Annotated in this window: 47 protein-coding genes, 1 tRNA gene and 1 pseudogene (1 of these 49 cut by a window edge); 24 read left to right on the top strand and 25 right to left on the bottom strand. The window is 67.0% G+C overall.

Annotated features, from left to right (window positions below; translation table 11 throughout):
* On the bottom strand, positions 1–979 hold a 979-nt coding region (locus AAIL68_RS05940; RefSeq protein WP_347138671.1), incomplete at its 3' end, for a hypothetical protein.
* A 556-nt stretch (positions 980–1535) separates the two neighbouring features.
* On the opposite strand from AAIL68_RS05940, the gene cas3 reads away from it, so the two are divergent.
* Both cas3 and AAIL68_RS05930 read left to right on the top strand, forming a co-directional pair.
* Positions 1536–4130, top strand: coding sequence for a CRISPR-associated helicase Cas3' (cas3, locus tag AAIL68_RS05935; RefSeq protein ID WP_347138670.1), 2595 nt, complete (start codon positions 1536–1538; stop codon positions 4128–4130).
* A 9-nt stretch (positions 4131–4139) separates the two neighbouring features.
* The gene (locus AAIL68_RS05930) at positions 4140–5387 is read left to right on the top strand and encodes a glycerate kinase (protein ID WP_347138669.1); all 1248 of its coding nucleotides are present in this window, start codon (positions 4140–4142) and stop codon (positions 5385–5387) included.
* A gap of 323 nt (positions 5388–5710) precedes the next feature.
* Here AAIL68_RS05930 and AAIL68_RS05925 read toward each other — a convergent pair whose 3' ends face one another.
* The 5 genes and pseudogenes from AAIL68_RS05925 to AAIL68_RS05905 form a co-directional block, all read right to left on the bottom strand.
* A complete protein-coding gene (locus AAIL68_RS05925) occupies positions 5711–5959 on the bottom strand; it encodes a transposase (protein WP_347138682.1) in 249 nt (82 codons plus the stop codon).
* 4 nt (positions 5960–5963) lie between these two features.
* Positions 5964–6125, bottom strand: a pseudogene (locus tag AAIL68_RS05920) (IS5/IS1182 family transposase); the annotation flags it as partial.
* Between the two features lie 137 nt (positions 6126–6262).
* Positions 6263–6523, bottom strand: a complete 261-nt coding sequence (locus tag AAIL68_RS05915; RefSeq protein ID WP_347138668.1) for a transposase — start codon at positions 6521–6523, stop codon at positions 6263–6265.
* 360 nt (positions 6524–6883) lie between these two features.
* Positions 6884–7306 carry a hypothetical protein gene (locus tag AAIL68_RS05910; RefSeq protein WP_347138667.1) on the bottom strand — a complete coding sequence of 141 codons (423 nt, stop codon included), beginning with the start codon at positions 7304–7306 and terminating at the stop codon, positions 6884–6886.
* Positions 7307–7370: 64 nt separating this feature from the next.
* Positions 7371–7460 (bottom strand) — tRNA-Ser (locus tag AAIL68_RS05905).
* A gap of 95 nt (positions 7461–7555) precedes the next feature.
* Between AAIL68_RS05905 and AAIL68_RS05900 the strand changes: the two genes are divergently transcribed.
* From AAIL68_RS05900 to AAIL68_RS05885, 4 genes are all read left to right on the top strand, one after another.
* Positions 7556–8407: a hypothetical protein gene (locus AAIL68_RS05900; RefSeq protein ID WP_347138666.1), complete on the top strand. Its 852-nt coding sequence runs from the start codon at positions 7556–7558 to the stop codon at positions 8405–8407.
* Positions 8404–9471: an NUDIX domain-containing protein gene (locus AAIL68_RS05895; RefSeq protein WP_347138664.1), complete on the top strand. Its 1068-nt coding sequence runs from the start codon at positions 8404–8406 to the stop codon at positions 9469–9471. The genes AAIL68_RS05900 and AAIL68_RS05895 overlap by 4 nt, the downstream gene beginning before the upstream one ends.
* Before the next feature lie 82 nt (positions 9472–9553).
* The gene (locus AAIL68_RS05890; protein ID WP_347138680.1) at positions 9554–10585 is read left to right on the top strand and encodes a cysteine synthase A; all 1032 of its coding nucleotides are present in this window, start codon (positions 9554–9556) and stop codon (positions 10583–10585) included.
* A gap of 4 nt (positions 10586–10589) precedes the next feature.
* On the top strand, positions 10590–13013 hold the full coding sequence (locus AAIL68_RS05885; protein ID WP_347138663.1) for a DUF3772 domain-containing protein: 2424 nt from the start codon (positions 10590–10592) through the stop codon (positions 13011–13013).
* Between the two features lie 3 nt (positions 13014–13016).
* Here the strand turns inward: AAIL68_RS05885 and AAIL68_RS05880 are convergent, their stop codons facing one another.
* From AAIL68_RS05880 to AAIL68_RS05870, 3 genes are all read right to left on the bottom strand, one after another.
* Positions 13017–14084 carry an AI-2E family transporter gene (locus tag AAIL68_RS05880; protein ID WP_347138662.1) on the bottom strand — a complete coding sequence of 356 codons (1068 nt, stop codon included), beginning with the start codon at positions 14082–14084 and terminating at the stop codon, positions 13017–13019.
* A gap of 48 nt (positions 14085–14132) precedes the next feature.
* Positions 14133–16817, bottom strand: a complete 2685-nt coding sequence (gene gyrA / locus AAIL68_RS05875) for a DNA gyrase subunit A (RefSeq protein WP_347138679.1) — start codon at positions 16815–16817, stop codon at positions 14133–14135.
* A 151-nt stretch (positions 16818–16968) separates the two neighbouring features.
* Positions 16969–17442 (bottom strand): disulfide bond formation protein B, encoded by a 474-nt coding sequence (locus AAIL68_RS05870; protein ID WP_347138661.1) that lies wholly within the window; start codon positions 17440–17442, stop codon positions 16969–16971.
* A gap of 193 nt (positions 17443–17635) precedes the next feature.
* On the opposite strand from AAIL68_RS05870, the gene AAIL68_RS05865 reads away from it, so the two are divergent.
* Positions 17636–18481 (top strand): neutral zinc metallopeptidase, encoded by an 846-nt coding sequence (locus tag AAIL68_RS05865; protein WP_347138660.1) that lies wholly within the window; start codon positions 17636–17638, stop codon positions 18479–18481.
* 119 nt (positions 18482–18600) lie between these two features.
* Here AAIL68_RS05865 and AAIL68_RS05860 read toward each other — a convergent pair whose 3' ends face one another.
* Positions 18601–18786 (bottom strand): hypothetical protein, encoded by a 186-nt coding sequence (locus AAIL68_RS05860; protein WP_347138659.1) that lies wholly within the window; start codon positions 18784–18786, stop codon positions 18601–18603.
* An 80-nt stretch (positions 18787–18866) separates the two neighbouring features.
* Between AAIL68_RS05860 and AAIL68_RS05855 the strand changes: the two genes are divergently transcribed.
* Together AAIL68_RS05855 and radC are read left to right on the top strand one after the other, a co-directional pair.
* On the top strand, positions 18867–19337 hold the full coding sequence (locus AAIL68_RS05855) for a type II toxin-antitoxin system RatA family toxin (RefSeq protein WP_347138658.1): 471 nt from the start codon (positions 18867–18869) through the stop codon (positions 19335–19337).
* A 255-nt stretch (positions 19338–19592) separates the two neighbouring features.
* Entirely contained in the window at positions 19593–20501 is a 909-nt protein-coding gene (radC, locus tag AAIL68_RS05850; protein WP_347138657.1) for a DNA repair protein RadC, read from the top strand.
* 417 nt (positions 20502–20918) lie between these two features.
* On the opposite strand, the gene metK is transcribed toward radC, so the two are convergent.
* The 6 genes from metK to AAIL68_RS05820 all read right to left on the bottom strand — a co-directional run bounded on the left by metK (position 20919) and on the right by AAIL68_RS05820 (position 28201).
* A complete protein-coding gene (gene metK, locus AAIL68_RS05845) occupies positions 20919–22094 on the bottom strand; it encodes a methionine adenosyltransferase (RefSeq protein WP_347138656.1) in 1176 nt (391 codons plus the stop codon).
* Positions 22095–22097: 3 nt separating this feature from the next.
* The gene (gene ahcY / locus AAIL68_RS05840; protein WP_347138655.1) at positions 22098–23489 is read right to left on the bottom strand and encodes an adenosylhomocysteinase; all 1392 of its coding nucleotides are present in this window, start codon (positions 23487–23489) and stop codon (positions 22098–22100) included.
* 331 nt (positions 23490–23820) lie between these two features.
* The gene (locus tag AAIL68_RS05835) at positions 23821–24468 is read right to left on the bottom strand and encodes a TetR-like C-terminal domain-containing protein (protein WP_347138654.1); all 648 of its coding nucleotides are present in this window, start codon (positions 24466–24468) and stop codon (positions 23821–23823) included.
* Between the two features lie 311 nt (positions 24469–24779).
* Positions 24780–26600: a translational GTPase TypA gene (gene typA, locus AAIL68_RS05830; protein ID WP_347138653.1), complete on the bottom strand. Its 1821-nt coding sequence runs from the start codon at positions 26598–26600 to the stop codon at positions 24780–24782.
* Positions 26601–26903: 303 nt separating this feature from the next.
* The gene (locus AAIL68_RS05825) at positions 26904–27659 is read right to left on the bottom strand and encodes a TIM barrel protein (protein WP_347138652.1); all 756 of its coding nucleotides are present in this window, start codon (positions 27657–27659) and stop codon (positions 26904–26906) included.
* Positions 27659–28201 carry a DUF1285 domain-containing protein gene (locus AAIL68_RS05820; RefSeq protein WP_347138651.1) on the bottom strand — a complete coding sequence of 181 codons (543 nt, stop codon included), beginning with the start codon at positions 28199–28201 and terminating at the stop codon, positions 27659–27661. Before AAIL68_RS05820 ends, AAIL68_RS05825 begins: the two co-directional genes overlap by 1 nt.
* Positions 28202–28264: 63 nt before the next feature.
* On the opposite strand from AAIL68_RS05820, the gene AAIL68_RS05815 reads away from it, so the two are divergent.
* From AAIL68_RS05815 to lpxB, 8 genes are all read left to right on the top strand, one after another.
* The gene (locus tag AAIL68_RS05815) at positions 28265–29272 is read left to right on the top strand and encodes a MoxR family ATPase (protein ID WP_347138649.1); all 1008 of its coding nucleotides are present in this window, start codon (positions 28265–28267) and stop codon (positions 29270–29272) included.
* 7 nt (positions 29273–29279) lie between these two features.
* A complete protein-coding gene (locus tag AAIL68_RS05810; RefSeq protein WP_347138648.1) occupies positions 29280–30149 on the top strand; it encodes a DUF58 domain-containing protein in 870 nt (289 codons plus the stop codon).
* On the top strand, positions 30149–32899 hold the full coding sequence (locus tag AAIL68_RS05805; RefSeq protein WP_347138647.1) for a DUF4159 domain-containing protein: 2751 nt from the start codon (positions 30149–30151) through the stop codon (positions 32897–32899). The genes AAIL68_RS05810 and AAIL68_RS05805 overlap by 1 nt, the downstream gene beginning before the upstream one ends.
* Positions 32896–35007, top strand: coding sequence for a hypothetical protein (locus tag AAIL68_RS05800; RefSeq protein WP_347138645.1), 2112 nt, complete (start codon positions 32896–32898; stop codon positions 35005–35007). The genes AAIL68_RS05805 and AAIL68_RS05800 overlap by 4 nt, the downstream gene beginning before the upstream one ends.
* Before the next feature lie 60 nt (positions 35008–35067).
* The gene (gene fabZ, locus AAIL68_RS05795) at positions 35068–35547 is read left to right on the top strand and encodes a 3-hydroxyacyl-ACP dehydratase FabZ (protein ID WP_347138644.1); all 480 of its coding nucleotides are present in this window, start codon (positions 35068–35070) and stop codon (positions 35545–35547) included.
* Positions 35540–36328, top strand: a complete 789-nt coding sequence (lpxA, locus tag AAIL68_RS05790; RefSeq protein WP_347138643.1) for an acyl-ACP--UDP-N-acetylglucosamine O-acyltransferase — start codon at positions 35540–35542, stop codon at positions 36326–36328. Before fabZ ends, lpxA begins: the two co-directional genes overlap by 8 nt.
* Positions 36325–37137, top strand: a complete 813-nt coding sequence (lpxI, locus tag AAIL68_RS05785) for a UDP-2,3-diacylglucosamine diphosphatase LpxI (protein ID WP_347138641.1) — start codon at positions 36325–36327, stop codon at positions 37135–37137. The genes lpxA and lpxI overlap by 4 nt, the downstream gene beginning before the upstream one ends.
* Before the next feature lie 66 nt (positions 37138–37203).
* Positions 37204–38358, top strand: coding sequence for a lipid-A-disaccharide synthase (gene lpxB, locus AAIL68_RS05780; RefSeq protein ID WP_347138640.1), 1155 nt, complete (start codon positions 37204–37206; stop codon positions 38356–38358).
* Here the strand turns inward: lpxB and AAIL68_RS05775 are convergent.
* Complete coding sequence (locus AAIL68_RS05775) at positions 38342–38689, bottom strand: RidA family protein (protein ID WP_347138639.1); 348 nt, start codon at positions 38687–38689, stop codon at positions 38342–38344. The two genes, lpxB and AAIL68_RS05775, sit on opposite strands and share 17 nt — an antisense overlap.
* Positions 38690–38691: 2 nt before the next feature.
* A complete protein-coding gene (locus AAIL68_RS05770) occupies positions 38692–39447 on the bottom strand; it encodes a sulfite exporter TauE/SafE family protein (protein ID WP_347138638.1) in 756 nt (251 codons plus the stop codon).
* Between the two features lie 303 nt (positions 39448–39750).
* Between AAIL68_RS05770 and AAIL68_RS05765 the strand changes: the two genes are divergently transcribed.
* From AAIL68_RS05765 to AAIL68_RS05740, 6 genes are all read left to right on the top strand, one after another.
* A complete protein-coding gene (locus tag AAIL68_RS05765; protein ID WP_347138637.1) occupies positions 39751–40854 on the top strand; it encodes an ABC transporter ATP-binding protein in 1104 nt (367 codons plus the stop codon).
* 76 nt (positions 40855–40930) lie between these two features.
* A complete protein-coding gene (locus tag AAIL68_RS05760) occupies positions 40931–42001 on the top strand; it encodes an ABC transporter substrate-binding protein (RefSeq protein WP_347138636.1) in 1071 nt (356 codons plus the stop codon).
* A 61-nt stretch (positions 42002–42062) separates the two neighbouring features.
* Entirely contained in the window at positions 42063–43145 is a 1083-nt protein-coding gene (locus tag AAIL68_RS05755; RefSeq protein ID WP_347138635.1) for an ABC transporter substrate-binding protein, read from the top strand.
* Positions 43146–43262: 117 nt separating this feature from the next.
* Entirely contained in the window at positions 43263–44339 is a 1077-nt protein-coding gene (locus AAIL68_RS05750) for an ABC transporter substrate-binding protein (protein ID WP_347138634.1), read from the top strand.
* Positions 44340–44400: 61 nt separating this feature from the next.
* Complete coding sequence (locus AAIL68_RS05745) at positions 44401–45699, top strand: ABC transporter permease (RefSeq protein WP_347138633.1); 1299 nt, start codon at positions 44401–44403, stop codon at positions 45697–45699.
* A 3-nt stretch (positions 45700–45702) separates the two neighbouring features.
* Positions 45703–46653, top strand: coding sequence for an ABC transporter permease (locus AAIL68_RS05740; RefSeq protein WP_347138632.1), 951 nt, complete (start codon positions 45703–45705; stop codon positions 46651–46653).
* Between the two features lie 121 nt (positions 46654–46774).
* On the opposite strand, the gene AAIL68_RS05735 is transcribed toward AAIL68_RS05740, so the two are convergent.
* The 7 genes from AAIL68_RS05735 to AAIL68_RS05705 form a co-directional block, all read right to left on the bottom strand.
* On the bottom strand, positions 46775–47719 hold the full coding sequence (locus tag AAIL68_RS05735) for an AEC family transporter (RefSeq protein ID WP_347138631.1): 945 nt from the start codon (positions 47717–47719) through the stop codon (positions 46775–46777).
* On the bottom strand, positions 47716–48534 hold the full coding sequence (locus AAIL68_RS05730) for an MBL fold metallo-hydrolase (RefSeq protein WP_347138630.1): 819 nt from the start codon (positions 48532–48534) through the stop codon (positions 47716–47718). Before AAIL68_RS05730 ends, AAIL68_RS05735 begins: the two co-directional genes overlap by 4 nt.
* Positions 48531–49328, bottom strand: coding sequence for a TatD family hydrolase (locus tag AAIL68_RS05725; RefSeq protein ID WP_347138629.1), 798 nt, complete (start codon positions 49326–49328; stop codon positions 48531–48533). Before AAIL68_RS05725 ends, AAIL68_RS05730 begins: the two co-directional genes overlap by 4 nt.
* Before the next feature lie 3 nt (positions 49329–49331).
* Positions 49332–50438 carry a DNA polymerase III subunit delta' gene (locus tag AAIL68_RS05720; protein WP_347138628.1) on the bottom strand — a complete coding sequence of 369 codons (1107 nt, stop codon included), beginning with the start codon at positions 50436–50438 and terminating at the stop codon, positions 49332–49334.
* Positions 50435–51031: a dTMP kinase gene (gene tmk / locus AAIL68_RS05715; protein WP_347138627.1), complete on the bottom strand. Its 597-nt coding sequence runs from the start codon at positions 51029–51031 to the stop codon at positions 50435–50437. Before tmk ends, AAIL68_RS05720 begins: the two co-directional genes overlap by 4 nt.
* Positions 51031–52176: a D-alanyl-D-alanine carboxypeptidase family protein gene (locus tag AAIL68_RS05710; RefSeq protein WP_347138626.1), complete on the bottom strand. Its 1146-nt coding sequence runs from the start codon at positions 52174–52176 to the stop codon at positions 51031–51033. Before AAIL68_RS05710 ends, tmk begins: the two co-directional genes overlap by 1 nt.
* Positions 52177–52266: 90 nt before the next feature.
* Positions 52267–52839 carry a thymidine kinase gene (locus AAIL68_RS05705; RefSeq protein ID WP_347138625.1) on the bottom strand — a complete coding sequence of 191 codons (573 nt, stop codon included), beginning with the start codon at positions 52837–52839 and terminating at the stop codon, positions 52267–52269.
* A 135-nt stretch (positions 52840–52974) separates the two neighbouring features.
* Here AAIL68_RS05705 and AAIL68_RS05700 point away from each other — a divergent pair, with 135 nt between their 5' ends.
* Positions 52975–53025, top strand: the start of a protein-coding gene (locus AAIL68_RS05700) for a multidrug effflux MFS transporter (RefSeq protein WP_347138624.1). It continues 1137 nt past the right edge of the window; 51 of the gene's 1188 nt are visible here — the first part of the coding sequence; the start codon lies at positions 52975–52977; its stop codon lies off the right edge, out of view.

The following is a 53025-nucleotide window of genomic DNA, read 5'->3' as shown; positions in this document are numbered from 1 at the left end:
CCCTAGGCTCCGCAAGTGGCGATCTCCTCCATTCTCCACCGAACAATAAGTCGAACATTAGGCGATAGGTAAAATCTCTATCATTCAGAGATAGACCCGAGGGAGGATCTTCCATCCTGACGGGTGCCCAAGGATCTCCGGTCACGCCCTTGGCATCATCGTCATCTATCCGCTTCTTTTCCGATGTCGCTCGCTGCGCCACCAGTCTTTCACCGTCCTTGATCAAGCGAATGCGACGGCACACTTCAATGAACCATGGATCGAGTTCATTTAAGCGCAATTGCTGTCCTTCAGGCCAAGACAAGGTCCATAGCAATGCGGGACCACCCTCTGTTCCATAGATTAGTCCTTCGCCAGCTTGGCGCATCTCTAGCAGTCGCTGGACATCGCGCCGCCACCAGGCTGAAAGTTCGGGTCCGCCACCATTTTCCTGAGCTGGCGCAAAGCCCAGCATTGGTCGACTAGACCAACCGCCATTCATACGCGCGATGCCGTTCAACTTACCCTTAGCTCCGCCGTAACCCTCCATCGTCTGCAGAGACACAAGCGCGAAAATCCAGTCCTCGGGCGCGGCATGGCGGGCCACCGCCTGCTTCAGGTCGTGGTTCTTCGACGTGATGATCATGTCGAGCGCATCCGGCGTCTCGACCCGCGACCATTTCAGACCGGGTGGCGCGGCGGGTTGCAGAAAGGCCGCGCGATTCTCGGGCGCGGTCAGGGCCCAGGCGATCGCGTCGCCATCCGTTAGCCGCAAAAGCAGGTCGCGCCAAGTGGCCTCGTCCTCGGGCGGGGTATCGGCAGATGCAGCAGTCAGAGCCAGAGCGCCGAGCTGCGCCAGAAACATGTGCCATGCCGGACGCTGATGCGGGCGCAAGCCGGGAAAGGCATCGACCTCGTTGCGGGACAAGGCTGCGAGAAGGCCAGGCAGGCTGAAGCGGGCTGATTGGGTCGAGATCAGACAGGCATCAATAAGATTCATGGTGCGGGGCAATCAATCAATCGGAAAACATTGTAATCCTTCAATTTTACTGACGAGGTTGCGTCCTGAAGACCGGCCTTGTCAAGCGACAAGATCGGCTTGCCCGGCCGTGCCGCCTACGTCCGGGCCATGATGCCATCGGCGCAGGCCTGTTCGACCGCAACCATCAGGCGCTTCGCGGCATCTGCGCGGCGGTCCAGAAGGCGCGACCAGGTTGGGCACGTTCTTTCGCGTCCTGCCGCAAGGATCAAGGCGGCAAGGGCGCAATGCTACCCAGCGGCCTTCAGCCGCCGCATCCGGTCGCTGGAACTGTGGCGGGGAGCGGAACTGCTGGGCCGTTAACCCATCCTGCGAGGCAGCCGAGGAGAGTGTCAGCCCCTGCCATTGAAACCGCGCGCGTGTTGGTGGACGCTCCCGATGCGCTCCGGGAATTGGTGGTGACAGGCTGGTTCAGGATGGCCTTGGCCTTGATCTTCTCGACGCTGCCGTCACTGTATGTGCAAATTCCTGGATGCGTTGCCAGTTCCACGAAGATGCCGATTCCCGGTGAGGTCAAATGGATTGTCAGAAAGAAGGCTTGAAGCCCCACAAGCCGAATGCCTGGGGCAAGGCCGATCCCCAAGGCGGATTTCATGCGCTGGAAGCCCATTCCATGGATGTCGCTGCGGTGTTCGAGGCCCTGTGCGGCCTGCCCGTGATCGCAAGCCACCTGCAGCTTGCGGCAGGGCGGCCGTTGGCAGGCGGCGACATGGCCCGAATGGCGGCGCTTGTCTATCTGCATGACCTGGGCAAGCTGGAGCCGGGATTTCAGGCCAAGGCCCGGCCCGACCTTGCCTGCCCGGCGGATGTGAACCACTCGGTCCATGGCCTGCTGTCGCTGATGCGTGCCTCCCAGGCAGGCTCGGACCCGCTGCGTCCCATCGTGGACAAGCTTGCCACCTGGGGTGAGGGCGTGGAAGAACTGATGATGGCGATCTTTGCCCATCACGGCCGCCCCGTCGAAGCACCCGCGACATTCCGCGAAACCCCCGATGTCGCAGGCTATGACCGCAAGGGGGCTATCGCCGATTACCTGCGGCTCTGGACCATCGCCTGGCCCGACCTGGAAGCCGGGTCTCCGCTGCCGGCAAGGTCCGATCTTGTCCATCTGGTCGCAGGATTGGCGGCCCTTGCAGACTGGATCGGGTCTGACCGCAGGTTCTTCGATTTCGTCGCCGATCCCGGTCCCGGTTATCCGGCGCGGGCGCGGCAGGCCGCGCAGGACGCCCTTCGCGTAATCGGCCTGGATACCGGCGCAGCCAGACCGGCCTCCGATTTCGCCAGCGTGGCCGGGGCCCGCTTTGCACCGCGCGCGGCCCAGCGGCTGGTCGGCAGCGCCGACCTGAACAGCGCACTGGTGCTGCTTGAAGCGGAAACCGGCTCGGGCAAGACCGAAGCGGCATTGTGGCGCTATGCCTTGCTGCACGCGGCGGGGCTGGTGTCGGGGCTGTATTTCGCCGTCCCGACACGGGCCGCGGCGCGGCAGCTGCACCGCCGCGTCAACGAGGCGATGAAACGGCTGTTCGGCGGTGATGCGCCCGAGGCCGTTCTGGCGATCCCCGGCCAGCTCCTGTCGGGCGAGGCGACGGGCCAGCGCCTGCCCGGCTTTGAGACCCGCTGGGACGACGCCGAGGGAACGCGGCCCGCCCGCTGGGCGGCGGAACATGCCACGCGGTATCTGGCGGCCCGGGTCGCGGTGGGCACCGTCGATCAGGCGCTGATGGCCGGCTTGCGGATCAAGCACGCCCATCTGCGTGGCGCGGCCCTGAACCGCAGCCTGCTGGTGGTGGACGAGGTTCACAGCTCGGACGCCTACATGACCGAAATCCTGACGGAGCTGCTGGACGGGCACCTGGCCGCAGGGGGCCATGCGATGCTGATGTCCGCCACGCTGGGCAGCCGGGCGCGCAGCAGGCTTTTGAAGCTTCCCTTGCCCGGCCTTGCCGACGCGATTGCCGCGCCCTATCCCGCCCTGTGGTCGCGGGGCGCCGACAAGCCCGACACCGAACCCGCCGACGGCAAGGCCAAGGCCGTCGCCATGACGGCCCATCCGACAATGGACCCGTCCGAAACGGCCCGGCTGGCCTTGGTCGCGGCACGTCAGGGTGCCCGCGTCCTTGTCGTCCGCAACACCGTGGCGGCGGCCTGCGCGACCTTCGATGCCGTTGTTGCGGCGGGCGGCGCCGATCTGCTTTTGCAGGTCGCGGGCGGTCCCGCGCTTCACCATTCCCGCTTTGCGGCCGAGGACCGCCACGTCCTGGATCGCGCGGTCGAGGCGGTCTTGGCCCCCGACGGGGAACGCCCGCCCCTGGGTGCCGTCGTGATCGGCAGCCAGACGCTGGAGCAATCGCTGGATATTTGTGCAGACTATTTGATTACGGATCTCTGTCCGGTCGATGTCCTGCTGCAACGGCTTGGCCGCCTGCACCGCCATGACCTGCCGCGCCCGGCGGGTTTCCGGGATCCGCAATGTCTGGTGCTGTGCCCCGAAGACGGGCTGGATCCACTGACAAAGCCTGCCTTCGTGAACGGCCTTGGGGCGTGGAAACCGGCAGACGGCTCGATCCAGGGGATCTATCTGGATCTTGCCTGCCTTTCCCTGACCGAAGGCCTGATCGCTTCGGATCCCCTTTGGCAGATCCCGGCCATGAACCGCGAACTGGTGGAACGCGCCACGCACCCGGACGCGCAAGCGGCGGAAATTGCCCGGCGCGGCGCGGCATGGGCCGATTACCAGGCCTCCACCATCGGCCGGGACATCTCGCAACGCGGACAGGCGCAAAACTGGCTTTTGCGCAGGAACGAGCGTTTCCCCGAGAACTTTCCCGGCAAGGACGAAATCGTCCAGACCCGCCTGGGCTCCGCCGGTCCGCTGGTTACCTTTCCCCCCGGCACGGTCGGACCCTTTGGGTCGGAAATCACGCAGATGACGATCCCGGCCCATTGGCGCGGCATCGCGGTGCCGGACACGCCTGTCACGATCGAGATTGTTGAGGGTGGCCTCCGTTTCGGCCTGGGCAATGTGACGCTGTTCTATGGGCGGGCGGGATTGGTTATCACGCAACAGGTCACGGACGCGGTGTGCGACGCGATCCGTGGCGCAAACACCTGAGGAGCGGCAATGACGCATGATCCGAAAGACCTTCTGCTGCGCCTGTTCGGCGCGGCGGTGGACAGCGCCGATCCGGCCAAGACGGTCGCGCGCCATCTGCCGGAACGGCCCCGTGGCCGGGTCGTCGTGGTGGGGGCGGGCAAGTCCGCCGCCGCCATGGCCCGCGCGATCGAGGCAGAATGGCCCGACGTGACCGGCGTGGTCGTCACCCGCTACGACCATGCCGTCCCGACACAGAACATCGAGGTGATCGAGGCTTCTCATCCCGTCCCCGATCAGGCGGGGGCGGATGCCGCGCAGCGCATCCTTGCGGCGGTGCGGGGGCTTGGGCCCGACGATCTGGTCCTGGCGCTGATCTCGGGCGGCGGATCGGCGCTGATGACGGCGCCCGCGCTAGGCCTGACTCTGGCCGACAAGATGCAGGTGAACCGATTGCTGCTGGCATCCGGGGCACCGATCGGGGTGATGAACCGGGTCCGGCGCAGGTTGTCGGCGGTCAAGGGCGGGCGGCTGGCGCTCGCCGCGGCCCCCGCGAAGGTGGTGACGCTGGCGATTTCCGACGTGCCGGGCGACGATCCGCTGGCCATTGCCTCGGGGCCGACGGTCCACGATCCCGATGCGGCGGCGGATCTGAGCGATGTCGCCCGGATGCTGGGCCCCGATCTGCCGGAGGCCGCGCGGCGCCTGCTGCTGACCACGCCCGAACCCCTGCCGCCCTTCCCGGCGGACTATCGCCTGATCTCCACCCCGCTGATGGCGCTTGAGGCCGCCGCAAACCTTGCCCGCTCCGAAGGCGTCACCCCCCTGATCCTGGGCGACGCCATCGAGGGCGAGGCCGCTGCCGCCGGTCAGGTCATGGCGGGCATCGCCCGCAGCGCCGCCCTGCACGGGTTGCCGGTCAAGGGTCCGGCGGTGCTGCTGTCGGGGGGCGAGACAACCGTGACCATCGGCTCGGCCAAGCCGGGCAAGGGCGGGCGGAACACCGAGTTCCTGCTGGCCTTGGCCGTGGCCCTGGACGGCCAGCCAGGCATCCATGCCCTGTCAGGCGATACCGACGGCATCGACGGGACCGAGGATGCGGCAGGCGCGATCATCGCCCCCGACACGCTGGCCCGCGCCCGCGCGGCGGGGCTGGATCCGCGCGCCGTGCTGGCGGCCCATGACAGCTGCAGCCTGTTCGACAGGATCGGCGATCTGGTCAAGACCGGGCCGACCCTGACCAATGTCAACGACTTCAGGGCGATCCTTGTCCCATGACCATCCAGACCCCTTCCGCGCTGCGCCAGGATCCGATGCGGTGATGATCGCGTGCGGCGGCCGGGCGTCGGGATTGCGCCCTTGGACGTGCCGGGCCGATGGAAGGAAACCCTCTGCCTGTGCCGCTCCCAGGGGCATCGGCCTGGGTCGTCGCCGGCCTGTTTTGTAGCGCGACAAAAAACCGGCCTTTTGTGTCAGAAAAACCGGCCTCGCGCATCCCCATGAGTAGAGAATAAAGTTGCCATTTCGCGGCCACGCCATGCAACCCGCGCATAGCTAGAGATCATTCTAGATCAAAAATTCGACCTATCTGACAAGCCGCTTTAGAACACCTGACAAAACCGTCTGATCTGGTTTAGGCAGATGAGAGCGCAGCCGAGGATCCCGAAAGCCTCGTGGATGTCGGCGCGCCGCTCGTAGCGGATGGCGAGGCGGCGAAAGCGGTTGAGCCATGCCAGTGTCCGCTCGACGACCCAGCGCTGCCGGCCCAGCCTTTCGCTGCTGTCCATGCCTCGCCGGACGATGCGGGGGCGTGATCCTGCGCTTCCGGCATTCAACTCGGCAGCGGTGATGGTCATAGGCCTTGTCGGCGTGAAGCTTGCCGGGGCGCTTGCGCGGACGGCCGCGACCGTGGCGCAGGCCTGGCACGGCATCCAGAGCGGGTGCCAGCCTCAGGCTGTCGTGCCGGTTGGCCGGGCTCAGGCGCACCCCGAGCGGGGTGCCTTTCCGGACGACCACAGACAAGCGCTTCGTGCCCGGTTTGGCCCGCGATCCGTCGGGTTCGGGCCGGTCTCGGCACCCCCCTTTTCGCGGCAACGGCGGCGCTATCCAGGGACGCGCGGCTCCAGTCCAGATGTCCCGCCTCAGAGAGGCGCTCAAGGAGCACGCGATGGAGCCTGGTCCAGACGCCGGCTGCCTGCCAGTCGCGCAGCCTGCGGCCCACAGCTCATGCCCGAGCAGCCGACCTCACGCGGCAGCATCTCCCAGGGAATGCCGGAGCGCAGGACGAAGATGATGCCGGCCAACACCAGCCGGTCATCGCATCGAGGGCGGCCGCCCTTCGGCTTCGGCCGCTCCCGTGGCAGAAGCGGCGCAAGGGCCTCCCACAGATCATTGGATACAAGGGACTTGATCATGGTCCATCAACGCATGAGCAGCGGAAACACTGTGATTGTTAGCTAAACCATTGATTTTTGGTAACATGCGAATGGTCAGCCGCAACCGCGCAGAATTTGCATGTTCGGTCCACGAGGGTACAAGGACCGTAATCTCTTCTAACGGCGTTACAGCCAGCAAAAACAGGCGTTCAAGGCTCAGTCAGCATCGAGCCATCACTGTTATCAGCGCGGCGGTTTTTGCCCTCCGCGTGCCGAAACCGTTCTAACATGCAAATTGCCAGATGAACGCCGCTCGACACTGCATTACGATCTAACCGCATGTATTTCCAGGCATTCCCGGCTGTTCTCGCCCAATCCCGGATGTTCTGACCTTTACCCTCAAAACACCGGTCTTTCTGTCGCGTTACAGTTGATCCACAGGGAAGCCACAGGTGGCGGCAGCTTCCAGCTTGCCTGCAGCACCACTTCCAGACCGCCGTGAGTATCATCGGCATTCGCGGCCGTGTCCGCGGCAATCGCTTCCCGCCATTCAAAGGCTGATGGCAGCGAGAATGCACCCTTGTCGCCTTGCTGCGCTTCAAGTCGGCGCAAGTCACCCAAGAGAATGTTGCGGAGCTTGCGGGTGTCGGGCAAGTGGCGAGTAGCAAGGCCGCGTTTGATTTCCTTGCCCAGTTGCTTTCCATCCCAAGGGTTCGGCAACCCCAACAGGGCAGGGGGCGTTACCATTCTGAACACCCAGCTTTTGCCGGGGCTGCGAGGTTGCACGAGATACTGCACGTCTTCGGCCTTCCTGTGGTCCATTGTGGACAACTTAGGCTTGGACATTAGGAGTAAAACCCTAGCGAAAACAACGGTTTGAGGAAAGTGGCGGAGAGGGTGGGATTCGAACCCACGGAACCCGTGAAGGCTCAACGGTTTTCGAGACCGCCCCGTTCGACCACTCCGGCACCTCTCCGCGCTCTTGGGTGGTGAGGCGGGGATTTAGAGGGATGGGGGTTGAAGCGCAAGGGGTTTTGTCGAAAAAATCGCTTGTGCCAGAAGGGATGCCGGATGCTGCGGTTTTTATGTCTTTGCCTGCTCGTGGCGCTTGCCGGACCCGCCACGGCGCAGCCGCGTATGCCCGCCCAGCAATACCAGCAGGTCGCGCAAGGGATCTGGGAGGTCATGCGGCTGGACAGCCTTGCCCCCATCCTGCGGGACGAGGCCGTGGCCGAGGGCGCGGAGATGGCCGCCACCATGTTCCCGCGCGGCGGCACCGGCCGCTGGCTGGACCGGGTCCGGGCCATCCATGATCCGGCCCGCGTGCGATTGTTGTTCCTGACCGGGATGGCCGATGCCATGCCTGCGGTACAGGCGGATAAGGTGTGGAAAGGTTTGGCCTTTTACCGGACCGTGTTCGGGCAGCGGATGCTGGCCCTGGAAAGCTCTGCCCGCGTGGCGATGCTGGACGCGGATGTCGAGACGGCGGCGCGGGATGCCTTTGGCCGTGCCCTCCGTCAGCGCGACCCACGGGCCGTACGGATCGTTCGCCTGATCCAGGCAGCCGACCTGATCGAGCCGAATGTTGCCGGAGGGCTGAACGCCGCAATCGCCTTCTCCAAGGGCTTCCAGGAGGGCGGCGGATTTTCCATGCCGCTGTCCGAGGGGCAGATCGTCCAGGACGCCTGGGCGCAGGAAGCGCAACTGCGCGCGGATACCGAAGCATGGATCGGCGCCTATCTCTTTCTGGCCTATGCCGTGCTGGGGGATGCGGAACTGGACAGATACATCGCCTATGCCGGATCGCCCGAAGGGCGGGCCTTGTCCCAACTGATGTTCGCGGGCTTCGATGCCGTCGTTACCCGGACCTCGTATGACATGGGCCGGGCCGCCGCCGCCGAGATGCTGGGGCGGAAGCTGTGAGTGGCGCGGTCCTGCTGGTGGGCATCCTGGCCGATGCGCGGATGCTGGAGGCGTTCGGCCTGACCGGAACGCCGCAGGCGGTCGCGGGCCACCTGGAAGGCGGCGCGCGGGCGGGGATCGACCGGGATGGCTGGCCCGCACTTGCGGCGGGGCCGGGAACCCTTGCCGCCATGCGCGTCATGCCCAATGCGGCGCTGAACCGCTATACTGCCGTGATGGGCCTTGCGCCGCAGGACCATCCCGACGGGCCGGTCCTGGGGCTTGGCAAGGGCGGGGCCGAGGGCGAGCCGCAGGTGGAACTGGCCGCCGGGATTGCGCGGCTGATCCTGGAAGCGCCCGCCGACCGGCCGGCCTGCGACATCGCACGGCGCCTGCCTGCGATTGGCGTTTGGGCGGCTTCGGAACTGCGCGGGGCGGAAAGCCCGGCTTCGGGCGGTGATCTGGTTGAAAGGCGCGGGGCCGGGGATGTCGAGATCCTTCGGCAGGAAGAACCTTTCGCCAGCTTCTTCTCGGTCCAGGTCAGCCAGTTGCGCCATCGCACCCATGCGGGGGACATGACGCCGGTCGTGCAGCGCGAGGCCCTGATCCTGGGCGACGCGGTTGTCGTGCTGCCCTGGGATCCCGTGCGTGACCGGGTGCTGCTGATCGAACAGTTCCGCATGGCGCCCCTGTTGCGGCGCGATCCGCAGCCTTGGCTTCTGGAAACGGTGGCGGGCCGTGTGGACGCGGGCGAAACGGTTGAGGATGCCGCCCGCCGCGAAGCGCGAGAGGAGGCCGACCTGACCGTCACCCGGCTGTTTCCCGCCGTCCACCATTATCCCAGCCCCGGCGTGCTTGGCGAATACCTGTATCTTTACGTGGGCATCGCCGACCTACCTGATGGGATCGAGGGCGTGCATGGCCTGGAAAGCGAGGCCGAGGATATTCGCAGCCATGTGATCGACCGCGCCCGGCTGACGGAAATGGCGATGTCGGGGCAGTTGTCGAACGGCCCGCTGGCCATGGTCGCGCTGTGGCTGGAACTGCGCCGGAACGCGATCCGCACGGAATTGGGACTGGGCTGAACCGGGTCGCGGGGTTGTGCCCCTGACGGTGCCGTGTGTAGGTAACGCGGAACTTGACCCCTGACGGATAGGTTGCTTGACCATGCGAATTTGCCCCGACCTGGCCGATATGATCGGCAACACGCCCCTGATCCGCCTGCGCCAGGCAAGCGAGGCGACGGGCTGCGAGATCCTGGGCAAGGCCGAGTTCATGAACCCCGGCCAGTCGGTCAAGGACCGCGCGGCGCTGTATATCATCCGCGATGCCGTGGCGCGGGGCGAATTGCGGCCGGGCGGCACCATCGTCGAAGGAACGGCGGGCAATACCGGGATCGGGCTGGCCCTGGTCGGCGCCTCGATGGGCTTCAAGTCGGTGATCGTCATTCCCGAAACGCAAAGCCAGGAAAAGAAGGACATGCTGCGGCTGGCCGGCGCCACCTTGGTCGAGGTTCCGGCCGCCCCCTACAAGAACCCCAACAACTATGTCCGCTATTCCGGCCGTCTGGCCGAGGCGCTGGCGCGCACGGAACCGAACGGCGCCATCTGGGCCAACCAGTTCGACAATGTGGCGAACCGCCAGGCGCATCTGGAAACCACCGGCCCTGAAATCTGGGAACAGACCGGCGGCAAGGTGGACGGCTTCATCTGCGCGGTGGGATCGGGCGGCACGCTGGCGGGCGTCGCCATGGCGCTGCAGCCCAAGGGCGTGAAGATCGGCCTGGCCGATCCCGAAGGGGCGGCGCTGCATTCCTTTTACACAACCGGCGAATTCGACGCGCCGGGCAGTTCCATCACCGAAGGCATCGGGCAGGGGCGCATCACCGCGAACCTGGAAGGCTTCACCCCCGATTACAGCTATCGCATCCCGGACGCCGAGGCGCTGCCGGTGGTCTTCGACCTGCTGGAACACGAAGGCCTGTGCCTGGGCGGGTCGTCCGGCGTCAATGTGGCGGGGGCGATCCGCATGGCGCGCGAGATGGGGCCGGGCCATACCATCGTCACGGTGCTCTGCGATTACGGAAATCGCTACCAGACCAAGCTGTTCAACCCCGACTTCCTGCGCGCCAAGGGGCTGCCCGTGCCCGGCTGGCTGACGCGCGAAGCCCCCGACATTCCCGAAGTTTACGAAGGCTGACCCGATGATCCGTGCGTTCCTGGCTGTCGTCCTGACAGTCCTTGCCCTTGTCATGTCGCCCGCCTGGGCGCAGGAAGCGCCGCAGCCGGATTATAATCGCTGGGATCGGGTCGCCACGCAGGCCGAACAGCTGACCGGCAACAGCGACACCGCGACCGCCCAGCTTGAATCGATCCGCGCCGACATCGTGGACTGGCGCCGCCGGTTCGAGGCGGCCCAAGGCGTCAACGGGGAACGCATCGCCACGCTTCAATCGCAGATCGCGGCACTTGGCCCCGCCCCGGCGGAAGGCGCGACTGAGGTCGAGGATATCGCCGCCCGCCGGGCGGACCTGCAAAAGCAGTTGTCCGAAGTCCAGGCCCCGCGCCTGACGGCGGTCGAGGCCTTCAGCCGCGCCGATGCCATCATCCGGCAGATCGATGACAATCTGGCCCGGCGCGCGGCAAGCCAGATGGCGCAGCAATCGACCTCGCCCCTGCTGCCCGGAAACTGGATCGTGGCCGCATCGGAAACGCGGCGGCTGCTGGCGGGCATCGTCGAAAACACCGGGCAGCGGATTTCGGAACGCGCGACCTGGTCTGAGTTAAAGCCGCGCCTGCCGCATGTGCTGGGCTATCTGGCCGCGGCCATCGTGCTGCTGACCCTTGGTCGGCATTGGGTGGAAACCCTGCCGCGCCGGATTTCGGCGCGCACCAGCGATTATTCCCGCGCGGCGGTCACCTTCGCCGTGTCGCTGCTGCAGATCATCCTGCCGATGGTCGGGATCTATCTGCTGATCAGCGCGCTGACGGCCACGGGCGTGTTCGGCCCATGGACCCGCCCCTTCCTCGAAGCCCTGCCGGGTGCGGGGGTGATCCTATTCGGCAGCGCTTGGCTGGCGCGGCAGCTATTCCCCGGCCAGTCGATCAACTACGACACGATCAACATGAAACCGCAGGACCGGCAGAAGGCGCGTTGGCTGACCAACGCGGTTGCCGCCGTCTTTGCGGTCCATTACATCGCCTCGCAAACTTTCCTGCCCCTGTCCGGCCTGGTCGAGCGCGGCAAGGTGCAGCGCATCCCGCTGGATTTCGCGGAAGGTGCGGCGGTCGTTTACAACTTCGTGCTGATCGTCATCGCGGCGGCCCTGCTGTTCAAGCTGGGCAATATCCTGCGCGGCCTGAAGCCCTGGACGGACAAGACCAGCACCGCCTATCGCCACCGCGTCCTGTCCTGGGCAGGGGCGCTGACGCGGATCATCTGCATCCTGGCGGTGGCGCTGACGGCGGCGGGCTTTGTCAACCTGGGCAACCTGGCGATCTGGCCCTGGCTTCAGTCCCTGGCGCTGATGGGCCTGCTGGTGCTGCTGCAGGATTTCATCGCCGACGTGTTCAACATGCTCAAGCGCGGGCAGGAGGGCGCGCGGGAAGGGCTTGCCCCGTTGCTGATCGGGTTTGCGCTGATCCTGCTGTCGGTGCCGGTCTTCATGCTAATCTGGGGCGTGTCGGTCAATGAACTGGCCGAATACTGGGTCCGCTTCCGCCAGGGCGCGACCTTGGGCGGGGTGAGGTTGTCGCCTGGCGCGGTGCTGATGTTCATCCTGGTCTTCGGCATCGGCTATTCCATCACGCGGGCCGTACAGGGCGCGATGCGCACATCCGTCCTGCCCAAGACGAAGCTGGACGCGGGCGGGCAGAACGCGGTCGTGTCGGGCATCGGCTATGTGGGGATCGTCATTGCGGCGATGCTGGCGATCACCTCGGCCGGGATCGACCTGTCGTCATTCGCCATCGTCGCGGGCGCGCTGTCGGTCGGCATCGGTTTCGGTCTGCAGAACATCGTGTCGAACTTCGTGTCGGGCATCATCCTACTGATCGAACGTCCCGTCAGCGTGGGCGACTGGATCAGCGCGGGCGGCCAGCAGGGCATCGTCAAGCGCATCTCGGTCCGGTCCACCCAGGTCGAGACCTTCGACAAGCAGCAGGTGATCGTTCCCAACAGCGACCTGATCAGCCAGCCGGTGACGAACTGGACACGGCAAAGCAAGACGGGCCGGATCATCATCCCCATCGGCGTCAGCTACGGGTCCGACACCCGCAAGGTGGCTCGCATCCTGACCGAGATCATCGAGGACCAGCCGCTGGTCACCATCGACCCCGCGCCCGCCGTCCTGTTCCGCGGCATTACGGTGGATGCGCTGAACTTTGAAATCCGCGCCGTCATTTCCGACATCGGGTCGGGGATGTCCGTCACCTCCGAGGTTTATCACCAGATCGTCGAACGCTTCATCCACGAAGGCATCGGGATGCCCTTCACGACCCGCGACATCTGGAAGGACGGCCAGGATCTGCCCGATGAGGGTCAGGGCAAGGATGGCGAGGTTCCGCCGCCGCCCGCGCAATCGCCCGTGCGGACGCAGCAGGCGGATCTGCCGGACGACGGCAGGTAGGCGTCAGCGGCTGGCCGTGTCCGTATCGGCCAGTCCTTCGCGCGACAGAAGGATCGCCACGGGCCGCAGCCAGGGGATGTGCCAGCAGACGATCATCACCGCCACCATGATCGGCACCGCCAGGAAGGCCCCGGCGATGCCCCAAATCGCCCCCCAGAAGGCGAGCGACAGGATGATGCCGAAGCTGGACAGTTGCAGCGTCTGGCCCGTCAGCATCGGGTCCAGGATATTGCCCACGACGAAATGGACGATCATGCAGGTGGTGCCGACCACGATGGTGGTGGTCGGATCGCCAGTCAGCACGAAGGCAAGCGCCACCGTGATCGCCCAGGCGATGACCGATCCGACATTGGGGATGAAGTTCAGCACGAAGGTCAGCCAGGCCACGGCCGCCGCAAGCTCCAGCCGGGCCAGCATGAAGATCAGCCAGACGGTCACGCCCGTCAGCGCGCTGACGAAGGTCTTGACCACCAGATAGCGGTTCACCCGCCGCATGATGGACGCCACGATCTGCCGGATCCGCGCGGCCTGCATCGGATCGCCCGTCAGCCGTTCCACCTTGACCGGTACCCAGGTGCGTTCGGCGAACATGAAGCCCACGAACAGGATCACCAGAAGGCTGCCCGACAGCAGCCCCGATGCCTGACCTGCCAGGGACCGCAGCCAGCCGGTGATGTTGAACTCGGTCAGCGCGGCCAGCAGGCGCGTCTGGGCCTCGGGTCCGAAGCGTTCGATCAGCGTGGTCAGCGCGATCTGAACGGATTCGGTATAGGCGATGGCGCGGCCCACGACCTCGTTGATCTGCGACATGATGGTGGTGGACAGCCAGATCAGTCCCAGGGTGATGCCGATCAGCGCCAGCGTGGTCGCCAGCCAGTTCGGCACCTTGAGCCGCGTCGAGATGGCATGAATCGCGTCCGAGGTCAGTGAGAACAGGATGATCGCGATGGCCAGGCAGATCAGGACAAAGCGCGCCTGGAACAGCAGGAACAGGATCAGCGAAAAGGCGATGATGCCCAGGAAGCCGGTCTGGAGCCTTTGGCGCAGCACATCGTCGCTGGATGGGGTCACGCTGTTCCTTTCGTGAAAAAGGCCCGGCAGATCGCCGGGCCTTGGGACTCATGCGTCGGCCGGTTCCTCACCGTCGCCCTGTTCCGCGATGCGCGCGACGGACACGACTTCCTCGCCCGCTGCGGTGTTGAAGACCCGCACCCCGCCCGCGCTGCGCGAGCGGAAGCTGATGCCGTCCACCGGCACCCGGATCGACTGCCCGGTCGAGGTCGCCAGCATGATCTGGTCGTCCATTTCCACCGGGAAGCTGGCGACAAGGGCGCCGCCGCGCATTCCCTTGTCCATCGCCATCACGCCCTGGCCGCCGCGCCCGCGCACCGGATAGTCGTGGCTGGAGCTGATCTTGCCCGCGCCATTGGCGGTGATGGTCAGGATCAGATCCTCGGCCGCCGACATCTCGGCATAGCGTTCCTGGGTGATTGCGGCCTCGGCCACGGTTTCCTCGTCCTCGTCGGCCTCGGCCCCGTCGTCCAGTGCACCGGCGACCGCGCGGCGCATCTTCAGATAGGCGGCGCGTTCCGCCGGATCGGCCTCGAAATGCCGGATCACGGACATGCTGACCACGCGGTCGCCGTTCGCCAGACGGATGCCCCGGACGCCGGTCGAATCGCGGCCCTTGAAGACGCGCACATCGGTGGTGGGGAAGCGGATTGCGCGGCCCGAATCCGTGACCAGCATCACGTCATCGGCCTCGGTCGCCATGCGGACGCCCACCAGTTCCACGCCTTCGGGCAGCTTCATGGCGATCTTGCCGTTCGACTTGACGTTGGTGAAGTCCGACAGCGCGTTGCGCCGCACATCCCCTTCCGAGGTCGCGAAGACCGCCTGATAGTTCTCCCATTCCGTTTCCGGCGCATCGACCGGCATCAGGGCGGCAATCGACACCCCCGGCTCGATCGGCAGGATGTTGACGATGGCCTTGCCCTTGGCGGTCCGCCCGCCCAGCGGCAGGCGCCAGGTCTTCAGGCGATAGACCATGCCGTCGGTGGTGAAGAACAGCAGTTCGGTATGGGTGTTGGCGACGAACAGCGTGGTGACTACGTCGTCTTCCTTGGTCGCCATCCCCGACAGGCCCTTGCCGCCGCGCCGCTGGCTGCGGAATTCGGCCAGGGCCGTGCGTTTGATATACCCGCCCGAGGTGATGGTGACGACCATGTCCTCGCGCTCGATCAGGTCTTCGTCATCCATGTCGCCGGACCATTCGGTGATCTCGGTCCGACGGGGGACGGCGAACAGTTCCTTCACCTCGCGCAATTCATCGCTGATGATGCCCATGATCCGTTCGCGCGATCCCAGGATCGCCAGGTAATCGCGGATCGCATCGGCCAGGGACGCCAGTTCGTCGGTGACTTCCTGCACGCCAAGCTGGGTCAGGCGCTGCAGCCGCAGGTCCAGGATGGCGCGGGCCTGTGTCTCCGACAGGTTATAGGTGCCGTCGTCGTTCACCGGATGCAGCGGATCGTCGATCAGGCGTAGGTATTCCAGGATGTCGTGCGCGGGCCAGCGGCGTTCCATCAACCGTTCGCGCGCCTCGGCGGCATCGGCCGAGGACCGGATCGTCGCCACGACCTCATCCACGTTGCTGACCGCCACGGCCAGGCCGCACAGCACATGGCTGCGCTCGCGCGCCTTGCGCAATTCATAGGCCGTGCGGCGGGCGACGACTTCCTCGCGGAAGCTGATGAAATGGGTCAGGAAGTCGCGCAGCGTCAGTTGTTCGGGCCGTCCGCCGTTCAGCGCCAGCATGTTGCAGCCGAAACTGGTCTGCATCGCGGTAAAGCGGAACAACTGGTTCAGCACCACATCCGGCGTTGCGTCGCGTTTCAGTTCCACCACGACGCGCACGCCCTGACGGTCGGATTCGTCCTGGACCGAGGCGATGCCTTCGACCCGCTTTTCCTTGGCCAGTTCCGCGATGCGTTCGATCAGGCTGGCCTTGTTGACCTGATAGGGCACCTCGTCCAGGACGATGGCCCAGCGGTCCTTGCGCAATTCCTCGATATGCGTCTTGGCGCGGATGATGACGCTGCCACGCCCCTCAAGATAGGCCTTGCGCGCGCCCGACCGCCCCAGGATCAGTCCGCCCGTCGGAAAGTCGGGGCCGGGCACGATCTCAAGGATACGCTCAGTCGGCAGGTCGGGGTTCTCGATCAGCGCCAGCGTGGCGTCCACGACCTCGCCCAGGTTGTGGGGCGGGATGTTGGTCGCCATGCCGACGGCAATGCCGCCCGCGCCGTTGACCAGCATGTTCGGGAAGCGCGCGGGCAGGACGGTGGGTTCGCGGTCCTTGCCGTCGTAGTTGTCCTGGAAATCGACCGTGTCCTTGTCGATGTCCATCAGCAGGAAGTTCGCGGGCTTGTCCATGCGAACCTCGGTGTAACGCATGGCGGCGGGGGGATCGCCGTCCATGGACCCGAAGTTGCCCTGGCCGTCCAGCAGCGGCAGCGACATGGAAAAGTCCTGCGCCATGCGGACAAGCGCGTCATAGATCGCGGCGTCGCCATGCGGGTGATACTTACCCATCACGTCCCCTACCGGACGCGCGGACTTGCGATAGGCCTTGTCGGGTGTGTTGCCGCTTTCGTCCATCGCATAGAGGATGCGGCGATGCACCGGCTTCAAGCCGTCGCGCAGGTCAGGGATGGCCCGGCTGACGATGACCGACATGGCATAGTCCAGATACGAGGTCCGCATCTCGGAACTGATGTCGATCACCGGGCCGTCATGAGGCATCACCTGGCGCGTCGCAGCGCCGTTTTCATCGCCCGCCTCGGGGGTTTCGGGCAGGTCGTCTTCGGGGGTGTCGGCCACGGGATTTCCTCAACATCTTGTTGGGTTACATATAGGCGACGCAGCCCCCAAGGGCAACGTTTTCCCCCCATTTTCAGCCTTTTGCCGCCCGTTTCGCAGCCATTCCCCAGACCACCGCCAGCCCGGCCGAAAAGACCGCGTTCCAGGCCGCCATCGACAGGCCAAGAAAGCGCCAGGCGACCTCGTCGCAGCGCACCACGGGGGCGTTCTGCAGCCGCGTCATCAACTCCTGCGGGGACATGGTCGCCAGGTTGCCGACGGTGCCGGAACAATGGGTGGGGCCCTGCCACAGCCTCAGTTCGACCCCGGTGTGATAGATGGCAAGTCCCATGGCGATGCCCGCCGCGACCATGCCCAGCAGGGCCAGCGGCCTGACCCGCCCGGTCAGCCAGACCAGCAGCGCCAGGGCAGCGGCGGCGACATGGGGCCAGCGCTGCAGGATGCACAGCTCGCAGGGCGCATAGCCCGCCGCCTGGAAGCCAAGCGCGGCGATCAGCAGCGCCGCCGATCCGGCCCCGGCCAGCAGCGAAAGGTTTCGTCCGTCCATGATCCGCTTGTCCTTGATCTGCCCGTTGATTTGGCTTGTGGATCGGCCCGTGCGGCGGCCGCGTCAAGCGCCTTGCGGTCTTGTCGCGGCGCTGTGATGATCGCGAGGGGGCAGGCCTTGCGGAACCTGGGGAGAAGGCCGGTGTTTTGATGATGACAGCCCCGAGGTCCGGGGCAACGGAGGATCACGGCACATGCAATGGCGTGGACGGCGCGGCAGCAGCAATATCGAGGATCGGCGCGGCATGGGCGCCGCCGGGGCAGGGGGCGTCGGCGTCGTGGGGATGCTGGCGATCCTGGCGGTCGGCTATTTCTTCGGCATCGACATCACGCCCCTGGTGCAGGGCATGGACCAGGGCCAGCCCGGGCAAAGCCGTCCCCTGACTGAGGAGGACCAGCAATGGGGCGAGTTCGTGTCCGTCGTTCTGGCCGATACCGAGGAGGTCTGGGCCCCTGTCCTGCCGCAGCAGGCGGGCGTCAACTATGTCGATCCGAAGCTGGTGCTGTTCAGCGGGGTCGTGCAATCGGCCTGCGGCGGCGCCTCGGCGGCGATGGGTCCGTTCTATTGCCCCGGCGACCAGAAGGTTTATCTGGATACCGATTTCTTCGACATGATGGCCAGCCGCATGGGGGCGGGGGGCGACTTCGCCTATGCCTATGTCATCGCGCATGAGGTGGGCCACCATGTCCAGAACCTGACCGGCACTCTGGGCGAGACGAACCGCCTGCGCAGCCAGGTGAGCGAGCGGCAGGCCAACCAGATCTCGGTCCTGACCGAGTTGCAGGCCGACTGCTATGCCGGGATCTGGGCGCGACAGGCGCAGCAGCGCTTCGGCACCATCGAGGCGGGCGACCTGGAGGAAGCCATGCGCGCGGCCCAGGCCGTGGGCGACGACGTGATCCAGGCGAATGCGGGTCGCACGCCGATGCCCGACAGCTTCACCCATGGCAGCGCGGCGCAGCGCCAGGAATGGCTGATGCGCGGCTTCAATTCGGGCGACATGGCCCAATGCGACACGTTCAAGGCGGCGGGGCTGTAGGCCCCCCGCAACAAGGAAGGAAAGACGATGCTGACGATCCTGACCGTTCTGACCCTGGGCATCGCCGCCGCCATGGCGCGGCAGCCCGAACCGCAGCGCGTCCCGGTCCGCGCCCGCCGCTAGTGCGGTATTCGCGGCCGGGGGGCCTTCTCCATCTGCGCCCAATCGGGCCACAGGTCCAGCCATTCCAGGGCGAAGATGGCCAGCCCCGCCGCCACGATCAGCAGGACCAGCTTGACCATCCGGGCGCTTGGCGGGTTTCGCGCCCATTTCGATGCCCGAAGCAGCCAGATCAGGTTGTTCACGGCGACGGCCTCCTGCTAGATCAGGCGGACTCGATCAGAGACCGGGTCGCCTTTCAAGACCGAAACCCTGCGAGACAGCATTGCCGAACCATCAGGATTCCCGCGACCTTCCCTATAGCGCCCGGCAGATGTTCGACCTGGTGGCCGATATCGAAAGCTATCCGCAGTTCCTGCCCTGGAACAGCGCCGCCCGCATCCGGTCGCGCCAGCCCCGTCCCGACGGCTCCGAGGAGCTGGCCGCCGATCTGGTCATCAGCTTCAAGGTCTTCCGCGAACGCTTCGGCAGCCGCGTGGTGCTGTGGCCCGCCAACCCGGAAACCGGCGCGCTGAGGATCGACACGGAATACCTGGACGGCCCCTTCAAATACATGCGTAGCGGCTGGACCTTCACCGACCGCCCCGAAGGCGGTTGCCGCGTCGATTTCTTCGTGGATTTCGAATTCAAGAACATGATCCTGCAGAAGCTGATCGGCGTCGTCTTCCACGAGGCGATGGTGCGGATCGTCCGCGCCTTCGAGAGCCGGGCCAAGGTGCTTTACGGCAGCGCCTGAAAACCAGAGCGCGTTGCTTCGGCAGGCGGCGCAACGGGAGACGCCGCGACCCGGAGAAAGGCCAGCATTTGCTGGTTCCGGGGCTGTTCAGGGCGTCCACCGGCGATGCACCGGGCGTACACAGGCTGTACACCGCCTGCGGTTTCATCCTTGCCCGGCACAATATGACGCAGGGCCGTTAACCCTTTCTTCACCCAAGTCGCGCAGATTGGCGGCAACGGGATTCGGAGGGCCTTGCGCAGGCGGGAAGGGCGGATGGCAGATCGGCAGGAAGCAAGGACCAAGGGGCAGGGCGGGGATCCGCGTCCCGGCCATTACGCCGGCGGCTTTTCCGAGCAAGCCATGCGGGGACTGGATGACCTTGATGCGCGCATACCGCCCCCGGATGCCGTGACGGAACCCGCCTTTGCCCCCTCCTTCCGCATGACGGACCGGCTGAGGCCGGATGCCGCGGCGGGCGGCGGGCTGGTCCGGGATGAAAGCGGCGCGGCTCGCCCGCATTACTGGGGCCACCGCGAACGGCTGCGCGCGCGGTTCCTGGAAGGCGGCCATGGCCCCATGCCGGAATACGAGTTGCTGGAGCTTTTGCTGTTCAACGCCATCCCCCGGATCGATGTGAAGCCGCTGGCCAAGCGCCTTCTGGCGGCGTTCGGCGACCTGAACGGCGTGGTCGCCGCGTCTGAGCACCGCATCCTGCAGGTCGAGGGCGCCGACCGCTGGGTTTACCTGCAACTGCGGATGGTGGACGCCTTTGCCCAGCGGATGGCCCAGGCCAAGGTTCTGCAGCGCGAGGTGCTGTCGTCTTGGGACGCGCTGATCACCTATTGCCGGACCTGCATGGCCCATCGCGAAACCGAACAGTTCCGCGTGATCTTCCTGGACCGCAAGAACACGGTGATCGCGGACGAGGCCTTGGGCAGCGGCACGGTGGGCCATGTCCCGGTCTATCCGCGCGAAGTCGCCAAGCGTGCGCTGGAACTGAACGCGAGCGCGGTGATCCTGGTCCACAACCATCCATCAGGCGATCCCACGCCAAGCCGCGAGGACATCACCATGACGGCCCGCGTGCTGGCCGCCTGCCAGGCCATCGACGTGACCGTCCACGACCACATCGTGGTGGGCAAGACAGCGGAGGTGTCGTTCCGCGCGACGGGGTTGCTGTGAGGGGCGAGGGTGAAATCCGGCTCTGCCGGGGTGAGCTTGGGTGGGGGGTGAAATCTAGCTTACCATTGCCATCGATGTGACCGTCCATGACCGCATCGTGGTGGACAAGACGGTGGAGGTGCCGGTTCGTGCGACGGGACTGCTGTGAGCAGCGGGGGGTGAAATCCGGCGCTGCCGGAGTGAGCGGGGAGTGGTGGGGTGAAACCCCACCCTACGATCATCATCGACGTGATCGTCCATGACCGCATTGTCGTCGGCAAGACGGCGGGGGTGTCGTTCCGCGCGACGGGGGTGTTGTGAGTGGCAGGGGGGTGAAATCCAGCGCCGCCGGGGGTGAGCGAGGGTGGGGTAGAACCCCACCCTACGCCTTGCGCCGCGGTGATCGTAGGGTGGGGTTTCACCCCACCAATCACGCCGTCAGCTCAACGCCGCCTTCAGCGCCTCGGCTCGATCCGTCCTTTCCCAACTGAACGCCGTTCCGCGGTTCAACTGATACGGCTGCCGGCCGAAGTGGCCATAGCTGGCGGTCGGGCGATAGATCGGGTGCAGCAGGTCCAGGTCGCGGATGATGGCGAAGGGGCGCAGGTCGAAGACCTCTCGCACCGCCGCCACGATCTTGTCGTGGGGCACGGTTTCCGTCCCGAAGGTGTTGAGGCTGATCGACGTGGGCTGCGCCTCGCCGATGGCATAGCTGACCTGGATCTCGCAGCGGTGGGCCAGGCCCGCCGCGACGATGTTCTTGGCGACCCAGCGGCCCGCATAGGCCGCCGAACGGTCCACCTTCGACGGATCCTTGCCGGAAAACGCGCCGCCGCCGTGCCGCGCCATGCCGCCATAGCTGTCCACGATGATCTTGCGGCCCGTCAGCCCGCAATCGCCCACCGGCCCGCCGATCACGAACTTGCCGGTCGGGTTGATGAAATACTTGGTCTTGTCCGAAAGCCATTCGGCGGGAAGCACCGGCTTGATGATCTCCTCGATCACCGCCTCGCGCAGGTCGGATAGCGTGATTTCCGGGTTGTGCTGCGTGGACAGCACCACCGCGTCGATGGCCTCGGGGCGGCCGTCCGCGCCATAACGCAGTGTCACCTGCGACTTCGCGTCCGGGCGCAGCCATTTCAGCGTGCCGTCGCGGCGGACCTTCGACTGCCGTTCCACCAGCCGGTGGGCATAGGTGATCGGCGCGGGCATCAGCACGTCGGTTTCATCCGACGCATAGCCGAACATCAGGCCCTGGTCGCCTGCGCCCTGGTCCTCCAGGTTCTCGCGGTCGACGCCCTGGTTGATCTCGGGCGACTGCTTGCCGATGATGTTGATGACCGAGCAGGTCGCCCCGTCGAAACCCACATCCGACGAGGTATAGCCGATGTCGTTGATGACGCCGCGCACGATGGATTCCAGATCGACCCAGGCCGATGTGGTGATTTCGCCCGAGATGATGGCGACGCCGGTCTTGACCATGGTTTCGCAGGCGACGCGGGCGCGCGGATCCTCGGCCAGGATGGCGTCGAGGATGGCGTCGGAAATCTGGTCGGCGATCTTGTCGGGATGGCCCTCGGACACGGATTCCGAGGTGAACAGCGAATATTCCATGACTCAGTACCGATAATGATCTGACTTGAACGGGCCTTCGGGCGTCACGCCGATATAGTCGGCCTGCTCGCGCGACAGTTCTGTCAGCTTCGCGCCCACCTTGTCCAGATGCAGTCGCGCGACCTTTTCATCCAGCGCCTTGGGCAGGATATAGACGCCCGGCGCGTATTCGTCGCCCTTGGTCCACAGCTCGATCTGCGCCAGCACCTGGTTGGTGAAGCTGGCGGACATGACGAAGGATGGATGGCCGGTGGCATTGCCCAGGTTCAGCAACCGGCCCTGGGACAGCAGGATGATGCGGTTGCCCGAGGGCATCTCGATCATGTCCACCTGGTCCTTGATGTTGGTCCATTTGTGGTTGCGGAGCGCCGCGACCTGAATTTCGTTGTCGAAATGGCCGATATTGCCGACGATGGCCATGTCCTTCATCGCGCGCATGTGTTCGATGCGGATCACGTCGCGGTTGCCGGTGGTGGTGACGAAGATGTCGGCGCTGTCCGCGACATCCTCCAGCAGCACGACCTCGAACCCGTCCATGGCGGCTTGGAGGGCGCAGATCGGATCCACTTCCGTGACCTTCACGCGCGCGCCCGCGCCGCGCAGGGACGCGGCCGAGCCCTTGCCCACGTCGCCATAGCCGCAGACCACGGCGACCTTGCCCGCCATCATCGTGTCGGTGGCGCGGCGGATGCCGTCCACCAGCGATTCCTTGCAGCCGTATTTGTTGTCGAATTTCGACTTGGTGACGCTGTCGTTGACGTTGATCGCGGGGAAGGGCAGGAGGCCCTTCTTGTGCAGGTCGTACAGGCGATGGACGCCGGTGGTTGTTTCCTCGGAAACGCCCTTGATGGCATCGCGCTGGCGGGTGAACCAGCCGGGGGATTCGGCCAGGCGCTTGCGGATCTGGGCAAAGAGGGCTTCCTCCTCCTCGCTGGTCGGCACGTCGATCAGGCCGGTCTCGCCCGCCTCAACCCGCGCGCCCAGAAGGACATACATGGTCGCGTCGCCGCCGTCGTCCAGGATCATGTTGCAGGTGCCCTCGGCAAACTGGAAGATCCGGTCGGTATAGGCCCAGTATTCGGCCAGCGTCTCGCCCTTGATGGCAAAGACCGGCACGCCCGTCGCGGCGATGGCCGCCGCCGCGTGGTCCTGGGTGGAATAGATGTTGCAGGACGCCCAGCGGACATCGGCGCCAAGCGCCACCAGCGTCTCGATCAGCACGGCGGTCTGGATCGTCATGTGCAGGCTGCCCGCGATCCGGGCGCCCGCCAGGGGCTTGGCCGCGCCGTATTCCGCCCGCAGCGCCATCAGGCCGGGCATTTCCGTTTCGGCGATGTCCAGTTCCTTGCGGCCATAATCGGCCAAGGCAATGTCGCGGATGATGTAATCGGTCACGGCGCTTGTCTTCCCCTGTCCTTCTGTCGGGTACCGGATAGCCCAAGGCGGCCCGGACCGGAAGCGAAAAGGTCTGATAACAGCCGCATGGCATGGTAAGGTCAGGTGGCTGCGGCGGAACCCCAGATCCGCCGCAGCCCGGAAGGCGGCAGTGCGCTGTCCGCCTTCCTTCCAGGCAGCAAGCCTGCGAAGCGGATGGCGATCGGCCATTCCGTCCAGCGTCAGGTTGCCAGACCAATCTGAAAAATCGATTAAGCAGAGGGTGGCGTGGCCTGCCGCGTCACACGTCTTGAAAAAACATCGTTCAAACCGCGCCCCGGTCAGGCAGGCCTCACCTTGCGCCTCGGGGGCATTTCGTGGCGGCGCGTGCGAAGCGCTTGACGAAGTCGGCCATGGCAAGCTCCGCCGCCTCGATGGGGTTTCGGGACGGGAACCAGCTTTCCATCCGGCCATCGACCACCATGCTGGCCAGGCCATAGGCGAAGGTCCGCGAGGACAGGACGATCATCCCGATATCCTCGTCGTCGCGCAGGCGCCCAGCGTCGCGCGCCCGTTCCAGCATCCGCGTCATCAGATCCACCACCGAGTCGAGATAGCGGCGCAGTTGCGGGATCTGCATGACATCCAGCGACGGATGGCTGGAGATCAGCCGGAATTGCATCCGGTGATCCGCCGCCCAGCGGACATAGGCGTTGCCCAGGGCAAGGAACTGGGCCACGGAATCGTCGGGGTCGATCCTGACGGTGGCCTTCGTGCAGGAATCCATCAGGCGGACCAGGGCCTGTTCGGCGACCGCGATCAGCAGGCTTTGGTCGTCGGGAAAGATGCGGGACAGGTCGCGCACCGGCCTTCCGATGCGCCGGGCGACATGATCCAGGTCGGGGTCGCACCTGCCCAGATCGGCCATCATCTCGATCGTCGCGACGACAGCCTGGCCGTGCAATCCCAGCCCCTTCATGATGTCGTCGTGCTTGCTCATGCTCCGTTCCTGTATGGCGGGACTCATGGCCGGGCGAATGGCGCGGCAAGGCAGCCATCCCTCCACCAGGGTGAACCGTTCTTCAGGCCTCGGGTTCCCTGGAACGGCGGGGGAACTTTGGCCCCATCGTCAGGCGAAGGCGCAGAAGGGCGCGCAGCCGCAGGCTTCGCGACCTTCGACAAGGCTGAAAGGCTTGGGTCCATGCGCATCCGCCGACAATCCCGGCAAGGGTATCCTGGCGAAACTGTATCACGCCGCCCACAGCCTGCGAACCTCGCCAAAAGGGCAACTTGACCTGGGGGAAGCCTGGGTCAGCCTTCGGCGCGGGACTGGCGCTTGCGTTCATGCGGATCCAGGTAGCGCTTGCGCAGCCGGATGTTCTTGGGCGTCACCTCGACGAGTTCGTCGTCGTTGATATAGGCGATGGCCTCTTCCAGCGACATGCGGACCGGGGGCGTCAGGCGCACGGCCTCGTCGGTGCCCGAGGCGCGGACGTTGGTCAGCTTCTTGCCCTTAAGGGGGTTCACTTCCAGGTCGTTGTCGCGCGAATGTTCGCCGATGATCATGCCCTGATACAGCTGTTCCTGGGCGCCGATGAACATCTTGCCCCGGTCTTCCAGGTTCCACAGCGCATAGGCCACCGACACGCCGTCCTCCATCGAGATCAGCACGCCCTGGCGGCGTCCCTGGATCGCGCCCTTGTAGGGGGTCCAGCCGTGGAAGATGCGGTTCAGCACGCCGTTGCCGCGCGTGTCGGTCATGAATTCGCCATGGTAGCCGATCAGCCCGCGCGAGGGCACGTGGGCCACGATCCGCGTCTTGCCCACGCCCGCCGGGCGCATGTCCACCATGTCGCCCTTGCGTTCGCCGGTCAGCTTTTCGATCACCACGCCGGTGTAATCGTCGTCCACGTCGATGATGACTTCCTCGACCGGCTCCAGACGCTGGCCGTCCTCCTCGCGGAAGATCACGCGGGGGCGCGAGATCGAGAGTTCAAAGCCCTCGCGGCGCATGTTCTCGATCAGCACGCCCATCTGCAATTCGCCGCGTCCCGAGACGACAAAGGCATCGCCGCCCGGCGTGTCCTCGACCTTGATGGCGACGTTCACCTCGGCCTCGCGCATCAGGCGTTCGCGGATGACGCGGGACTGGACCTTCTTGCCGTCCTGGCCGGCGAGGGGGCTGTCGTTGATGCCGAAGGTCACGCTGATGGTGGGCGGGTCGATGGGCAGCGCGGGCAGCGCGGTGTCGATTTCCAGCGCGCAAATGGTGTCGGCGACGGTGGCCTTGGCCATGCCGGCCAGGGTCACGATGTCGCCGGCCTGCGCCTCGTCGATGGGGGTCTGCGTCAAACCGCGGAAGGCCAGCACCTTGCTGATGCGGAACTGCTCGATCCGCTCTCCGTCGCGCGACAGCGCCTTGACGGTGTCGCCTGCCTTGGCGCGGCCCGCCTCGACCCGGCCGGTCAGAAGGCGGCCCAGGAAGGGGTCCGCGGACAGCGTGGTCGCCAGCATCTGGAAGGGTTCGTCTACGCGCGCGATCTGCTTCGGGGGCTGCACATGCTTCAGGATCAGGTCGAACAGCGCCGACATGTCCTTGCGCGGGCCGTCCAGCGTCTCGTCGGCCCAGCCGCCGATGCCCGAGGCATAGACATGGGGGAAATCCAGTTGTTCGTCATTCGCGCCGAGGTTCGCGAACAGATCGAAGACATCGTTCAGCGCGTTGTCGGGTTCGGCGGCGGGCTTGTCCACCTTGTTCAGCACCACGATGGGGCGCAGGCCAAGCGCCAGCGCCTTCGAGGTCACGAACTTGGTCTGCGGCATCGGACCTTCGGCGGCATCGACCAGCAGGCAGACGCCATCGACCATGGACAGGATGCGCTCCACCTCGCCGCCGAAATCAGCGTGGCCGGGGGTGTCCACGATGTTGATGCGGGTGCCCTTCCATTCGACCGAGGTGGCCTTGGCAAGGATGGTGATGCCGCGTTCGCGTTCGATATCGTTGCTGTCCATCACCCGTTCGGCGACGGCCTGGTTTTCACGGAAGGAACCGGATTGGCGCAACAGCTGGTCAACCAGCGTCGTCTTGCCGTGGTCGACGTGAGCAATGATGGCGATGTTGCGGATATCCATGAACGACCCTTTTCAATTCGGGGGCCGCCCTACAGAAAAGTCGCCGGAAACACCAGATGCAATCGCGACGCCGCCCCGGCGGGGGCGCCGCGGAAGGGCGCCTCAGCGCAGTCCCAGGAAGGACAGGATGAACAGGACGACGACGACAAGGCCGACAATATAGATGATCGAGTTCACGGCAACGCTCCTTGTTTTGACGGCCATCCTCACGCCCGGCCGGGGCGCGTGACCACTGTCCCAGCACGGGATTGATCCGTCAACGGTTTGATCTGCTTTGGGTTCCATGCCCCGCGCCCGGTTTGCTCAGGGCCGCGGCAGCCAGCCCAGGCCCTGCGCCGTCAGCCCGGCGGGATTGTATTCCGCGCTGACCCAGCCGTTGTAGCCGCCATGGTCCAGGGCCGCGAAAAATCCGGGATAGTCGATCATTCCGCCGATGGGTTCGTGACGCCCCGGCACGCCCCCGATCTGGATATGGCGGATGATCCCCGCGTGCTTGCGCCACGCGGCCATCGCGTCGCCGGTGATCAGATGGGCGTGGTAGGTGTCGAACTGCAGCCCCAGATTCGGCGCCCCCGTTTCCGCGATCAGCTCCGCCGCCAGGTCGAAGTCGGCCAGGAAATAGCCTGGCTGGTCGATGGGGTTCAGCGGCTCGACCGTCAGGCTGACATGGGGCGCGCGCTTCGCCGCCCAGGCCAGGTTGCGGGCGAATGTGTCGCGCGCCTGCGGCCCCTGGGCGTAGCCCGCCATGATGTGGATGTGGCGCGCCCGCAAGGCGCCCGCGAAGCGCAGCGCCCGGTCGAAATCGCTGCGGAAGCGGTCTTCCCGCCCCGGTTCGGCGGCAAAGCCGCGCGGGCCGCCCGCCCAGTTCGGCGGCGGCGTGTTCAGCAGCACGAAGTCCAGCCCCGCCGCGATGGCCGCGCGGGACAGGTCGCGGGCGGGGAGGTCATAGGGGAACAGGATCTCGACCCCCTGGAAGCCCGCATCCGCCGCCGCCGCGAATCGGTCGAGCATCGGCAGTTCGGTGAACAGCATCGTCAGGTTGGCGGCGAAACGGGGCATCAGGTCTCCAGGGGAAAGAAGGCGCCGCCCGACCGGATGCCGCTGCGGCCGTCCTGTTCGATGGCTGCGGCGGCAAGGCGGTAGAAGGTCTTGCGGTCGATCAGCGCCTCCAGCCCCGCGCGGACATGGACATAGGGGCGCGGTTCGTCGGGCGTGCCGCGCAGGGTGACGGGGTTGTCCGGCCCGGCCAGGACGGTATCGCCGACATTGGTGGTGAAGGTGATCGCATCGGGCCGGATGTCGGCATCGACCGCGACAAAGGGGGCGTCCACCACGCGGATGCCGACCTTTTCCACCGGCGTGACCAGGAAGAAGCGGTCGCCTTCGCGCTTCAGGATGGTGGAGAACAGCCGCACCATGGCGGGGCGGCCGATGGGCGTGCCTTCGTGGAACCAGGTGCCGTCGGCGCGGATCTCCATGTCCAGGTCGCCGCAGAAGGGCGGGTTCCATAGATGCACCGGCGGCAGTCCGCCCTTGGCCGCCTTGCTGGCGGCGGCGGCAATGCCCTCGGCGCTCACAGCTTTGTCACCGCGATCTGCCATTCCCTGTGGTCGCCTTTCGCATATCCTCTTATGGTCGGTCTAAAGCAGCGAAGGGGCATTGTCATGGCTTCGGATGAGATTCTGGTCGCCCAGGTCGAAGAGCTTGCGCAGGCCCTGTCTGACGCCCGCGCCAGCATCGAACGCCGCTTCGTGGGCCAGCACCAGGTGGTCGAGCAGGTTCTGGCGGCGATCCTGTCCGGCGGCCATGCGCTGCTGGTGGGCCAGCCGGGGCTGGGAAAGACCATGCTGGTCGATACCCTGTCCACGGTCCTGGGACTGGACAGCCAGCGGATCCAGTTCACCCCCGACCTGATGCCCGCCGACATCCTGGGCTCCGAGGTGCTGGACGTGCTGCCTGACGGTTCCCGCGCCTTCCGCTTCATCGAAGGGCCGGTCTTCACCCAGCTTCTGATGGCGGACGAGATCAACCGCGCCAGCCCCCGCACCCAGTCCGCGCTGCTTCAGGCCATGCAGGAACGCGAGGTCACGATCAGCGGCCAGCACCGCCCGCTGGGCCGACCTTTCCACGTGCTTGCCACCCAGAACCCCATCGAGCAGGAAGGCACCTATCCGCTGCCCGAGGCGCAGTTGGACCGATTCCTGCTGCAGATCGACGTGGATTATCCCGACCGCGACACCGAACGCGACATCCTGCTGGCCACGACGGGGGTCGAGGATGCGCGCGCCCATGCGGCCTTCGACGCGGACAGCCTGATCGCCGCGCAGCGCCTGATCCGGCAGATGCCGGTGGGCGAGGGCGTGGTGGAAACGATTCTGGATCTGGTCCGCGCCTGCCGTCCCGGCGGGGCGGAAACGGCGGGCTTCATCGGCGACACGCTGGTCTGGGGGCCGGGGCCGCGCGCCGCGCAGGCCCTGATGCTGGTCACGCGGGCGCGCGCCGTGCTGAACGGCCGCTTCGCGCCGACGCTGGAGGATGTCGAGGCCATGGCCACCCCCGTCCTGCGCCACCGCATGGCCCTGTCCTTCGCGGCCCGCGCACGGGGCGAGACCGTGGACAGCGTGATCGCGCGCCTGTTGGGCGACCGCTTCGGCCAGAGCCGGGCGGCATGAGGTTGCCTTGACCCGAAACCCCGCCGACCTTCGCGCAAAAGCGCAATCGGCAAGCGCCCATCTGCCCGCGCTGATCCTGTCGGCTGAACGCCTGGCCGCGATGGTCGCGCCCGGTGCCCACGGGTTGCGGCGCGGCGGTCCGGGCGAGGATTTCTGGCAATACCGCCCGGCAAGCCAAGGCGACACCGCCCGCGCCATCGACTGGCGCAGGTCGGCCCGCTCGGATGCGCAATTCGTGCGGGACCGAGAGGCGCAGACGGCGCAGGCCGTGGGGCTGTGGGTCTCGGCCGGGCAGGGGATGGGTTATTCCGGCGCGCCGGACCGCCCGACCAAGGGGGACCGCGCCCAACTGCTCGCGCTGGCGCTGGCAATGGTGCTGCTGCGCGGGGGCGAGAAGGTGGGCCTGCTGGGCCAGCCCGCCCGTGCGGGGCGCGTGCAGGCCGACCGGCTGGCGGAACAGATCGTGGCGCAGCGCGCGCGGGATGGCGACGGCGATGCGCCCTCTGCCGACCATCTGCGCCCGAACCAGCGGCTGGTGATCCTGTCGGATTTCCTGGACGATCCGGCCTGGGTCGATGGCCTTCTGGCCCGCGCGGCGAGCTTGGGTGTCACGGGCGTCCTGATGCAGGTGCTGGACCCGGACGAGGAGGCGTTTCCCTGGACCGGCGCGGTGCTGTTCCGCTCGCTGTCGGGGGCAGTCCGCCATGACAGCCGCGATGCGGGGGGGCTGCGCGAGGCCTATCTGGCGCGGCTGGCGGAACGCCGCGACTGGCTGCGCCAGCGGGCGATGGGCGCGGGCTGGCATTTTGGGCAGCATTCGACCGGCCACCCGCCCGCCACGGCGTTAAGCTGGCTTTATCAGGTGCTTGCGGGCTGATGCTGATGCTTGGTCCCATAGGCTTCGCGGCCCCTTGGGTGCTGGTGGCGCTGATCGCGCTGCCGGTGCTGTGGGTGATCCTGCGCGCCATGCCGCCCGCGCCGCGCCTTGTGGCCTTTCCGGGCGTGGCGTTGCTGCGCGGGCTGGTGGACAAGGTGCCCGTTGCCCGGCGGACGCCGTGGTGGCTGCTGCTTTTGCGCCTTGCCGCCGTGGCCGCGCTGATCCTGGCCTTCGCGGGGCCAAGCTGGAAGCCGGTGGTCGCCTCGGGCCAGACCGGGCCGCTGCTGGTGATCCTTGACGCGGGCTGGTCCGCCGCCCCCGATTGGCCTGCCCGCCTGACGCGGGCCGAGGCTGCTCTGACCGATGCCGCAGCCGAGGGCCGCCCTGCCGCCCTGCTTCTGGCCGACGGCCGCGACCGGCCCGGCGCGCTGCCCTTCGCCCCCGCCGATACGCTGTTGGCGGGGTTGCGCGCCGCGCAGCCGGTGTCTTGGGCGACCGGGTTGCCCGGCGATCCTGCGGCGGCGTTGGCTGGGGTGCCGGACGGTGCGCTTGAAACGCTGTGGATCACGGACGGGCTGGACAGTCCCAACCGCGCCGCCTGGCTGTCGGCGCTGGTGGATCGTGGCCCCGTCACCGTTGTCCCGCCCACCCGCGCCGTGCGGTCGCTGTCGCTGCACGCGGGCGACACGCCGTCCTTGACGCTGGCTGCGAGTGATGAGGCCGCGCCCGCGATCCTTGCCATCGGCCCCGACCCGCAGGGCGTGGAACGCGAGCTTGCCCGCCTGACACCCGGTGACGCCGCGACCGCCGCGGGGATCAGCACCCGCCCCACGGCCATCGACCTGCCGCCCGAATTGCGCAACCGCATCACCCGCTTCCAGATTGAGGGCGAGGCCCATGCGGGCGCGGTGGTGCTGGCCGACGACCGGGTCAAGCGCCGCAAGGTCGGGCTGGTGGGCGACGCCGACCGCCAGGCCGAGGGGCAGGAGCTTCTGTCGCAACTCCACTATCTGCGCCAGGCTTTGGCGCCCACGACCGATCTGGTCGAAGGCGGGCTTGGCGATGTGCTGAACGCCGCGCCCGACGTGATCGTGCTGGCCGATCAGGTCGATCTGGCCGAGGCGGATGATCTGACGGCTTGGGTGAACGACGGCGGGCTGCTGATCCGCTTTGCCGGTCCCCGCATGGCCGCCTTCGAGGGTTTGCAGGACGAACCCCTGATCCCCGTCGCCTTGCGCCAGGGCGGGCGCGACATCGGCGGCGCGCTGTCCTGGGGGGATCCGCGCGGCATCCGGCCCTTCGCGGCGGATGGCATCTTCGCCGGTCTGATCCCGCCGGAGGAGGTCACGATCCGCGCGCAACTGATGGCGCAGCCCGCGCCCGATTTGGCCGAAAAGACCCTGGCCGCGCTGACGGACAACACGCCCCTGGTCACGCGCGCCCGTGCGGGGCAGGGGCAGGTGGTGCTGTTCCATGTCACCGCCAATGCGGAATGGTCGAACCTGCCGATTTCCGGCCTGTTCGTGGAGATGCTGGACCGGCTGGTCCAGACCGCCCGCGTTTCACCCACCGAGGAAGCGGCGGACGACCGCGAGCAGCCCTTCTGGACGCCGGAAACCGTGCTGGACGGCTTTGGTCGGGCCTCGCCCGCCGAGGGGCTGGCGCCGGTAGCCGCCGCCGATCTGGCGCTTGGCCCCGGTCCCGACCGCCCGGCGGGCATCTATGCGGCGGGCGAACGGCGGGTGGCGCTGAACGCGGGCGGGCCGCTGGCCCTGGCCGACTGGCCCGGTGCCACGGTCGAGGCCGTCGGCACCACCAGCGGGCGCGACCTGAAGGGGCTGCTGCTGGCCTTGGCCGCGCTGATCCTGGCGGCGGATGCGCTTGGGTCCGCCGCGATCGCGCGGGGCGGGCGGGTGGCCGCTGCCGTCTTGCTGGCGCTGCTGGTCCAGCACTCGCCACCTGCCACCGCGCAGGAGGTGAACCCGGAACTCGCCCGCGCGGCCAATGAGGTCGCGCTGGCCTATGTCGTGACGGGCGACGCGCGCGTGGACGAGGCGTCGCGCCAGGGCCTGCGCGGCTTGTCGATGGTGCTGGCGCAGCGCACCTCGGTCGAGCCGGGGGAACCTGTCGCCATCGACCTCGACCGCGACGACCTGTCGGTGCTGACGATGCTGTATTGGCCGATCACCGACACGCAGCCGGCGCCCTCGCCCCAAGCTTATGTGCGGCTCAATCACTTCATGCGGTCGGGGGGCATGATCCTCTTCGACACGCGCGACGGCGATGTCGCGGGCGTGGGCGGGCCGGACATGTCGGGGGCGCTGCAGGCGCTGGCCTCGCCCTTGGAGATCCCGCCCTTGGCGCCGATCCCGCAGGACCATGTCCTGACCCGCAGCTTCTATCTGCTGGCCGATTTTCCGGGCCGCTGGCAGGGCAATCCGGTCTGGCTGGAAGCGCCCCCCGCAGGGGCCGAGGCTGCCGAGGGCGTGCCTTTCCGGCAGTTGAACGACGGCGTCAGCCCCGTGGTGATCGGCGGCAATTCCTGGGCCGAGGCCTGGGCCGTGGACGAGAACGGCTTTCCCGCCTATCCCATCGGCCGGGGGTGGGAAGGCGAGCAGCAGCGCGAGATGGCGTATCGGTTCGGCGTGAACCTGATGATGTATGTGCTGACGGGCAATTACAAATCCGACCAGGTGCATGTTCCCGCCCTGCTGGACCGGATGCGGACCGAGGAGATGCTTGGCCCGTGACCCAGTTGCGCTTCGATCCCCTGCTGCCCTGGTGGGCCATTGCCGTGCTGGCCGCGCTTGCCCTGCTGGTCGCGGGCTTCGCGCTGTGGCGCGGGCTGCGGGGCTGGGCCTGGCGCGGACTGGCGGGAATGGCCGCCGCGCTGGCCCTGGCCGGTCCGGCGTTGGAGATCGGCAGCCGGTCGGGCCTGTCCGACATCGTGATCCTGATCGACGACCGATCCGCCAGCCAGACCCTGCCGGAACGGACCGCGCAGGCGGAGGCTGCGGTCGATGCCATGACCCGCCAGATCGCCGCGCTGCCGAACACCGAACTGCGCCGCGTGACGGTGGGCGACAATGACGACGGCACCCTGCTGGCCACGGAAATGGCCCGCGCCATCGCCGCCGAACCCGAAACCCGGTTGGCGGGCGTCATCGCCGTCACCGACGGGCGGCTGCACGATCCCGCGATGCTGCCCGCGACCGCGCCTGCGCCGGTGCATGTGCTGCTGACCGGCCGCCCCCAGGACTGGGACCGCCGCCTGGTGATCGAGGAAGCCCCAGCCTTTGGCCTGATCGACCAGGAAGTCACGATTCGCCTGCGCATCGAGGACCAGGGCGCCGTTCCGCCCGAGGCGCGGACCGGATCGGTCAACCTGCGCCTGTCCCTTGACGGAGAGGATGAGCAGGTGGTGGCCGTGCCGCTGGGCCAGTCGCTGACGCTGCCGCTGGTGCTGGACCATGCGGGCCAGAATGTCGTGCAGATCGGCTTTGACGCGCCCGAAGGGGGCGAGTTGACCGACCGCAACAATGCCGCCGCCATCAGCATCAACGGCGTGCGCGACCGGCTGCGGGTGCTGCTGGTCTCGGGCGAACCGCACGCGGGCGAACGGACCTGGCGCAACCTGCTGAAATCGGATGCTGCGGTGGACCTGATCCACTTCACCATTCTGCGCCCGCCCGACAAGTCGGACGGCGTGCCGGTCAACGAACTGTCGCTGATCGCCTTTCCGACCCAGGAACTGTTCATGGAGCGGATCGAGGACTTCGACCTCATCATCTTCGACCGCTACAGCGTGCGGGGCATCCTGCCGCCCGATTACTACGGCAATATCGCCCGCTACGTCGAAGGGGGCGGCGCGATCCTGGTCTCTGCCGGGCCGGAAATGGCGGGGGTCGAGAGCCTCTATCTCTCGCCCCTGGGCCGCATCCTGCCCGCGCGCCCGACGGGCCAAGTGCTGGAGCAACCCTATCTGCCGCGCCTGACCGAAGACGGGCGGCGCCACCCCGTCACCGCCGGACTGCCGGGCGGCGAGGGCGAGGATCCCACCTGGGGCCGCTGGCTGCGCATGGCGACGGTCACGCCCGATCCCGGCGCGCAGGTGGCGATGACGGGGGTGGACGACCAGCCGCTGCTGATCCTCGACCGCGTGGACGAGGGGCGGGTGGCGCTGCTGACCTCGGACCAGGTGTGGCTCTGGGGGCGCGGCTTTGAAGGGGGCGGGCCGCAACTGGAGCTGCTGCGCCGCATCGCCCATTGGTCGATGAAGGAGCCCGAGCTTGAGGAGGAGGCGCTGCTGGCCGATGTGGCGGGCGACTTGGGCGTGCGCTTCACCCGACGCACCATGTCAGATGACGCCGGACCGCTGGTCGTGACCCGCCCCGATGGCGGGACCGAGGAAGTGCCGCTGACCCCCGCCGGGCCGGGCCGCTTCACCGCCGACTGGACCGCGCCGGAACCGGGGCTTTACCGGCTGGCCGATGGCGAGTTGCGCCGCGTGCTGGCCCTTGGCCCCGCTGCGCCCCGCGAATTCGAGCAGACCGTGGCCGATGCTGCCGCGCTGACCCCCCTGGTCCAGGCCACCGGCGGCGGCGTGGTCGCGCTGTCGGACGGCATCCCCGACCTGCGCACCGTCGCGCCGGGGCGGACCGCCCATGGCCGCGCGGGCCTGGGCGACTGGATCGCCGTTACCCCGCGCGAGGCGGCGTCCGTCACCGGGCTGGAACGCAGGCCGCTGCCGGGTTGGGCCTGGCTTCTTCTGGTGGCGGGCCTGATCCTGACCGGCTGGCTGCGCGAGGGGCGCATGGGCGGCGGGCGGACGCCGAAGGGCGGGGCCGGGGCCGCCTGACCGGCTTGCCAAGTGGCAGAGGCATTGCTAACCGGGAAGAAACGTCCCGAAGGAACGCCCATGGCCGAAGAAACGCGCGCCCCCGCCCCTTATACCGAGGCCGACCTGTCGCTGATCAAGCGCATCATCCCGCATCGCTATCCCTTCCTGTTCATCGACAAGGTGCGCGACATCGTGCCCCATGAGGGCGGCGTGGGCGTCAAGATGGTCACCAGCAACGAGCCGCATTTCCAGGGCCACTTCCCCGACGAGCCCGTCATGCCTGGCGTCACCATCGTCGAGGCGATGGCCCAGACCTCGGCCGTGATCGTGGGCGTCAGCATGAACATCATCGACAAGCCGCTTGCGACCTATTTCATGGGCATCGACAAGTGCAAGTTCCGCCGCATGGTGGTGCCCGGCGACGTGCTGGAACTGCATTGCAAGGCCCTGCGCGGCGGCGGCAAGATCTGGAAGTTCGAGGGCCGCGCCCTGGTGGACGGCCAGCTTTGCGCATCCGCCGAATTCACCGCCATGATGGCGCTGAAGACCGATGGCTGACAGCCTGATCCACCCTAGCGCCGTGATCGAGAACGGCGCGCAGATCGGTGCGGGTGTCCAGATCGGTCCCTTCTGCGTGGTGGGACCACGGGTGCGGCTGGCCGACGGGGTGGTCCTGAAATCCCACGTCGCCATCGCGGGCGACACGGCGATCGGCGAGGGCACGGTGGTCTTTCCCTTCGCCTCGATCGGCGAGGTGCCGCAGGATCTGAAGTTTCGCGGAGAGGACGTGCGGCTGGAGATCGGTGCGCGCAACCGCATCCGCGAATATGTCACCATGAACCCTGGCACCGAGGGCGGGGGCGGCGTCACCCGCGTTGGCAATGACGGGCTGTTCATGGCGGGCTGCCATGTGGGACACGACTGCCAGTTGGGCGACCGGGTGATCCTGGTCAACAACGCCTCGCTGGCCGGGCATTGCCACCTGGACGACGACGTGATCGTCGGCGGGTTGTCGGGCGTGCATCAGTTCGTGCGCATCGGCCGCGGCGCGATGATCGGCGCGGTGACGATGGTGACGGCGGACGTGATCCCCTTCGGCCTGGTGCAGGGCCCGCGCGGGCATCTGGACGGGCTGAACCTTGTGGGCCTGAAGCGCCGGGGCGCGAGCCGGGCCGATATCGTCGAACTGCGCGAGATGCTGGACAAGCTGGGCGGCGGCAGCTTTCGCGACACCGCCCGCCACTTGGCCGAAGGCGAGACGGGGGGCATGGTTCGCGACGTGCTGGACTTCATCCTCGGCCCCTCCGACCGCAGTTTCCTGACCCCGAAACCCGCATGAGCCGCACCGCCGTCATCGCGGGCCAGGGCGCGCTTGCCCCCGCCGTCATCGCCGCGCTGGACGCGCCGCTGGTCTATGCCCTTGACGGCTTCGCGCCCGAGGGGGTTGAGGCACAACCGTTCCGGTTGGAGCGGCTGGTGCCGTTTCTGGACAGCCTGCTGGATCAGGACGTGTCGCGCGTCATTTTCGCCGGCGCGATCCGCCGCCCGCGCCTTGACCCCGAACTCTTCGACAACCGCACCGCGCAACTGGTGCCGCGCATCATGATGGCGATGCAGTCGGGCGACGACGGTGCCTTGCGCGCGGTGCTGGATGTGTTTCAGGAACACGGGCTGGCCATCGCCTCGGTCGCCGATGTCGCGCCCGGCCTGATCCCCGGCGAAGGGGTGCTGGCGGGCGAGCCTTCCGCCGCCGACCGGCGCGATGCGGAACGGGCCGCGCTGATCCACGCGACGCTGGGGCCGCTGGACGTGGGGCAGGGGAACGTGGTGGCGCAGGGCCAGTGTCTTGCCATCGAAACCCTGCCGGGGACCGAGGCGATGCTGGAATTCGCCGCCCGCCATGCGGGCTTGCGGCCCAATCCCAAGGGCGCGAAGGGCGTGTTCTTCAAGGCCCCGAAGCCCGGCCAGGACATGCGCATCGACCTGCCGACGCTTGGTCCCGACAGCGTGACCCAGGCCGCCGCGGCAGGCTTGGCGGGCATTGCGTGGCAGGCGGGCGGGGTGATCCTGCTGGACCGGGACGAGGCCATCCGGCGCGCGGAAACGGCGGGGTTGTTTTTGTGGGCGATGCCGGTTTCGGGTATTTAGACAAAGAAGAAACCGGCTTCTTCTTTGCACAAATACCCACAGGACATCAGCAACGGGGTGACTCGCATGAAGTTCTTCCTGATCGCGGGCGAGCCCTCGGGCGACCAGTTGGGCGCGGCACTGATGGCGGGGCTGCGCGAGCTTGTCCCCGACGTGGAAGTCGTGGGCATCGGCGGCGAGGCGATGACGGCCCAGGGGCTGGACAGCCTGTTCCCCATGGGGGAGCTGAGCGTCATGGGCATCTGGGAGGTGCTGCCGAAATACCGCCACCTGAAACGCCGCATCGCGGAAACCGCCGCCCGCGTCGTGGCCGAGAACCCCGACGCGCTGATCGGCATCGACAGCCCGGATTTCTGCCTACGCGTGGCCCGCGCCGCTCGCGCGGAACGGCCTGATCTGCGGACGATCCATTACGTCGCGCCCTCGGTCTGGGCCTGGCGGCCGGGGCGGGCGCTGAAGATGGCCGAGGTGATCGACCACGTGCTGGCGATCCTGCCCTTCGAGCCGCCCCTGATGCAGGCGGCGGGCATGAGTTGCGATTTCGTGGGCCACCCCATCGCCACCGCCCCCGTCTCCGGTCCCGATGACGCCGCGCTGTTTCGCGCGGGCCACGGCATCGCGCCCGACAGCCCCGTGGTCCTGTGCCTGCCCGGATCGCGCGGGGGCGAGGTCGCGCGCCTGCTGCCCCGGTTCGGAGAGGCGCTGGCGGATCTGCGCCATCATGTGCCCGACATGCAGGTGGTGCTGCCGACCGTGCCGGGCGTTGCGGGTCAGGTGCGCCACCTGACCGCGCAATGGCCTGTCCGGCCCCTGGTGGTCGAGGACGCCGACCTCAAGCGCGCGGCATTCGCGGCCGCCGATCTGGCGCTGGCGGCGTCGGGCACGGTCAGCCTGGATCTGGCGGCGAACCGGGTGCCGATGGTGATCGGCTATGACATGGCGCCGCTGAGCCGGATTCTGGTCGGGATGCTGCTCAAGACCGATACGGTGACGCTGGTCAATCTGGTCAGCGACACGCGTGCCGTGCCCGAGTTCCTGGGCCGCGACTGCCAGCCCGTGCCGATGGCGCAGGCGCTGCTGCGCATCCTGCAGGATGACGTGGCCCGGCAGGCCCAACTGGATGCGATGGACCTGACCATGGACCGGCTGGGCAAGGGGGGCGAGGCGCCGGGCCTGCGGGCGGCCCGGTCCGTGTTGCGGGCGGTTACAGGACCGCGGTGACGATCACCTCGACCTTGTAGTCGGGCGTGGCGAGCTTCGCCTCGCCCGTGGCGCGGGCAGGGGTGTGGCCCTGCGGTACCCAGGCGTCCCAGACGGCGTTCATTTCCGCGAAATCCGCCATGTCGGCCAGCCAGATCTGGGCGGATACGATGCGGGTCTTGTCGGTCCCGGCCTCGGCCAGAAGGCGGTCCACCTGTTCCAGCACCACGCGGGTCTGGTCGGCCACCGACGCGCCCGGCTCGCCCACTTGGCCCGCCAGCCAGACGATACCATTTGCGATGACCGCCTGGCTCATGCGCGGGCCGGTCTCGATGCGTTTGATGTCGCTCATGTTCATGCTCCTTGAATGAGACGCCAGAAGAAGATCGCGGTCATGCCGAAGCCGATGGCGGCGATCAGCAGGCGCAGGATGTGGCGCGGGATGCGCCGGGCCAGGGGCGCACCGGCATAGCCGCCCGCGATGGTGCCCGCCGCCATGATCGCGGCCGGCCCCCAGGCCACGGCGCCGCCCGCCGCGAAGACGGCAAAGGCCACCGCCGACAGCGCGAAGGACAGCCAGCATTTCAGCCCGTTCATCGCGTGCAGGTCGGTCATGCCCCACATGGCGAAGACCGCCAGCAGCACGATGCCCAGCCCGCCGTTGAAATATCCGCCATAGATCGCGACGGGCAGCAGGATGCCCAGGCCGAAGGGCGTGACCACCGACCGCCACCGCGACGCCGCCCGCCGCACGTCATCGGCGAAATAGAAGACCAGCGTCGCCGCCAGCAGCAGAAAGGGCACCAGGGCCGAGAAGGCCTTGTTCGAACTGACCAGCAGCAGCCCGCTGCCGATGGCCCCGCCGATCATCGCCCAGGCCGTCAGCCGCAGGAAGGGCGCGTCGTGGATGCCGCGGATGTCGTCCCGGAAGGCGATGGCCGCCGACAGATAGCCCGGCAGCGCGGCGATGGTGCTGGTGGCATTGGCCGCCACCGGCGGGATGCCGATGAAGACCAGGGTGGGAAAGGTGATGAAGGTGCCGCCACCAGCGACCGCGTTCAGCATTCCGCCAAGCAGCCCGGCGGCAAACAGCAGGGCAGCGTCCAGCATGGGCGGCCTTCCGATGGGATGACGGCCTGACCGGCCGCGGATTCGCGTTGGCCGGGACGCTAGCGGCAGGGTTGCAAAGGCACAAGCCCCGCCCTTGGCCCGCCCTTGCGCCCGCCCTTGCGCCCGTCGTGATCTGCCCGGGGTTGCGGCAGGGATGCCGATTGCTCGGGCTGCGGCGTCCGGCGCATGGAAGCGACTCCCGGAGGCCCAGAAATGTCGCAAACGGTGTTGCACTGATGCCAAGCGCGGGCTTAACGTGCGGAGGCGCTGAACAACGAAAACCAGAAACAGGGGGAGCGCCTTTTGCTGGACGACCGCCACGGCGATAGCTTCGTCGCCTTTGAACATGTGCAGAAAAGCTATGACGGACAGACGCTTGTCGTCAAAGACCTGAACCTGTCCATCGGCAAGGGAGAGTTTCTGACCATGCTTGGGCCGTCAGGGTCCGGCAAGACCACCTGCCTGATGATGCTTGCGGGCTTCGAGACCGCGACTCATGGGGAAATCCGTCTGGCCGGGCGGCCGATCAACCAGGTGCCGCCGCACAAGCGCGGCATCGGCATGGTGTTCCAGAACTATGCCCTGTTTCCGCACATGACCGTGGGCGAGAACCTGTCCTTCCCGCTGGAAGTCCGGGGCATGTCGAAATCCGACCGCGAAACCCGCATCGCCCGCGCGCTGGACATGGTGCAGATGGGCAAGTTCGCCAACCGCCGCCCCGCGCAGCTTTCGGGCGGCCAGCAGCAGCGCATCGCCCTGGCCCGCGCCCTGGTCTTCGACCCGGAACTGGTGCTGATGGACGAACCGCTGGGCGCGCTGGACAAGCAGTTGCGCGAACACATGCAGTTCGAGATCAAGCACCTGCACGAACGCCTTGGAATCACGGTGGTTTACGTCACCCACGACCAGGGCGAGGCTCTGACCATGTCGGACCGCGTGGCGGTCTTCAACGACGGCCGGATCCAGCAGCTTGCCGCCCCCGCCGACCTGTACGAACGTCCCGAAAACAGCTTCGTCGCCCAGTTCATCGGCGAGAACAACAAGCTGCCCGGCACGGTCGAGGAACTGTCGGGCGACAAGGCCCTGGTGCGTCTGGCGACCGGAGAGCTGATCGACGCCACCCCCGTGAACGTGACCGCCAAGGGCCAGCAGACGCTGGTGTCCATCCGCCCCGAGCGGGTCGAGTTCAAGCCCGAGATGATGCCTCCCGGCGCCCACATGATCGGCGCCGAGGTCTGCGACGTGATCTATATGGGCGACATCCTGCGCGCCCGGCTGAAGGTCGCGGGCAGCGCCGACTTTGTCATGAAGATGCGCAATACCATCGGCCAGACCCGGCTGGAGCCGGGCCAGCAGATCAGGATCGGCTGGCATCCGGCCGATGCCCGCGCGCTGGATCCCGTCTGAGGTTCCGCGCGGCGCCCGCATGTTGCGGGCCAAGAATGACGGCGAATGCCGCATGTCCCTGCAGTTGGAGTCATAGATGAAGAAGACGCTTGCCCTTACCACCGCGCTTGGCCTGATCGCCTGTCCCGCGTTGGCCGATGTGAACCTGCTGTCCTGGGGTGGCGCCTATGGCAACAGCCACCGCGAAGCCTATGTGAAGCCCTTCGAGGCCGAGACGGGAATCAAGGTGACGATGGCCGATGCCGACAACCCGGCCACGCCTATCAAGGCCATGGTCGAGGCGGGCAACGTGACCACCGACGTGGCATCGGTCGAATATGCCGACGCAGTGCGCCTGTGCGACGAAGGGCTGCTGGAGGAGATCGACCCCGCCATCCTGGTCGCGGCCGAGGACGGGACCGCCGCGGCGGACGACTTCATCGACGGCGCGGTCACGGATTGCTTTGTCGCCACGGACGTTTATTCGATGGTCCTGGCCTATGACGACAGCAAGTTCCCCGACGCCAAGCCCACGACGCCCGCGGATTTCTTCGACCTGGAGAAATTCCCCGGCAAGCGCACCATGCGCAAGGGCGCCAAGTTCAACCTGGAATTGGCCCTGATGGCGGATGGCGTGCCTGCCGCCGAAGTCTATGAAACCTTGGGCACGCCCGAAGGCGTGGACCGCGCCTTCGCCAAGCTCGACACCATCAAGAACAACGTGATCTGGTGGGAAGCGGGCGCGCAGCCGCCGCAACTGCTGGCCGATGGCGAGGTCACGATGGCCTATGCCTTCAACGGCCGGATCTTCAACGCGGCCCAGGACGAGGGCAAGCCCTTCAAGATCATCTGGGACGGCCAGATCTATGAGATGGAAGGCTGGGTCGTGCCGAAGGGCGCCAAGAACCTTGAGGATGCGCTGAAGTTCGTGGCCTGGACGACCTCGCCCGCGCCGCAGGCCCGTGCGGCCGAATTCATCAGCTATGGCCCCCCGCGCCGCTCCGCCGCCGCCCTGGTCGGCAATGTCGAGGGATCGGACGTGCCGATGGGCCCGAACCTGCCCACGACCGAGGCGAACATGACCAACGCGCTCGGCTCGAACCTGGATTTCTGGGTCGATCACGATGCCGAGCTGAACGAGCGCTTCAACAGCTGGCTGGCCAGCTGACCTGAACCATAGGGGTGCCGCATCGCTGCGGCACCCCATCAACAGAACGGGGGAGGGAAACATGACAGGACGACTGATCGCGGGGGCGGCGCTGACGCTGCTGGCGGCAGGCGCCGCCACGGCGCAGGACCGCTCGATCAACATCACGACCTATGGCGGCGCCTTCGGCCAGGCGCTGAACGAATCGCTGGTCAAGCCTTTCGCGCAGGAAACGGGCATCGCTGCCACGATGGTGGACAATGACGATCCCCCCGCCAAGCTGAAGGCCGAGGTCGAGGCGGGCAATGTCACCAGCGCGATCTATGACGTGGAACAGTCCGACGTGATCGCGCTCTGCGACGAAGGGCTGATCGAACCGATCGACCCGGCGATCCTGCAGCCGGGCGCGGACGGATCGGCGGCGGCCGACGACTATCTGCCGCAGGCGCTGCATGAATGCGCGACCGCGATCATGGTCTGGTCCACGGTGATCGCCTATGACACCGAAGCCTTCCCCGACGCGGCCCCGACTACGGTCGCGGATTTCTTCGATCTTGAAAAGTTTCCGGGCAAGCGCGGCATCATCAAGCGCCCCAAATACGCGCTGGAATTCGCGCTGCTGGGCGACGGCGTCGCCCCCGACCAGGTTTACGAGGTTCTGTCCACCGATGAAGGCGTTGACCGCGCCTTCGCCAAGCTGGACAGCATCAAGGACCAGGTGGTCTGGTGGGAAGCCGGGGCCCAGGCGCCGCAACTGCTGGCCGACAAGGAGGTGTCGATGACGCTGGCCTATAACGGCCGGATCTTCGATTCCATCGTGGGCGAGGGCAAGCCCTTCGCCTTCGTCTGGGACGGCGCCAACCTGGACATGGACTACTGGGTTGTGCCGCGCGGGGCGCCTGACCACGAGGCCGCGATGGAATTCATCGCCTATGCCTCGAACCCGCAGCGGCAGGCGGATCTGTCGAAATACATCGCCTATGGCCCGCCGCGGAAATCGGCCGCCCCCAGCGTCGGCACCTACAAGGACGGCAGCACCGACATGACGCCCTATCTGCCGACGACGCCGGAAAACGCCGAACGTGCGCTTGTGAACGATGCGGGCTTCTGGGCCGACCATGGCAGCGAACTGACCGAGCGGTTCAACAGCTGGCTCGCCGGCTGACCGGACGGGGAAGGCGGGACATCCGTTCCGCCTGGCCCGAAGGGTCGGGAACAACCCGCCCCGCAAGGGGCCAAGACCAAGGGGCGCGGCCCCATTCGTCAACGGGAGAACAAGAACGTGAAAACCATTCTGGTCCTATCCACCGCCCTTGCGGGCATGGCCTTCGCGGCAACCGCCCAAGAGGTCAATGTCGTGTCCTGGGGCGGCGCCTACGAGGTCAGCCAGGTCGAGGCTTATAACAAGCCCTTTACCGAAAAGACCGGCATCAAGACCAACATGATCGCCGCCGACGACCCCGCGACGCCGCTCAAGGCGCAGGTCGAGGCGAACAACGTCACCGGCGATGTCTTCGACGTGGCGATGGCCGATGCGATCCGCATGTGCGACGAAGGCGCCCTGATGGAGTTCGATCCGGCCGACCTGCCCGCCGGCGCCGACGGAACCCCCGCTGCCGAGGACTTTGTTGACGGATCGCTTTCGGATTGCGCGGTGGGCAACATCGTCTGGGGAACCGTGATCGGCTACGACAAGACGAAGTTCCAGGGCGAAGTGCCGAAAACGGCTGCGGATTTCTTCGACACGGCCAAGTTCCCCGGCAAGCGCGGCCTGCCCAAGGCGCCCAAGCGGACGCTGTATCTGGCGCTGATCGCCGATGGCGTGGGGGCGGACCAGATCTATGACACGCTGTCCACGCCCGAGGGCGTTGACCGGGCCTTCGACAAGCTGGATACGATCAAGGGCGATGTCGTCTGGTGGGAAGCCGGGGCACAGCCGATGCAACTGCTGGCCGATGGCGAGGTCGCCATGACCACCGTCTATAACGGCCGCATCTTCGACGCGATGGTGGGCGAGGGCAAGCCCTTCGACGTGATCTGGGATGGGCAGTACCTTGAGATCAACGCCTTCGTGGTTCCCAAGGACGCCCCCCATCCCGAAGCCGCCTTGGAATATGTCAAGTTCGCGACCGGAACCCAGCCCCTGGCCGATCAGGCGAAATACATCGCCTATGGCCCGGCGCGCAAATCCTCGGCCCCGCTGGTCGGGATGTACCAGGACGGCACGACCGAGATGGCGCCGCACATGCCGACCGCGCCGGACAACATGAAAACCGCCGTCGTGGACGACCCGGAATTCTGGGCCGACCACGATGCGGAACTGTCCGAACGCTTCAACAGCTGGCTGGCCGGTTCCTGAATCCAGACGACCGCCGCCGTCCTGACCTGCGGGACGGCGGCCCTGAACCTACGGGGAATACATGGCGAACGCTCTTGATCCGCACGCCGCCATTGCGACCACGGCCACCGGCCTGACCGACGGGGCCTTGCGGACCGCCGATGGCAGGCCGCTGGTGCGCGCATTGGCGCGGTCGCAATCGCTGGCCCGCCGTCGCGCCTTTCTGCTGGTGCTGCCGCTTCTGGCCTTCATCCTGATCACCTTCGTGGTCCCGATCGGGCAGATGCTGCAGCGGTCCTTCTATAACGACGGCTTTTCGGCCAACATGCCGCAACTGTCGCAATGGTTCGCCGAAAACCCGCGCGGAACCGACCCCGACGAGGCCGCCTGGGCGGCGCTTGCCGCCGACCTGCAGGCCGCGGCCGAGGGGCGCACCATCGGCGTGGTCGGCACCCGCATCAACTATGACGTGCCGGGCACCCGATCGCTGTTCACCTCGACCGGCCGGCAGGTGCGGCGCGGGCTTGAGCCGCCCTATCAGGCCGCGTTGCTGGACATCAACAAGGACTGGGGCAGCCCCCGGCTGTGGTCCGCCATGCGCGAGGCGTCAAGCCCCGTCACCGGCAACTTCTACCTGGCCGCCGTGGACCGCAAGCGCGCCGACGACGGCAGCATCGAGAAGGTCGAGCCGCGCCAGCAGGTCTATGTGATGCTGTTCATGCGCACCTTCTGGCTGTCGCTGGTCATCACCGCCACCACCTTTGTGCTGGGCTTTCCCATCGCGCATCTGCTGGCCACGCTGCCGATGCGCAAGTCGAACCTGCTGATGATCCTGGTGCTGCTGCCCTTCTGGACCTCGCTTCTGGTCAGGACCACAAGCTGGATGGTGCTGTTGCAGCAGCAGGGCGTCATCAACGACATCCTGGTCTGGCTGGGCGTGATCGGGGGCGGCGGGCGGCTGCAGATGATCTATAACCAGGCGGGCACGATCATCGCCATGACCCATATCCTGCTGCCCTTCATGATCCTGCCGCTTTATTCCGTGATGCGGACGATCAACCCGTCCTATGTCCGCGCCGCGCGGTCCCTGGGCGCGACAAGCTGGACCGCGTTCCGCCGGGTCTATTTCCCGCAGACGCTGCCGGGGCTGGGGGCAGGGGCGCTTCTGGTCTTCATCCTGGCCGTGGGCTACTACATCACGCCCGCGTTGGTCGGCGGATCCTCGGGCCAGCTCATTTCCAACATGATCGCGATGCACATGACCGATACGCTGAACTGGTCGATGGCCGCCGCGCTTGCCGCGCTGCTGCTGGGCGCGGTCCTGCTGCTCTACTGGGTGTATGACCGCATGGTCGGCATCGACAACCTGAAGCTGGGGTGATCCATGGCTGTTCCGACCTATGCAAGCCCGCTGGAGCGCATCTGGCACTATGCCTATCTGGTGATCTGCGGGCTGATCTTCTTCTTCCTGATCGCGCCCATCGTGGTCATCATCCCGCTGTCCTTCAACGCCGAGCCCTATTTCACCTTTACCGACCGGATGCTGTCCTTCGACCCCGAGGGATACAGCCTGCGCTGGTATCGCAGCCTGCTGACCTTCGGGATGCAGAACCCGGACGCCACAGGCTGGGCCTTCTGGTCGGATGTGTGGCACAACGCGAACTGGGTGAAGGCCGCGAAGAACTCGATCATCATCGGGGTGGCCTCGACCATCGTGGCGACGGTGCTGGGGACGCTGGCCGCGCTTGGCCTGTCGCGCCCCGAGATGCCGTTCCGCCGGGCGATCATGGCGATCCTGATCTCGCCCATGATCGTGCCGCTGATCATCACCGCGACGGGGATGTTCTTCTTCTATTCGAACCCTTGCGAGATGCTGGGCGTCTTCGGCCTGCCCACCAACTGCGGGCGGCTGGCGGGCACCTATCTGGGCGTGATCCTGGCGCACGCGACGCTGGGGATCCCCTTCGTCATCATCACCGTGACCGCGACGCTGGTGGGCTTCGACCAGTCGCTGAACCGGGCGGCGGCGTCGCTGGGGGCCAACCCGCGCACCACCTTCTTCCGCGTGACCATGCCGCTGATCCTGCCGGGCGTGATCTCGGGCGCGCTGTTCGCCTTCGTCACTTCGTTCGATGAGGTCGTAGCGGTGCTGTTCATCGCAGGACCGGAACAGCAGACCATCCCGCGGCAGATGTGGAACGGGATACGCGAGCAGATCAGCCCCGCGATCCTGGCCGTGGCGACGCTGCTGGTGATCTTTTCCATCGCGCTGCTGACCACGGTCGAACTGCTGCGGCGTCGGTCCGAGCGGATCCGGGGCGTGACGCCGCGCTAGACAAGCTGGGACTTCACGTCCCCACTCGGGCCTGCCGGCCCCTTCCTCGCTGAAAAAGGTCCAGTGGATCTTTTTCCGGGCGCTCGGAAGCCCCGTGGGGTATTTAAGCCAAAGTGAAAGATCAGGGCAGGATCGCCAGCCACATCCAGATCGTGGCGACCGAGATTGCCGTGGCGATCAGCACCGTTGTCGCGGCAACGCGCTTGGCGGCGCCGTAGAGGTTCGCGAACAGATAGGCGTTCACTCCCGGCGCCATCGCGGCCGTCATAACCGCAGACCGCAGGCCCGCATCGTCCAGGCCGGTGATCCGGCCAAGGGCATAGACGATGCCGGGATGGACCAGCAGCGAACAGGCGCAGCACATGGCGATGGCGCCCGTGTCGCCTTCGGGGCGATAGCGGTAGAGGACGCCGCCCAAACCGAACAAAGCGGCGGGCAGGGCGGCGTCGGCGATCATGCCCACGGCGGCCCAGAAGCCCTCGGGCATGACAAGCCCCGCCTGGGTCAGCACGTTCATCGACACGCCCGTCAGGATGCCGATCACCAGTGGCGTCCGCAGCACCCCGGTCACGGCGCGCAGGGCCACGCGGCCGACCGACAAGCCGCTGCCATGGGCGCGCGTGAACTCCATCACCGTGATGCCGAAGGTGTAGAGCAGGGGCGAATGGATCGCGATGATCGCCCAGTTGCCCGACAGCGAGCCGGGGCCATAGGCGCGCTCCATGATCGGGATGCCCAGCAGAAGGCTGTTGGAAAACAGGCAGGTGAAGCCGATCGCCACGCAGTCCATCGGTGGGCGATGGAAGACGAACCGCGCCCCTGCCCAGCCGATGAGGAAGCTGGAAAAGGCGCCGATATAGAAGGGCAGCAGCAGGGCGGGCCGGAACTCGGCCCCCAGGTCCAGCCGCGACATGGACGCGAACAGCAGCGTGGGCGCGGCGAAGTTCTGGGCGAAGACCATCAGCCCGTCCACCGCGCTTTCGCGGAAGATGCCGCGCCAGGCCACCAGATAGCCGAAGCCCACGATCAGGAAGACCGGGACGATGATGTTGAACAGCGCGCTCATAGCGCGGCGGGATGGTCGGGTGTGTCCGATGTGGCCTCGATCACCATGCCGTCGAAAGCGGGGGTGATGTGGTCCGGCGTGGTGGCGGCAACGGTGGCATAGTCCATGTCGATATGCATGTTGGTCAGCACGCCGCGCGGACATTCGGACCGCGCGATCCAGTCGAGCGCCTGGGCCAGGTGGGCATGGCTGGGATGAGGCTGCGGGCGCAGGGCGTCGCAGACAAAGACCTCGGCCCCGTGGATCAGCGGCCAGGCGGCCTGCGGAATGTCGGACACGTCGGGCAGATAGACCAGCCCGCCGATGCGCAGACCCAGGGCGGTAATTTCGCCATGCTGGACGCGGAAGGGGATCAGCGTGACGGAGCCGCCGGGGCCGTCCACGGCAATGGGACCGTCGATCAGGTGCAGGTCGCAAATGGGGGTGTAGTAGCTGCCGGGCGGGGTCTTGAAGATATAGCCGAAGCGGTCCAGCAACTGTTCCGACGTGGGCATGTCGGCCCAGGCGGGGATCAGGCGGCCGGCGTTGAAGGCCACCTGCCGCAGGTCGTCGATGCCGTGGATATGGTCTGCATGGGCGTGGGTATAGACCACGGCGTCCAGCGTCGCCACGTTCGCGTCCAGCAATTGTGGCACCAGGTCGGGGCCCGTGTCGATCAGCACCTGCGTCACGCCGCCGGGACCGGGGCGTTCCACCAGCAGCGAACAGCGGCGGCGGCGGTTTTTCGGCTCGGCCGGGTCGCAGGCGCCCCAGCGGTTCCCCAGGCGCGGCACGCCGCCCGACGACCCGCAGCCCAGGATCGTGGCGCGGATCATGCCGCAGCTTTCGAAAACAGCCGGTCGAAATTGGCCGAGGTCTGGGCGGCGAACCGGGCGTAGTCCATCCCGAAGACCTCGGCCACGATGGCGGCGGTCTTGGCGACATAGGCGGGTTCGTTGCGCTTGCCGCGATGCGGGGGCGGGGCAAGATAGGGGCTGTCGGTTTCGACCAGGATGCGGTCCACCGGGGCTGCGGCGAAGATCGCGCGCAGATCGGCGGATCGCGGGAAGGCCGTGATGCCCGACATCGACAGGTAGAAGCCCAGGTCCAGCGCCGTCTGCGCCAAGGCGGCGCCAGAGGTGAAGCAGTGCATGACGCAGGAGAAGGCACCGGCGCGGTGTTCTTCGGTCAGGATGCGGGCCATGTCGTCGTCGGCGTCGCGGGAATGGATGATGAGCGGCAGGCCGGTGCGGCGCGCGGCCTCGATATGGATGCGCAGGCTTTCGGCCTGCTGCGCGGCGCTGTCGGCGGTGTAGTGGTAATCGAGACCCGTCTCGCCGATGCCCACGAACTTCGGATGGGCGGACAGGGCGACAAGCTGGTCCACCGTCGCCATCGGCTCGTCCGCCACGCTCATCGGGTGGGTTCCGGCGGCATAGAATACGCTGTCGAAGCGTTCGGCCAGGGCGCGCACCTGCGGTTCCTGGCGCAGGCGGGTGCAGATCGTGACCATGCGGGTGACGCCCGCCGCCCGCGCACGGTCGATCAGGGCGTCGTGTTCGCCGTCGAAGTCGGGGAAATCCAGATGGCAATGGCTATCGACGATCGGCGTGGGGGCCGCTTGGGACATGGATCAACCTTTGGCTGGCAGGGCGGATCGCGCGGGCGGCAGATGCGCCAGTTCGATCAGCATATCCATCACCAGCGCGGCAGGGTCAAGGTTGACGGCCCGGCCGGTGCGGGCGCGGGCGGAGAGGCGGGCCTGCGCATCGGCCCAGGCACGCGCGGCCTGGTCGTCGGGGGACAGGCGGGCCAGCAACGCGCCTTCGCCGCGCGCGGCCTGGGGCAGGGGCGGCCCCATCAGGCCTGCGCGGGCGGTGCGGGTCAGGAAGCGGTCCAGAACGGTCATGGTCAGGTCGAAGGGATCGCCGTCGGCCCCGGCGCGTCCCGCCGCGCCTTCGGCAAAGGCCGCCGCGCGGGGACGGTCCAGCCGGGGCAGGGTGGCCATCAAGTCCACCAGTTCCTGATAGCGGTCGAGGCCCCCCTGACCCGCCAGCCGCAGCGCCTCGCCCACCGATCCGTCGGAAAGTGCGGCGAGCGCCTCGGCATCCTCGTCGATGCCCAGATGGGCCAGGACATTGCCCATCTGTGTGGGGTTCAGCGGCGACAGGCGCAGGGTGCGGCAGCGGGACCGAATCGTGGGCAACAGACCCGCAGGCTGGTGGGCGACTATCAGGATCAGCGCGTCGGCGGGCGGTTCCTCCAGCACCTTCAGCAGGGCATTGGCGGCGGCCAGGTTCATGTCGTCCGCGGCGTCGATGATGGCGATGCGTCGCCCGCCCTCGGCTGCGGACAGGTGGAAGAAGGACAGGAGCCTGCGGATCTCGTCCACGGTGATCTGCGCGGACAGGCGCCCCGCCTTGTCGTCCCAGGGGCGGCGGACCAGATGCAGGCGCGGTTCCGACAGGGCGGCGATGCGCCGCGCCTCGGGCGTGTCGGCTGCGCCAAAGGGGCCGGTTGCCCCCGACAGCATCCAGCGGGCGATGGCCCAGGCGAGCGTCGCCTTGCCGGTGCCGCGCGGGCCGGTCAGCAGCCATGCGTGATGTAGCCGCCCGCCTTGCGCGGCTTCCATGAATTCGGCGATGGCGCTGTCCTGGCCGATCACGCGGTCCGTGTGGCGCGGATGGGGGGCGCCGGGAACGCGGTCGGCTTCGGGGGCGTCGTCGGGATCGGTCTTCACAGCGCGGCCCGGATGCGGGCGGCGACATCGGCTTCGCTGCCGCTGCCGTCGATCAGCCGGACGCGCGCCGGGAATTCGTCGGCCAGGGCACGAAAGCCCTGCGCAAGCCGCCGCTGGAAATCCAGGCCCAGGCTTTCGAACCGGTCCTCGGCCCCGCCGCGCGCCTTGCCCCGGCCAAGGGCGGTGGCCGGATCAAGGTCGATCACGAAGGTCAGGTCCGGCTCCACGCCAATCGCCAGATCGTGCATCCGGTCCACAAACCCGCGCAGATCCCCCCGTGTGACGCCCTGATAGACACGCGTGCTGTCGGCAAAGCGGTCGGTGATGACGGTCTGCCCGGCGGCCAGGGACGGGCGGATGGTGCGTTCCAGGTGATCGCGGCGGGCGGCGGTGAACAGCAGGCATTCGGTTTCAGCCGACCAGCGTTCGCCCGCGCCTTCCACCAGCAGGCGGCGGATCTCCTCGGCCCCCGGACTGCCGCCGGGCTCTCGGGTCAGGACGACATCGCGGCCTTCCGCGCGCAGGGCCTCGGCCAGCAGGCGGGCCTGGGTGGACTTGCCGCAGCCGTCGATCCCCTCGAAGCTGATGAACATCAAAGGCCGGCGGCCTCGACCGCCTTGTGGCCAAGCCGCATCACGGCGCCCTTCATCCGGCCCGCGAAGCCTGCCTCGGGCACGTCCTCGGCAGCCAGCAGGGGGGTCACGGCGTCCTGGGTGCCGGGGACGGACACGACCAGCCGACCGATCTGGTCGCCCTTGGCGATGGGGGCAGGGATGGGAGAATCATAGACCGCCTCGACCTTGACCTGGTCCTTGGCGCCCGCAGGCACCAGCACGTTGACGCCATCCTTGGTAGTGAGCCCCACGCGGGACTGCGTGCCCAGCCAGACCGGGGCTTCCAGCACCGTGTCGCCTGCGGGCACCAGCGTTTCCATGCTGAACTGGCGGAAGGCCCAGTTGGTGATCCGTTCCGCTTCCTCGGCCCGCGCGGTCTCGGACGGCAACCCGCTGATCACGAAGATCACGCGCCGCCCGTCCTGGACCGCCGACCCGACAAGGCCATAGCCCGCTTCCTGCGTGTGGCCGGTCTTCAGCCCGTCGGCGCCGATGCCCAGCTTCAGGATCGGGTTGCGGTTGAAGCGGTTCGACGGCACCCGGTCCATGTAGCGGAACTCGGTCAGCGCGAAGTCGCCGTAATATTGCGGGAAGTCCCGGATGATGTGCATCGCCAGCATTCCCAGATCCTCGGCCGACATGACGTGTCCCTCGGCGGGCCAGCCGGTCGAGTTCTTGAAGACCGAATGCTTCAGCCCCAGCGTCCTGGCGCGTTCGGTCATCTGGCGGGCAAAGGCTTCCTCGGTCCCCGCCAGACCTTCGGCCAGGACCACGCAGGCGTCGTTCCCGGACAGCACGATCACGCCCTTGATCAGCTGTTCCACGGTCGGCATGTCGCGGGGTTCGACGAACATCTTGGACCCGCCCATCTGCCAGGCGCGGGTGGACACGGGCAGGGTGTCGGTCATCTTCAGCCGACCGTTCTGCAGCGCCTCGAACACCATGTAGAGCGTCATCAGCTTGGACATCGAGGCAGGCGGGATCGGCACATCGGCGTTCTTCGACATCAGCACGGTGCTGGTGTTCACGTCGTAAACCCAGGCCGCCGTCGCATTGGTTTCGAACGCCCGCACCGGGGCGGCCAAGCACAAAAGGGCAAGAAGCCGCAGCAGGAAGATGCGCATGGAAAGTCCTTTGCCTGTTTGGGGCCGATGGTTACAGCAAGCCCCGGCCCGTCGCAACGCGGGGCATAGAGCCTGCGATGGAATTGATGGTCAGTTTCCCGTGGCCTCGCGCCAGTGGCGGCGGCAGAGCGAGACATAGGTTTCGTTGCCGCCCACCTGCACCTGCGCCCCTTCGGTGATCGCGCGGCCTTCTTCGTCGCGGCGGATCACCATGGTGGCCTTCTTGCCGCAATGGCAGATCGTGCGGACCTCGCGCATGTCGTCGGCCAGGGCCAGCAGGGCGGCCGATCCGGGGAACAGCTCGCCCCGGAAATCGACGCGCAGGCCATAGCACATGACGGGGATGCGCAGGTCGTCGGCCACGCGCGCCAACTGCCAGACCTGGGCGGGCGACAGGAACTGCGCCTCGTCCACGAAGACGCAGGCGCAGTCCGCGCCGCGCGCTTGGATCAGCGCGAACATGTCGGTGTCAGCGTCGAAGGTCAGGGCCTCGTCGCTGATGCCGATGCGGCTGGCGATGACCCCCTGGCCCGCGCGGCTGTCGATGGCCGCCGTCAGCAGCAGCGTCTGCATACCCCGTTCGCGATAGTTGTAGGACGCCTGCAGCAGCAGCGTGCTCTTGCCCGCGTTCATGGTGGAATAGTGGAAATACAGCTTGGCCATGCGGCCCCATAGCGCCCGGCCGAAGCAGCAGCAAGGGTTGCGGCAGGCCGCGCCGGATGGCAAAAGACTGCAGGCGGCGGTCACATCCATCAGCGCGGTTCCGCGCTGCCTTTCCACATGTAATCAGGTTCTCCGATGCGCGATCCCCTGTTCCGCATGGCCCTTGTCCTGGGCGTTCTGTCCGCC

Source organism: Paracoccus sp. SSK6 (assembly GCF_039770665.1).
GTDB lineage: Bacteria > Pseudomonadota > Alphaproteobacteria > Rhodobacterales > Rhodobacteraceae > Paracoccus.
The sequence above is the reverse complement of the archived record's forward strand: the minus strand, read 5'-3'. Positions and strand labels throughout refer to the sequence as shown.

Excerpts from the sequence above, each read along its gene's own strand:
- cas3 (WP_347138670.1), top strand. The coding sequence starts at position 1,536 with ATGGATTGTCAGAAAGAAGGCTTGAAGCCCCACAAGCCGAATGCCTGG.
- AAIL68_RS05930 (WP_347138669.1), top strand. The coding sequence starts at position 4,140 with ATGACGCATGATCCGAAAGACCTTCTGCTGCGCCTGTTCGGCGCGGCG.
- AAIL68_RS05915 (WP_347138668.1), bottom strand. The coding sequence starts at position 6,523 with ATGATCAAGTCCCTTGTATCCAATGATCTGTGGGAGGCCCTTGCGCCG.
- AAIL68_RS05910 (WP_347138667.1), bottom strand. The coding sequence starts at position 7,306 with ATGGACCACAGGAAGGCCGAAGACGTGCAGTATCTCGTGCAACCTCGC.
- AAIL68_RS05900 (WP_347138666.1), top strand. The coding sequence starts at position 7,556 with ATGCTGCGGTTTTTATGTCTTTGCCTGCTCGTGGCGCTTGCCGGACCC.
- AAIL68_RS05890 (WP_347138680.1), top strand. The coding sequence starts at position 9,554 with ATGCGAATTTGCCCCGACCTGGCCGATATGATCGGCAACACGCCCCTG.
- AAIL68_RS05885 (WP_347138663.1), top strand. The coding sequence starts at position 10,590 with ATGATCCGTGCGTTCCTGGCTGTCGTCCTGACAGTCCTTGCCCTTGTC.
- gyrA (WP_347138679.1), bottom strand. The coding sequence starts at position 16,817 with ATGCCTCATGACGGCCCGGTGATCGACATCAGTTCCGAGATGCGGACC.
- AAIL68_RS05870 (WP_347138661.1), bottom strand. The coding sequence starts at position 17,442 with ATGGACGGACGAAACCTTTCGCTGCTGGCCGGGGCCGGATCGGCGGCG.
- AAIL68_RS05865 (WP_347138660.1), top strand. The coding sequence starts at position 17,636 with ATGCAATGGCGTGGACGGCGCGGCAGCAGCAATATCGAGGATCGGCGC.
- radC (WP_347138657.1), top strand. The coding sequence starts at position 19,593 with ATGGCAGATCGGCAGGAAGCAAGGACCAAGGGGCAGGGCGGGGATCCG.
- metK (WP_347138656.1), bottom strand. The coding sequence starts at position 22,094 with ATGGAATATTCGCTGTTCACCTCGGAATCCGTGTCCGAGGGCCATCCC.
- AAIL68_RS05835 (WP_347138654.1), bottom strand. The coding sequence starts at position 24,468 with ATGAGCAAGCACGACGACATCATGAAGGGGCTGGGATTGCACGGCCAG.
- typA (WP_347138653.1), bottom strand. The coding sequence starts at position 26,600 with ATGGATATCCGCAACATCGCCATCATTGCTCACGTCGACCACGGCAAG.
- AAIL68_RS05825 (WP_347138652.1), bottom strand. The coding sequence starts at position 27,659 with ATGCCCCGTTTCGCCGCCAACCTGACGATGCTGTTCACCGAACTGCCG.
- AAIL68_RS05820 (WP_347138651.1), bottom strand. The coding sequence starts at position 28,201 with ATGGCAGATCGCGGTGACAAAGCTGTGAGCGCCGAGGGCATTGCCGCC.
- AAIL68_RS05815 (WP_347138649.1), top strand. The coding sequence starts at position 28,265 with ATGGCTTCGGATGAGATTCTGGTCGCCCAGGTCGAAGAGCTTGCGCAG.
- AAIL68_RS05805 (WP_347138647.1), top strand. The coding sequence starts at position 30,149 with ATGCTGATGCTTGGTCCCATAGGCTTCGCGGCCCCTTGGGTGCTGGTG.
- fabZ (WP_347138644.1), top strand. The coding sequence starts at position 35,068 with ATGGCCGAAGAAACGCGCGCCCCCGCCCCTTATACCGAGGCCGACCTG.
- lpxA (WP_347138643.1), top strand. The coding sequence starts at position 35,540 with ATGGCTGACAGCCTGATCCACCCTAGCGCCGTGATCGAGAACGGCGCG.
- lpxI (WP_347138641.1), top strand. The coding sequence starts at position 36,325 with ATGAGCCGCACCGCCGTCATCGCGGGCCAGGGCGCGCTTGCCCCCGCC.
- lpxB (WP_347138640.1), top strand. The coding sequence starts at position 37,204 with ATGAAGTTCTTCCTGATCGCGGGCGAGCCCTCGGGCGACCAGTTGGGC.
- AAIL68_RS05775 (WP_347138639.1), bottom strand. The coding sequence starts at position 38,689 with ATGAGCGACATCAAACGCATCGAGACCGGCCCGCGCATGAGCCAGGCG.
- AAIL68_RS05770 (WP_347138638.1), bottom strand. The coding sequence starts at position 39,447 with ATGCTGGACGCTGCCCTGCTGTTTGCCGCCGGGCTGCTTGGCGGAATG.
- AAIL68_RS05760 (WP_347138636.1), top strand. The coding sequence starts at position 40,931 with ATGAAGAAGACGCTTGCCCTTACCACCGCGCTTGGCCTGATCGCCTGT.
- AAIL68_RS05755 (WP_347138635.1), top strand. The coding sequence starts at position 42,063 with ATGACAGGACGACTGATCGCGGGGGCGGCGCTGACGCTGCTGGCGGCA.
- AAIL68_RS05745 (WP_347138633.1), top strand. The coding sequence starts at position 44,401 with ATGGCGAACGCTCTTGATCCGCACGCCGCCATTGCGACCACGGCCACC.
- AAIL68_RS05740 (WP_347138632.1), top strand. The coding sequence starts at position 45,703 with ATGGCTGTTCCGACCTATGCAAGCCCGCTGGAGCGCATCTGGCACTAT.
- AAIL68_RS05735 (WP_347138631.1), bottom strand. The coding sequence starts at position 47,719 with ATGAGCGCGCTGTTCAACATCATCGTCCCGGTCTTCCTGATCGTGGGC.
- AAIL68_RS05730 (WP_347138630.1), bottom strand. The coding sequence starts at position 48,534 with ATGATCCGCGCCACGATCCTGGGCTGCGGGTCGTCGGGCGGCGTGCCG.
- AAIL68_RS05725 (WP_347138629.1), bottom strand. The coding sequence starts at position 49,328 with ATGTCCCAAGCGGCCCCCACGCCGATCGTCGATAGCCATTGCCATCTG.
- tmk (WP_347138627.1), bottom strand. The coding sequence starts at position 51,031 with ATGTTCATCAGCTTCGAGGGGATCGACGGCTGCGGCAAGTCCACCCAG.
- AAIL68_RS05710 (WP_347138626.1), bottom strand. The coding sequence starts at position 52,176 with ATGCGCATCTTCCTGCTGCGGCTTCTTGCCCTTTTGTGCTTGGCCGCC.
- AAIL68_RS05705 (WP_347138625.1), bottom strand. The coding sequence starts at position 52,839 with ATGGCCAAGCTGTATTTCCACTATTCCACCATGAACGCGGGCAAGAGC.